Below are 44,205 nucleotides of genomic sequence, written 5' to 3' on the forward strand. Positions count from 1 at the left end.
TAGTGGTGCCCAGAGCCGGAATCGAACCAGCGACACGCGGATTTTCAATCCCGAAGAATTTCCTTTGATTTCCAAAGCCCCCGGTGAAAACCTTAACGGGACGTATGGGGAACAATGAGCGAAAGGTGGAAACCGGAAAATGGCCGATCGGCTGGCCCCGGAAGCCCGATCCAGGCTTATGTCCCGGGTCCGCGGTAAGGACACCGGGCCGGAACTGGCCGTCCGGCGTGCGGCCCATGCCGCCGGGTTCCGGTTCCGGTTGCACCGCCGCGATTTGCCAGGAACGCCCGACCTGGTCTTCCCCAGGTTCAAGGCCGCGATCTTCGTTCATGGGTGCTTCTGGCACGGTCACGGCTGCAAGAAGGGGCGATTGCCCAAGTCCCGCGAGGATTACTGGGTGCCGAAGATCGCGGCCAACCGGGCCCGGGACGCGGTCAAGCAGGCGCAACTTGAAAGGGCCGGGTGGCGCGTCCTGACGATCTGGCAATGCGAAATCGGCGCGCCCGACGCCCTGGCCGCCAGGATCGCCGGATTCCTCAAGGGCGATTTTTGCGATCGACAAGGCGGGGGCGATCCGCTAGGGTGACGCGGAATCTGTGGAAGGAACGCCCCGACATGAGACCTATCGGAATCGACCTGTTTGCCGGAGCCGGTGGCTTGAGCCTCGGTTTCGAACAGGCTGGATTCGACGTCGCGGCGGCGGTCGAAATCGACCCGGTCCATTGCGCGGCCCACAAATTCAACTTTCCCCGGACGGCCGTGATCGCGAAGTCGGTCGAACACCTTTCGGGCGGGGAAATCCGCCTGGCCGCCGGGATCGGCAACCGGCCCGTCGATTGCGTCTTCGGCGGCGCCCCGTGCCAGGGCTTTTCGCTGATCGGTCATAGAGTTCTGGACGATCCCCGGAACCGCCTTGTTCTGGAATTCGTCCGCATCGTCTCCGAATTGGACGCACGGACCTTCGTTTTCGAAAACGTGAAGGGGCTGACGGTCGGAACCCACAAGCAGTTCCTGCACGAACTGGTCGCGGCCTTTGCGGCGAAGGGTTACGAGGTCCGGTTGCCCTGGCAGGTCTTGAACGCCGGGAATTTCGGGACGCCCCAATCGCGGGAGAGGTTGATCCTCTTCGGCGCGAAGAAGGGAGTCGCTTTGCCGGATTATCCGGCGGCGGCGAGCAAGATCGCGGGGAAGAAGGGGGCGGCCGATTTGCCTCTCGGGCCGACCTGCGCCGAAGCCTTGGACGATCTGCCCGACGCAGAAGCCTTTTCTTCGCTTCTCCATGGCGATGCGGTCAAGACCGCCGCCTTCGGCGCGCCGTCCGCCTATGCCGCCGAAATGCGCTGCCTGACCAACGAGGCGTGGCACTTCTCCCACCCGAGGATCTGGAACCCGGGCGTCTTGACGTCCAGCGCCAGGACCGACCATTCCGATATTTCCCGTCGGCGCTTCGCCGAGACCGAAGCGGGCGACGTCGAACCGATTAGCCGCTTGTTCAAGCTGCCGCCAGGCGGCGTGTCGAACACCCTTCGCGCCGGGACCGACGGGGCCCGGGGCGCGTTCACCAGCCCCCGCCCGATCCATTACCGCTACGACCGCTGCGTAACGGTCCGCGAAATGGCCAGGCTTCACGGCTTCCCCGACTGGTTCCGGTTCAATGCCACCAAGTGGCACGGGGCACGCCAGATCGGGAATTCGGTGCCGCCGCCGCTGGCCCGGGCGGTCGCGCTGCAGGTCATGGCCGCCCTCGGCGTCCTGCCGACCCGTCCGGCCGAAGCGATCCCGCTGGGCGATCCCGCGTTGCTGAACATGGACGTTTCGACGGCGGCGGCCCATTTCGGGATCGCCGCGCCGAAGACGAGCCGCGACCGCAAGAGCGGCGCGAAGAAGAGGAAGCAGGCCGATATCGAGGCCGAAAGGATCGCAGCGCGTGTTGCCTATGGCTAATTCGAACCGATACCAGGCCCTTATTTCCAAGATATTTTTCGACCGCTACCAGCCCGGGGCGACGGCGTTCGAATTCGAACGCGAGGCCATGGAGCACGTAGCCCAGGAATTGCAGATTAAGCTGCCGAAGAACCTTGGCGACGTGATTTATTCGGTCCGGTTCAGGACGTCGCTGCCGGAAGACGTCTTGGCGACCCAGCCCCCGGGGATGGAATGGATCATCGAAGGGGCAGGGCGGGCGACCTATCGGTTCAAGCTGGTGCGGATCAACCGCATCGTGCCCCGGGCGGATATGGCGCGGGTTTCGATCCCCGACTCGACGCCGGAAATCATCCGGGCCTATGCCCTGGACGACGAGCAGGCGCTTCTTGCCATCGTCCGGTATAACCGCCTGATCGACACCTTCCTCGGGCTGACGACCTACAGTTTGCAGAACCATCTTCGAACGACGGTCAAGGGGATCGGGCAAATCGAGATCGACGAGCTTTACGTCGGGATCGACAAGCGCGGGTGCCATTACGTCATTCCGGTTCAGGCCAAGGGCGGCAAGGATCAAATCGGCATCGTCCAGACCACCCAGGATATCCGCTTCGTCGAACAGAAGTTCCCCGGGCTGCGTTGCCGCGCCATCGCCGCGCAGTTCATGGAAAATCAAGGGATCGCGCTCTTCGAGCTGGGTGTCGAAGGGGACGAGGTCAAAGTCGTCGAGGAGCGCCACTATCGGCTCGTTCCGGCGTCCGACCTCGATCGTGAGGCGATCCGGTCCTATCGGGATTGACCGAGATGCGCCCGGGGTGACCCCGGGCGCCCGGTCGTCCTACTTCTTCCCCCAGAGGCTCAGAATCCCCAGGGAGCCGCCGTAGCCGGTCGCGGCGGCGGTCAGGATGCCTTGCAGTTTCAGGGTCAGGACGAGGGTTTCTGAATCGAACTGGACGTAGCCCGCGAAGGCGGCCGGGATCAGGCCGACAAGGAACGAAACGACATATGCGGCCAGGCGAAGATAGACGAGATTCATGGGAAGGCTCCTAGTTGGGGTTGAACTGGACGTCGGGAAGGCGCCGCAGCGCCAGAACCAGCGCCGAGCGGGTTTTCGGACCGACGATGCCGTCTGGCTTCAGGCCGGCCATCGTCTGCCAGGTCCTCAGATCGCGGGCGTCCGCCAGGGCGACGAAGGCGCGGTCGGTGTAACGGACGCGGTCGTCGAGGCCGTTCTGGCCGCCGTTGACGATCCGCGTGACGGCCGCGACGTCGCCGCGCTCGGCGACGGGTTCGACGCCCTTCCATTCCCAGAAGAAGGGGACGACCAGACCTTCCCAAGGGTCGGTGACGATCCGGTCGGGATCGTCGGCGAAATCGGGGGCGCCCGGCGCGGCGTCTGGGTTCGCCCGGCACCACTGCGTGAAGGCGTCATAAGCCGCGCGGCCGGTCAATTGGATCGGCCCGCGGCCCCGGTAGCGGAAACCGTCGCCGTCGATTTCGGGGGTGTTCCCGAGGTCGCGGCGGGAATCGTATAGGGCTTGCGCGGGCGTCGGCTTCGCGCCCCAAAGCTCGCGGTCGTATTGCCAGCCGCCGCTTTCGTGGGCCAGTTGGCCCAGGCACATCGCCAGTTGCAACCGACGGCCGAGGATCTGCGGCCGGGCCCGAAGGCCGATCAGCGTCGATCGCATGTTCGGGTTCGGAGTCCGGCCCGAAACGAAGGCAAGGATTGTGTCGTCGACGATCATGGATCGCTCCGGTTCAGGGGCGGCGGGGCCGCGTCAAAGGACAAGGAAGAAGAACGCCGCCAGGGCGATGCCGACGGCGAGGAAGGCCACTTCGCGGCGCAGACGGCTCCCGGGGTCAGGCATCGTCGTCCTGGCGCTTTCTGGCCGCCACGCGGCGCGCCCGGATCAGGTCGATGATCATTCCCGTGATCGAAATTCCGCCCAAGCCCACGACGAAGGAGGCGAAGCCCGAGCTGTCGCCGTTGGGCGCGATATCCCCGATCACCGGCTTCATCAGCGGTTCGACGACCGGCCCGAGGTAAAGGGCGCAGATCGCCCCGACGATCAGCGAGGCGAACCCGTCCTGCCATCTTTCCCGAAGCGTCACCCAGCGCACGACGCCACCGGCCGCGCCCGCAAGGGCAGCCCGCGCTTGGTCGCTCGTGAACCAGGACACAAAATCACCGTTCTGGCCTGCCAAAGCGGCCTCCTTTCGTTTCTTCGAAGCTTTTCGATTGAGCGGTCAGACCTTCAGCCAGATCGCCGTGGCGGCCCCGGCGTTGCCTTCCGATCCGACGAAGCCCCAGGTCGAGGGCGCTGACCCATAGGCGACGGACGTCCGGCGGAGAACTTTCCGCGCGGTCGTCGAAATCGCCGTGCCGCCGTTGATGTCGGGCGTCGCCGTTCCGGCCCAGGTCGAAAGCGTCGAGGTGGACGAATGCTGGACGCCGAACCAATAGGTCTTGCCTTTCGCCAGGGTGCCCGACGCGGTCACGGTCTGGATACCGACGGTCGAGGTCGCGACGTCCGCGCTTTCGTAAATCTTGTTGTTCGGCCGCCCTTGGGCATCGGAATCGTAGATCAGGATGCGGACGGTCGACGACGCGACGAGGGTCGTAACGTTGATCGCGAGGCCCGTATAGGCGAGGTCGGTTTCGCCGCGGACGGTGAAGGGGAAGAGGTCGATCCGGTTCGCGGCTCCGGCAAGCGTGCCGGTGGCCGCGCCGCCCGCCCCGGCGGTCGTCAGCATGTATTCGCCCGAAGGCGGCGTCAGCCAGGCGATATCGGTCTGCGCGTCGATGATCCGGGCCGCGCCGCCGGTCTGGGCTTTCAGCTGGCCGGAGGTAGAATTGAACCAGAGCGTGCCGTTGGCGGGCGAAGCCGGATCGGAGGCTTGCGCGCCGAGGATCACCGGAGCCGAGAAGGTCTTGGCCCCGCCGACCGTCTGGGCGCCGGACAAGGCGACGGCATCAGTAATCCCATAGCCCGCCAACGTGTTGGGCGTCCCGGTGATCGAAGACCAGGCGGTCCCGCCCCCCCCGCCGCCGATCAGATCGTAAGACGAGCCCGCCTGGCGGCCCCGGAACTTGCCGGTCGTCGCGTTATACCAAAGGTCGCCGTCCGAGACGGTCCCCGGGTCGCCCGCGTTCGGGTTCAGTTGCAGTGCGACCATGGCGCGGACCCGGCCCGAGGTCCGTTCAAGCTGCAAGGCGTTGAACCAGGTCGCCCCGTCGTTCGAGACCTTGACCTGGAAATCGTCCGATCCAGTCAGTCCGAACTCCGCGCGGCCGGAAAAGCCCGTTTGGAAGAGGAACGAACCCGTGTCGGTCGCCGAAGCCTTGTTGACCTTGACCTGATGACCTGCGCCCGCGTGGTTGAAAAGCGAGGCCGGGGCGTTGATCGAAAGCCGGTTCGTCGCATCCGCCGTCGCGCCGCCGAGGCCGAGGTAGAGGGCCGAAAGGTTCGCCGCGGCCATCGCGACCGTCGAAACGGTCGAGGCAAAGGTCACCGTCGGGCTGTTGATGGTCAAAGAGCCCAGCGCCCCGGCGACGGCCGATCCGATGGCAATCGAAGTCGTCGAACCGGAAACCCCGCCGGTTCCGATGTTCACGGCTTTGGTGTTGCCGCTGGTCGTCGCGCCGGAGGCGAGGTTCGTCGTTCCCGGTCCGACTGCGGTCCCGAAGTCGTTGTTGTTCGCCGAAAAGGTCTGCTTGGCCGAGAAGGTCTGGTTGATCGACAAGACGGCCAGGGTCGCCGTGGCATCCGGCAGGGTGAACACCCGGGTCGTGCCGGTCGTGAATCCGCCGATCTGGAACCGGGCGAGCTTGGTCGGATCGCCGTCGTCCTGAAGCGCGAAGGCCGCGTCCGCAAAGACCCCGGAGATCAGAAGCCCCCAAGTCCCGGTCGCGCCGTTGAACATCAGCATCGCGTCGACGCTGGCGTCGATCGCCGTCCAACCGTCCAGCGGCGCGTAGAAGACCCACGCCCCGTCCTGCCAAGCGGCGATCTTGGTCGCTTGACCCGCCCAGGCGCCGGTCGGCGAAGCCGCGACGATCCAGCGTTGCCCTTCGGTCGGGCTTCCGGGCGGTATCGCCAACGCGGCAGTTTGGACGACCACCTGAACCAACGCGTCAAGGCGCCGAAGGCCGTCGTTGACGGTGACGTGCTTTTGCGACTGGTTCGCCGCGAGATAGGGCAGGACCAGGTTGGGCGTATCCGCCATGGGAAGGGCTCCTAGGGGGTAAGGGTGATATCGGCCGCCGCGCCCCGGCCGAGTTGGCCGTTCTGGAAGATGCGGAGGCGAAGGCTGGCGACGGGGCCGCCGAAGTCGGCGGTCTGCATCGCGGCGGTATAGGTCCAGGCGGACGAGGCGAGCCCCGCGACCGTGCGGATCGTCGCCCCGGCGCCGTTCAAGACCAGCAGGTCGTAGGATTCCGAGGCTTCGCCCAACGGCACCTCCGGTGCGGTCCAGCTATCCCCGGCCAGCGACCGGGTGCGGCGCGCCCAGGCGACGGCGATATCCCCGGACCCCTGCCACACCCCTTTGATCCGAAACGGGCTCCAGGGCCGCAGCCCGCGCCCTTGCGGCGTATAGGTCAGAGGCAGGTTCATGGCGTCCCCGGCCGCGCGGTCCGACGGCCCAAAGCGCCAATTCCACGGCATCCCGATTTCGGATTCCGAGATCGGCAGGGCGACGAGGGCGGCCCCCAGAAACACGATCCGGCTTCCGATCGGGGCGAGGGGCAGGATCGCGTCCTCGGTCCCGGCCTGGCCGCGCAGAAGGCGGGAAAGCGTCCAACGGCCGGGCGAAACGATGGTCGCCGTCGCGAACTGGATCAGTTCCCAGACACCCGCCGCCGTTTCCAGGGCCAACAGGTTCGCCCCCGCGAAAAGCTGCTCGTCGGTCACGCTTTGCAACGTCCCGCCCGAGATATCGAGTGCTATCGCATTCGCCCGATCGAAGCGCGAGGTCGGGCCCGAGGGCAGCGCGACCGCGAGGACTCCGAATTGCGCCGAAAGGTCGGCCGTCGCGAAGAGCGAGAACCCGTCGAGCGATGCGCTGCGCCAGATCGCCGCCTGACCATACCAGGGCGACGCGGAAACGGCCGCCAGGGGCCGGTGGGCGGGCACGTCCTCGGACAATTGCGGAAGATCGAGGATCTCCACATCGGGCGGGCCGAAGACGACCGGCACGTCGGTCGAAACCCCGCGCGAGGGGCCGGGACCGAGGTTGTTGACCATGGGATCGCGGCGCACCGCTTCGACGCGGCGGGCGTCGTTGTCGGCGATTTGGGTCAGCCCGAATTCGAGGCTTCGGCCGTCGTTCTCGATGGTCACGATATCGGTCGGATCGAGGGCCAGGCGCGACGGCGGCAGCGAGAAGGTCGCGGTTTCGCGGCCGATCCAGGCTTCGAACAGGGCGCGGCGGGCGTTGCGGTCAGCTTGATCCGGCGGGTGGGCGATGGCGAATTGCTCGGCCCGCACCCGAACGCTGTCGACGGTCACCCTCCGGGCTTCGACCGTGACCGCTTCGTAATCCTCGTCGGCCGAGAGAAGCCGCCATTTCAGGACACGCGGCAGTTCGGTTTCTTGGCCCCGGACGAATTCAATATCTTCGCCCTCGGCCTTTTCGCCCGCGACGACGCCGTCGACGGTGATCGTGGCCACCGGCCCCGCGCCCCGAGCGACAAAGCGCATCGCGCCCTGGCTTTCGACGACGTCGAAGCCGAAATAGCGGGCGAGGGGTTCGATCGAGGCGCGGGGGCTTTCCAGCGAAGCGATGACATAGCCGGGCACGGCTTCCGCAATCCGGTTGACGTCCAGGGCGGCCGAGTCGATCCCCGACCGGGCGCAGATCGCCAGAACGAGGTCGCCCAAGCCAGAAGCGCCGAGCCTCCCGTTCAGCCAATGGCCGACCGTCCAGTTCGCGGTGTCGCCCCATACATCGGCGCGGGCGGGCCAGGTCGGATGGGGCCGCGCGTCCCAGCACCATACGGCCGCTTCGCCCATGTCGATCATGGGCCCGCCGTAAAGGGCCGAGACCGGGTTGTTCGCGGGCGTCGACCAATAGCCGATCAGCGCTTCGAGGTAGCGGCGCTGGATCGCGTCGTCGCGGCCCCCGTTCGAGAAGAACGGCAAGGTGCTTTCGGAACTTTTCGGGTCGAGGAAGACGTTCGGCTGATTGGTGCCCTTGTCGACGGCCGGGCAACCGATCTCCGTGAACCGGATCGGCTTCAAACCCGGGAGCCAAGGCGAAGAGTTCTGCGAATACATCGCCTTGTTGGTCGAGGCCGTCGCCACGGCGGCAAGGCGCGACAGCGGTCGGGACCAACAAACGCCGCGGAACGTCGCGCTGGCCGAGGCATAGTTCTGCCAGTTGATCCCGTCGTAAGACACCACCGCGCGGCTGGTCGATCCCGAATCCGCGACCGCGACGAACACCCCGAGTTCCGCGGCCCAACAGACGCCCCGCCATTGCTGCGCCGTCGGGAAGTTTCCCGAGGTCCAATTCACCAGATCGGCCGAGACTGCGGATCGGCCGGAGCCCGAATTGCCGACCGCGCAAACCACGCCCAGTTCCGTCGACCACGCGATCGATTTGAAACCCTTGCCCGACGGCATGGTTGTAACCGTCCAGGTGATGCCGTCGGGGCTGCTCAAGCATTGGCCCGTTCCGGTCGTATCGGCCGCAGCCACGAACTTCCCCAAGCCCGCCGCCCAGCAGACCGACCGCCAGGCGGAAAGGGTGTTCGTCCCGATGGTCCAAGACAAGCCGTCGGCGCTCACGCCGTATTGGCCACTCTCGCCCACGGCGCAGAATTTGCCCAAGCCAGGCGACCAGCAGACCTTGTTCCAGAGCGCGGACGCGCCGGAGGCGACCATGGTCCAGTTGACCCCGTCGGGGCTGACCATCATGTCGTTGGCGCTGCTGATCCCGCCGACGGCGAGGAACTTGCCCAATTGCGGCGACCAGCAGATGCCGCTGAAGCCGAAGTCTCCGGTTGGGATCGAGGCGCCGGTCCACGTCGCCCCGTCGGCGCTGACCATTACGCGCGCCCCGCCCGCTGACGACCCGACGGCGACGAAGACTCCGCGCGCGTCGGACCAACAGACGTCTTCGTAATTTCCGATGGGCGCGGTCGCGGTCCCGGTCCAGGTCACGAGTTCTTCGACCCCGGCCGGTCGGTTTCCGTGGAAGCGCGACCACCAGTTGCGGAAGTCTTTGGGCCGATAGACCCAGGGCTTGCCATAGGCGCCATCCGTGATGGGCGTTCGGGCCTGCGCTATTCGATCCGCATCGGAGGCATAGAACCAGTCGAAGCCCTCGCCGCCCGCGACGTTCTCCTTGAGATAGCTGAGATCATGGATGCCCGACCAACCGGCGAGGGCATCCAGATGGGCCGTGCCGTCGCGCCAATCGGAGAGCGGCAGGTAGTTGTCGACCCCGACGAAATCGACGTTCGAATCCGCCCACAAAGGGTCGAGGTGAAACAGGAGGTCCCCGGTTCCATCCTCAGGCTGATGACCGAAATATTCCGACCAGTCGGCGGCATAGCCGATCTTCGTTCCCGACCCGAGGATCGACCGGCAATCGGCCGCCAGGGCGCGCAGGCTTGCCACGGCCGGATATGTCCGGGCGTCGGATCGCGCCGTGGTCAGGCCGCGCAGTTCCGATCCGATCAGGAAGGCATCGACCCCGCCCGCCGCTGCGCAAAGCTTGGCGTAATGCAGGACCATCCGCCGGTAACTCCATTCGACCGGGCCGGTCCAGGTGACCGTCGTGCCGCTGACGGTGAAGTTCGCTGCCGTCGCCGCCCCGAAGAAGGAGGCGACCTGCGTCGCGGCCGCCGAGGTCTTGTCGACCGTTCCGGTCTGACCTGCGGCGGGCGAAACCGTGATCCGGCCGCGCCAGGGATAGACCGATTGCCCCGGCGTCGCGGCGTTGGCGCTATAGGGGTTGGGCAAGGCGTTCCCGGCGGGAATGTCCATCATCACGAAGGGATAGAAGGTCACGCGCTTGCCGCGTGCCTTCAGGTCCTGAATCGCTTCGACGACCGCGAAGTCGGCTGGCGTGCCGCCGAAGGCCGGATTCCCGCCCGAAAGCGAAACCGGGTGCGCCGCCGCGCGGGCCACGCCGTCGACCGACCAGCTTTTCGGAGTCGTGGTCTTGGTCGTCGTTTCGACCCCGGGTTGGATCAGGCAGGACCCTGCGCGAAGATCGGTCCCGAACCAGCTGACGACCAACGACACGCTTTCCAGGTTCGGCGCGACCTGTTCCAGCGTATCCAGAGAGGCCGGGAGGTCAGCCTTTCCCGCCGTGCTGTTCTGGTTCTCCGGCGTAGAGGTCCCGCCGGAGGTTCGCGTGATCGTCTCGGTCGCGTAGACGAATTCCCCGGCGCCCGGGATCAGGTTCACCGCGCGGACAAGGCTTTCCATCGACCCTTCGGTCAGCGTCGGCTTGATGATTTCGAAGGACAGTTGCGGAATCCGGTTGCCGAACTTTTCGAGGGGAAGTTCCTCGAAGACGACATAGGCCGTCCCGCGATAGGCCGGGGCATTTCCCGCGCCCATCTTGGCTTCGATGAAGGGATCGGGAAGCTGGGCTTCGGACCCCGTGTAGACGCGCCAGACCGCACCCGGCACGTCGAAGGGTTTCCCGTCGGCCCAGATGCGCCCGATCCCCGAAATCGGCCCCTCGCAAAGCCCGACCGCGAAGGAACACGAATAGGAATAGGTGGTCGTCTGAACTTTGCCGCCGCGCCCCTTGCCGCTCCCGCCTTGGGTCGTCGTCGTCGCCTTTTCGAAGAAGTCGGTCGCCCAGAAGATGTTCCCGCCGACCTTCATGCGTCCAAAGACGGCGGGGATTACGCCGCCTTCGGTCGAAGAGGTCACCCGGAGGCTGTCGAGGCGCGCGCCTTCCGAAGCCTGGTTCGGCGCAAAGGAAGCTACGATCCGAGCGTCGATGATCGTGCCCAGGATCGACCCCGCCGCCTGGCCCAAGGCCGCGCCCGACAGCCCGAGGATCGTGCCGCCGAAGCCCGCCCCGATCGAAGCCCCGGCCGCGGCAAGAACGATGGACGCCATATCAGCCGCCCTCGCCGGTTTCGGAAGTCGCCGGAATTTCCCGCGCCGCGTCGGGCGCCGGTTCGACCGTCGCGGTCGTAGCGGGCTCCTGCGGCGCCGGGTTCCCCGCCGAGTCCGTCGACGTCTTCGTTTCGTTCAGCCCGGGTTCCGGCGCGACCGAGCTTTCGGAGGGCGCGGGATCGGGCGAGGCCTCGACGGCGGGCGCGGCAGGGAACAGGAAGGCATAGGCCGCGCGTCGCGCCCAGGCTTCGGTCAGGGGTTCTTCGACGACGCCGGTGCGGTCGTAGGCATGGACGAAGCTCGGCCGGATCAGGCTTTCGCCCAGCACGCCGCAATGCTTCGCGGGGGAGCCCGCGACCATGCGGAAGAGGATCAACGCCCCGGGTCCGGCCGCTGCGACGGGAATTTCGATCAGCGCCGCCCGTGCGGCCGTCGCTAGGACTTCGCGCCCGCCAGCTTCGCCCCAGTCGCGGGTGTAGGGCGGAACGTCCCAAGGCTCGTCGCCATGCAGCCCGCGCCAGACCCCGCGCGCCAAGCCCAGGCAATCGGCGCCGACGCCCTGGACAGAGGATTGATGCAGATAGGGCGTGCCGATCCAGTCGCGGGCGATGGCAAGAACAGCCGAAGGATCGGCCGGGTGAAGGTCGGGGGTCATGGGATCGGGTCCGTCAGGCAAGCGGCGCGCCGTTGTTGGCATCGCCGCGGTTGGGATAGCGCATCACGGCGTCGTCCCCGGGGATATGGGGGAAGCCCCGGAAGTTGACGCCATTCGCAAACTTCGTCCGGCAGGTCTCGAACTGCTTGTCGCAACCGGCGGTGATCAGGAACCCGTCCCCGACCGAGATCGGTCGCACCGGCGCCTCGAACAGCGTGACCGTCCCGCTTGCGAAAGCGGCGACTTCGGTCTTTCGCCCGGCGTTCGCGCCGGTCGTCCAAGACACAACGCCCAGCGCGAAGAGATCGTCGGCATAACCCGAAAGGGCGGCCGAAAATCCCCGGTCGCCGATGGCCGCGCCGACCGACCCGGCGGCCGACCGGGTCGGAAGGCTGAGGTTCACGCCGCAGCGCGCGTCGCCCAGATCGGCGTCGCAATAGAACTGGAAGGTCCGTCCGACCGTCTGGTTCAGCCAATGGGCAAGGGACCGAACTTCGGCGACGAAGGAGGTCCGGCCGCGGCGGATATCGCCGATATTGCCGCGCCGCAAAAGCACACGTTGATCCGTCGAGGCCCAGTTGACCCGCCAGACTTCGACTTCGGCGTTGTCCCAGCGGCCGTCGAGGATATCGGTCTCCGTGATCGCATCTGACGAAATCGCGCCCTGGACGTCTTGCGCGTCGACCCCGAAATCCTGCCCGGACCGAATTTCCGAGGGGACGAAGCCGCTTTCGGGTTCGAACGTCGTGCCCGCGAAGGAAAGCGCAACGTCGTGGTCGGTGAAGCCGAAGACCGCGCCGTCTTGGCGCGCAACCTTCCAGCACCACGCAAGGGTCGAAGTCCCGGAGTCGAGATGGGCTTGAAGCCCGGCGGGGAACGTTTTCATCGGCGAATCTCAATCAGGGGGATGGAAGCGATAGACCCCGTGCGTTCGATATCCAGCGTGATCGGGAGTTCGTCGGTGTCGAAACGGACCGGAACGTCGAATTCGAACCCGGCGGTGATGGCGACACCGGAGGCCGGGGGGGAGGTGAAAGTCACGATCCCGGTCGTCGCATCGACGGACCAACCGGACGCCAGCGGGACAGAGTTCGCCGCGATCAACACCTTTCCCGAAACGGGCTTTGCGATAGCCCGCTTCCAGGTTTGGCCGCCGGAAGAATAGGACTTCACAAGCGGGAAGGTAGCGATGGCCCCATTTCCGACGCCGATCAACTGGTCTGTCGCCGCGATCGCCGCCGACGGCAGGCAAGACTTGTAGTCGGCCCAATCCTTCCAGCGGAAGCCGCGCAGGCGGCCGTTCCGGGCTTCGAAGAAGGCGGTGACGGCGGCCAGGTCGTCGGCCCGGCGCAGCCCATAGGCGGCGTCGTAAACCCGGCGCGAATTGGCCCAGACAGCGTTGCGTTCTTCGTCACCGGAGGCCAGAGTCACGATCCGCGTCCGTCGCTGCGGCCCGCCCTTGGCGCCCCGGCTGATGTTATCGGGGAACCGCACTTCGTCGAAAGCCATCAGTATCCCCTCCGCCCGAAGGCCACGGCGCGGGCGATATCGCTCGCCACCTGAACCCGGGACTGGCGGAAGCTTTCCGCGTCGCGGGCGTTGATCGTGACGTTCAGTCCCCGGCCGCCGATCCCTTGCCGAACTTCGTCCCGGCTTTGCACTCGTTCGCCGCGTTGCAAGATCGCGGGCACTTCGTCCGACCGCAGGCCAGGCCATCCGCCGTCGTGGAACCGGGCGGCGGCGGCGAAAACGGCCGAGGGCACCGAGCGGCGCGGGCCGCCATGGCCGACGATCCCGCCCTCGTGGTTGACGGCGGCGCTGGTCCCTGCGTTGATCCAGGAACCGAGCCAGCCAAGGCCCCCGCCGGAAAGCGTGCCCTGAAGCGCTGTAGCGATGGGCCCAAGCACCGACTTGCGGATCGCCAATTGAGCCAGGTCGGCCATTATCGAAACCGCCATGTCGTGAAAGGAGAACTTGCCGGTCTTCACGAAATTGCCGACGGCGGTCTCGGCGCCCTTGAAGGCGCCCACGATGGCGTCGCCGACGTCTTTGCCGATGTCCTTCGCCGCCTCGGCGTATTGCTTCAACCCGTCGACGGCGGCTTCCCAACCGGCGGCCGCTTCTTCCGCAGCCGCACGGGAGGCACCCCCGGCCGCCCGCGACGCCGGAACGGTCGCCGCCACCGCCGTTTGCAGATCCTTGAAGTCCTTCGAATAGATTTCTTCGGCGGCGGCCAATTGCAGATCGTCCAGCCGCCCTTCTGCGTTCAGCTTCTGAAGCGCGAGAAGATCGGTCTTCCGGCTTTCGATCAGGCTGTCGACGGCGCCCGCGTTCTGCACCGACGAGAAGCCGGGCAGGAGTGTCGCCAGAGCGTCTGGCGGGGTCTGGGCGCCCAGCGCCGCATTCGTGCCGAAGGTGCGGATCGTGCGGGCGTCGGCGCGCATCGCCGCAGCATTGCTGATATCCGCCATCGTCGCGGCGCGGGATTTGTCGATCTGGTCGGTCAGGTTCTGGGCCGCCTCCCGCCGCTCTTGGCCTCGGATGCGGAGAAGTTCGATCTCGACGTTCAGGACCTCCTTCCGCGCTTGGAATTCGGCCTCGGAATTGGCGATCACCGCTTGCGCGGCGGCCGAGGACGCCCCGCCGGTCTGGTTGATCGTGTCGTTATAGGTCCTGGCGACGCCCTGGACCGCCGAAATCGCGCTTTGGACGGAAGATGCAGTCCCGGCGTTCCGCAGCATTTCGTCGGTGAATTGGCGCGTCGCATCCGCGCCGTCGAAAAGGGAGCCCACAAGGGGGATCATCACCGAGGCGGCCGTGCCCGCCAAGACGCCCCACAACCCAAAGGCGGAAAGCAGTTGCGGAAGCTGCTGGGACATGGCCCGGGTCGCGTTGGTCCCACCCGCGACCTGCACCGCGAAATCCTGAAGCTGGAAGGCCGTGTTCTGAATCGCCGCCTTCGTCGCGCCGGAGGTCTTGTTCAGTTGGGTCAGCGCCTGCGACCCTTGGGTGCCGAGGCGGTTGAGGTTTCCAGCCCCCTCGCTACCGATCCGCCGAAGTTGGTCTTCGACCTCCTTGCCGCCGACCAGCGCCAGGCGGACCGATACCTTGCGCTCAGTCATTGTCGATCCTTTCCCGGATTTGTTCGTTCATCCGCCGGACCATCGCCGCTTCGATACCGGGCAAGAGTTCGGCGACGACGAAGGCGTCGACGCCCAGCGCCGCCGCCACGGCGAAGGCGACGTTCATGTCGATCCCGACGACGGCCGCCGGGATCACCCGCATTTGGCCCGCCAGGCGCTGGACCAAATCCCAGACCTGCCAGCCTTCTACGGTTTGCGGCCGGTTCAGGCGACCGGGGCAGTCGGCGCAGGGTTCAGGGCAGGCCTCGCAGTATCGGCCGCCCCCGCCGAAGTGCCAGTCGGCAAGGGCGCAGAGCCGTTTCCCTCGTCACGCAGAAGCAGATAGGGGCCGAGGTATTCGTCGTTGAAGGCGCGGTAGATCGGCCAAAGGTCGAGAAGGGCGTGGATGGCTTCGGGGCTGGGGTCGACCGGGTTGCCGTCGGCGTCGCCGATCCCGTCCCAGGACAGCACGGCGATATCGGCGACGGCCTTCGCCAGGGCGACGGCCAAGCCCTCGCGGCCTTCGTCGCGGGCGGCTTCGACAAGCGGGTCGGCCTGCGCCGCCGCGAAGATCGCGGAAGTCAGCGGCCGGAGCGTCAGGGTTGCGCCGCCCGGAAGGTCCAGGCGGATCGAGGCGGGGGCGGGTTTGAGCTTGATCATCAGTATCCTGCGACGGTGTTGGTGAGAACGAAGGTGCACATGCGGGCGGGGCTGACGGCGATGGCGGCTTGCCAGTCGAACGTCGCCTGAATCCCCTTCGGGCCTTGGATTTCGGCCTTGGGCCGGGGCAGATAGACCGCATGGGCGGTGAAAGTCAGGGCGGCAGTCGCCGAAATCGTCCATGCAAAGACGAGGTCGCAGGGCGTGCCCGCGACGGCTTGGTTGAACAGGGCCAGGTCCGCGAACCGCGCTTCCAGCGACCCGGTCAGGGCGGTGATCGAAGGATCGGCGCCGTCGATCCGCCCGTCGTTGCGAATGCTTTCGATGGTGTCGAGGTTGTTGTCGTATTGGACCCGGGCCGAAAGGATGTTCGCCAAGGCCGAGCCGAGGCGGGTGATCGACCCGTTGAAATGCCCGAAGCGCTGAAGGTTCTGCGCCGTCAGTGCCCCCGCCGCGGTCGCGGCCGCGACGGTCTCGTTCTGGGCGATCAGGCTCGCTGTCATGGTCAAAAGGCCGGACCGACGCATTTCCCACTGGAGCTTGTCGACCATGACGCCGGAATACATCGCGAAGCGCGGAACTTCGGGCATTTGCGTTTCGAGCGCCAGGCTCGGCAGGGTCCAGCCGCCGGAGACGAAGGTGTGGGTATTGGCCCCGCCGGTCAGCGTCGCCCCCGAAACCGTCCCGGCCGAAGCGGGCGAGGTCGAGGCCGCCAGGGTAAAGGCGTTCCCGGCCGTGCCCGTCGTCTTGTAGGTCACGGTGAGCGTCGTCCCGCCCGTCTGGCCGTAGTTCGCCAAGAGGACGCCTGCGACCACCGACGCCAACAGGATCGTGACGATGTTGGTCAAGGTCGCAGCGAGGTTCGCCCCGATATTGACCTGGTTCCCCGTCGCGCCCGAGGCCACGAAGGTAAAGGTGGTGCCGTTGATCGTGATCGTCGCGTTGACCGCCGGTTGCCCGGAAAAGACGATGGTCCCCGCCGCCGCCGCGACCCCGGCCGTCGTCGGCGCCCCGAAGGCGGCCTTCAACCAGAAGCCGATGTTCTCGACGTCGATCGGCACGACGACGTCGCCGCCCGCCGAGAAGGCGTCCTTGATCGGCGCCTGCGGGTCGCGGCCATAGCCCAGAAGCTCCGACCCCAGAAGGGGCTGTTCGCCGCCGAGCGAAGTCGAGGCGAAGGGCACTTGCTTGAAGCCCGAGCCGGGTGGCGTGCCGTAAAGGGATTCGAAGGCGAGCGCCATTTGCGCCCGCGCGCCCTGAGCGCGTGCCATAGGGGTGGTTCCTTTCGGTTGGGGGGTCAGACGGGGGAAGCGGCGGCGTAGTCGATAAGGACCGGCAGGACCGCGGCCTTGACGGGCTCGGTGCCCTCGGCGGCGATTTCGACGGTCTCCGGGGCCTGGATCTCGATCCAATCGCAAAGCCCGCCGAGGGTCCGGTCGGCCGCGATCACGGCGCCGACGGAGGCGGTCAGGGCGTCGAAGGCGGTATCGCGCCCGGCGTCGGCTTGAACCAAGACGTCGATTTCGGCGCGGTGGCTGTAGAAATACCGGAGCGGCGACAGGGTCACTTCCGGTTCCCCGGGATCTCCGTCGCGCAGGATCAAGACTCCGCCCGCCGGGATGCGGACAGGAAGGGCTTCGTTCCGAAGCACAAGCGGGCCGGACATGGCCAGCAGGCGGGAGAAGAGGGCGGCCAAGACGGTTTCGCGGGTCGAGGGCATCAGGCGGACCTTTCGGGCCAATTGGCGAGGACGAAGGCGGGCAGACGGGATTCGGCGGCCTTCGCGGCCGCGGCGAGTTCGAGGCGTTTCTTCAGCTTGACCTGGGGTAGAAGCAGGAAGATCGGCACCGTCGTCAGGCCGCGCCCTGTCTTGGACTTCGACGCGGTCGCGCGGCCCTTGGTATTGAGCCGCCCTTCCGTGACCAAAAGGCTCGGGCCCCGCGTCCGGTAGACGAAGCGCAAGCGCAGCCCGGTCCGCCGTTCCCAGCCCAACGGTGTGATCCGCTTGTTGCCAAGACCCTTGGTGCCTGCGGCGGGAAGAGGGATCGCCAGCCAGAATCCGTCCTTCGACTGGATCAGCGCGCCTTGGTCGAAGGCGTCGACCACCTTCGACGCGTTGCTGTAGACCACCGCGGCGGCCCGAAGCGAGGTTCCGCCCTTGGGATAGACGGCGTTGCGGATCGTCCGGGCGAGGTTCGGGCCGAGCCCCGCCGCCGCGATCTGGCCGCGCCAGGCGGTCTTCAGGCCGTCGGCGGCGGCGGCGACGCCCTTCGTCACGGCGCGGCGGCCCTCCGGGATCGACGAGCTGACGATTTCAACGAAATCGCCCTGGACGGTGACGGAAAGCCTCACGGCGCCCGCGCCTCCGCTTCCCAGACCAGCCGCGTCGCATCCCGCGTTGGGGTGCCCTGAATTCGATAAACGACGCCGTCGACCTCGACCGTATCGCCCGCCGCGAAGGTCGGGGCATCGGCCGCCTGGATCGAAACCATCACGGTATCGCTGACGAAGCGGCTTTCGCCGAAGTTCTGCGTCCGGTCGGGCGCGGCCAGGACGACCCGGCAGGCGTTGCCGCCCCCCGCGCCGCCCGGCCGATAGAGCGCGTCCACCGCCAGCGTCCGATCCCGGAAGCTGGCGGCGACGGCGGCTGCGAAACCGGCCATGACGCTCAGTTGACCGAAGCGCCGTTCAGGCGGACACGGCCGGTCGTGCTGCCCGCGCCTCCCGCATCGACCTTGACCGCGGCGCCGATGCGCTTGTTGGTCGAAGCCACGTTGGTGCAGGCGGTGCCGTTCCAATAGATCGCGTCGCCCAGCGCCCAGGCCTGCGAGCCGACCTTGGGCAGATCGACGATCCCTTCGGTCAGGAAGGGGCCGTCGGCGCCGTTGGCGATATCCGCCTGAGCGACGCCGAAAAGCGAGCCGAACAGGACGCCTTGGCCGGAAACGACGGCCGAAGGTGCGGTCAGGACGACGATATCGCCCGTGCCGATGAAGTTCTTCATTGGGGTTCTCCTGGGGTTTGGGGGGATTGCGGACCGGCGTCGGCCGAGCCCGGATCAGAAAGGGAAGGGCGACGCGCGGGGTCCGCGCATCGCTGGGGCGGCGCGTCGCTCAGACGCCGACGTTCTGGAACAGGCCGCGCCAGTCGATCGCCTTGTAAGCGAAGTCGTGCCGGGCTTTGATTTCGATGCCGTCGACCTCGAACCCATTGCGGGTTTCGGTGTAGACGCCGTTGTTGCCTTCCAGGTAGCCGAACTCGACCGTGTCGATCCGCGACGGATCGGCGGCCAGGAACCAGGGCTTCGCGCCCGCGGCGGGCAGAAGCCGGGCTTCCTCGATGATTTCGAGGCGGTTGGCGAAGGCGTTCACCCCCGAAACCTGCGCCGGGGTGGTCTGGGTGACGTTCTTCCGGGCTTCGACCGCGCGCGTGCCCGGGGGCACGACGATATAGCGCGGCTGGATCGCGATCAGGCGGCCTTCCAAGCCCTTCTGCTTGGCGTAAAGCTCGTAAGCCTCGGTCAGCGAGGTTTCCGAAATCGCCGCCGCCGTGCCGAGGTTGCCGTGGGTCGCGTGGAAGAGCGCGACGGCGTCGCCCATCGTCGGGTTCCCGGTCAGGATCGAATAGACCAGGTCGGATTCCAGGTCGGCGGCCGAGGCGCCGAAGGCCGCCGGGATGCGGGCGAAGGCGTTCAGGTCGTCGTTGATGATGGTTTGGCGGGTGATCCCGATGATACGGCCATAGGTCGCCAGCGCATAGGTTTCCTTGCCTTCGCCGATCGTCCCGTAGGTGAACTCGCCGGATTCCGGCACCTTCAACAGGTCCGGCGCGCCGCCGAGTTGCGTGCGCTGCACCGTCTTGAAGTCGGGAATCGAGACCTGCCGCGCCCAGGCGGTGAAGGTCCGGGGCGTCGAGTCGTAGCCCTGGCGCAGGGTCTTGTTCGCAACGTTCGCCAGGATCGACGGGAAGTCCGAGGTCGAATGGAGCCCGACGTCGGCGCGCAGGCTCAGCGCCGCCCCGGCCAGTTCCATCTTCGACATGCCGCGGGTGTTCGTCCCGCGCCGTTCGAGGGAGAAGCGGGCCATTTCCATCAGCGTCATGCCGCGGAATTCGCGAGCATTGCCGTCCAGCGCGTTCTGCGCGGGGGCATGGCGGTGCATCAGGGCGGCGGTCAGGGCATCGCGGAAGCCGATATCCGTCGCCGACGGGCCGCCCGCTTGGGCGGGCACGGTCTCGGCGCCGCGGGTCGTCGGGTTCTGCGACGCCAGGCGATCGAGGATCGCCGAGCGCGCCGCGTCCAGGTCGACGCCGCGCGCGATTAGGTCGGCCCCGAAATCGGCCGGCAGGGCGTGGCGCTGGCAAAGGTTCAGGATATCGGCCGTGCGACGGCGCTCTTCGGCGCGGATCGCGTCGGCCTGGCCCGCGGCCTCGGTCGGGGCCGCAGCCGCGGCGGGGGTGGGCTCGTTGCCCGGCAGGGTCGTGGTTTCGGGGTCCATCTGGAGTCCTTTCAGGTTGTCCGCGCGAACGGCGGCGATGGGCGCTTGAGCCCGTTGCAGGATGCACGGGGCGAGGCGGGTCTTGGCGGAAGGGTCGGAACGGATCGTCGCGCCGGGATCGGCGGGCATGGCGACCGCGGAAACCTCCATCGGTTCCCAGTCGACGGCCCGCCAAAGCTCGCGCTGGCCTTCGACCTTGGTGATTTCGTAACGATGCACGCGGTAGCCGACCGAGACGAAGCGGACGGACTTTTCGAGGATGCGTTGGACCAGGTCGGCCGCGTCGGCGGCCGCGGTCAATTGGATCGTGGCAAAGCCCTGGCCACCGTCGATATGGGCGGAACCAGGGACAACGGAGCCCAAGACGGAGCCCAGCGACCAGCCGTTGTGGCTGTCGAGGAAGGGCGCGCCGTCGTTCATGCGGCCCATGCGGACCGCGGCCCGACTTACGACCAGTTCTTCGTCGTATTCCACGACGTCGGACCAGCCTTCCCAGCGTTGGCGCTGGATGATCGCGCCGGTCGTCCAGACGATTTCGACGGTGCGGGCGGCGGGATCGACGCTTTCGGCGCGCACCGACGCGGCCCGCCCGATCAGGGGCAGGGCAAGGGTTTCGGGGGGCATCGGATCACTCCTGTTGCGGTTGAGGCGGCGATTGGCCGGGGTCGGTCGGTTGGACGTTGCCGCCCTTCGAAACCTTCCGGGGGTCGCTGTCGAAGACGAGGCCCAGCGCGTCGGTTTCCGCCGCATGGGCCGCCCATTCTTCGACGACGGCGCGGGGGTCATAACCGCGCTTGGCGATCATCTGCTGCGGCGAGGCGAAGCCCGCGCGGGTTTCAAGAAGGTCGGCTTGGACGTCTTGCAGCGGGTTGACCATTTCGAAGCGCGGTGGCGCCCATTCGGCGGGGACGACGGCGTCGACCGGGATCAGGCCGGCCAATTGGCAGGCTTCGACGAACCAGGCCCAGACCGGCTCGCAGAACATCGGAATCACGGTTTGCCATTGCAGCTGCTCGACCATGCGGCGGAATTCGTTGAGCCCGACGCGGCTGGACGAGAAGTTGTTTTGGCTGAGGTCGCCGGTCATCAGCGCGTAAGGCACCCGGAAGCCCGCCGCTATCATGCCCATTTGCACTCGGTTCCATTCGTAGATTCCGGCGGTCGACGCCGGTTGGTTGAACTTGATATCCTTTCCGCCCCGGGCATAGGCGATCAGCCCCGGCTCGAACTGTTCGACCTGGTTGCCCTGGCTGTCCTGGACGACCGGGGCGACGGAATTCTGGGTCTCGTCGTCGCCGAAGACGATCCCGACGAGGCAAGCTTCAGTCTTCTTCCGCACCAGTTCGGCTTGCTGCCAATCGCCCAGGTCGCGCAGCGCCACGACGGCCGGGGCCGCCCAGGGCACGCCCCGGTTCTGGACCCTTTGGCGTTCGAACATGTGAAGGACGCGGTCGGTGCCGATCCGCTCGGACCGGAATCCGTTGGTGAACATCATCCGGTTGCTGCCCGGGTGGTTCGGGAACATCCAATAGCCGATCCGGCGCCCGGCGGCGTCGTATTCGATCCCTTGGTCGGTATAGCCGCCGACCGGGCTATAGATCGCCCGGCCGTCGTCGAGGTGGTCGATTTCCCGAAGCTGAATCTTCAAGGGCACCGCGGCGCCGGGCGCGACGATCTTCAGCCCAAGGATATCGCCGGATTCGACCATTTCGCGGACGGCGAGGTTCTGAAGCCCATAAAAGTCGGTCAGCCCGTAGAAATCGCAGGACCGCGCGAAGGCGGTCCAGAGTTTGTCGACTTTGCGGTTCAGCGTCCGGTTCCCCGATGCCGCCCGGGGGCGGATGCCGGGGCCGATGATGTTGTTGACCAGAACCTGAACCGCTTGGGCGGCCAAGGCGTTGTTCCGAACCAAGTCGCGCGAGCGGGCCCGCAGCGGCGCGGAGGCGGCCGCGATTTCGGCGTCGGCCGAGGCATTGGCCGAAGACCAGTTGCCCGTCAGGCGGCCCGCCTTGCCGCCCTCGTAACCGCGCCGCAGGTTGGCGATGGCGACACGGGCGGCATAGCGTTTCGCGGCCGAGGCGGGCGAGACGGCCGCCAGGGCTCGATCGAAGAAGCCCCAGGGCACCTCGGGCGCGGCGGAAGACGTGCGGCGGTCCATTAGCCCCTCCGAAAGCTTGCGAAGCGGGCGACGGGGGCGGCCTGGCCCGACGTCCCGGCCGCCAGTTCCGCTTCGACGGTCCGAATCCGACGGAGAAGATCGTCGCCGCTCGGATACATGACCTCCCGCCCGTCGGGCATGCGGACGCGAAGCGTGCCCGCCGCATAGGCTTCCTTCAGCGCGTCGAGGTCAGCTTGCGTCCAGGCCATCCTAAAACCACTTTCCGCGCCGCGGCCCCAGCCATCCGGCGGGTTTCGGCGCTGCTTGCGTGTTGCGGGGCGGGGCCAAGTTCGTGCGCCCCGCCGGTTCGATTTCTTCCAACCCGGCCGTCGGCGCGGGGTCGAGTTGCATTTCCATCTGCTCCCACCGCGGTTCGTCCCAGCGGTCGAGGCCCATTAGCCAGGCGGCGGCGCGGGCATAGACCCGGCAGTCCAGCCCTTCGTTGCGGTCGCGCGTCTTCTGCCATTCCAGCTTCGGGAAGCCGTGGCGTGTCTTGATCGTGATCAGCTGCTCGGCGGTCAGTTGCCGGACCCATTCCGAGGTGATCCCGCGCGGGATATGGACGTAACCGGCAGGCCAGGCGCCCCCGGCGCCCAGTTCCTCGTCGGTCGGCGGGGCAAGGCGCAGGAAGCGGTAGGTCTCGGACTTGAACACCGAAACCGCGACCTTCCAAAGCTGGACACCGCGCCGTATTTTCCGGCCGCGTTCGGTCACTTCGACGAAGGTCGGCCCGTCGACCGGGCTGGATCGGTCGAACCCGCCCACGCCCTTTACCGCCAGGACCTGGCCCCGGCCTTGCGCCCGGACCCAGGAATAGACCGCATCCGTCGTCACGCCGTCGCCGCTGTCGATCGCAAGACGCGCCAGGCCCATGCGTTGCCCGCCGGGATGGGGCCAGGTCTGGCCGAGAACTTCCGTCAGCTTTTCCCAGGTCGCCGGATTGGCGATTTCGCCTTCCACGACGATATGGTCGACCAGCCACGACTGCAGATTCCGGCCCCAACCCCAGACGTCGACTTCGATCCGCCCTTCGCGCTGGACGTCGGCCCCGGCCGTCAAGACCAGCACCCCTTCGGGCACTTGGCCGAGTTGCCAAGGCTCGCGCCGTTCGTAAAGACGCTGCCAATCCGGCGCTTCGCCGCGTTCCTGCCAGCTTTCGCCGAGGATCGTGTTCTTCAGCGTCTTCAGGGCCGCATCGTTGCCTTGGGCGGCCTCCCAGGATCGGGCGATTTCTTCCCAGGACAACCAGCCCAGCGGCGAATAGAGCCCGGAGATATGGAACCCGACCACACCCGAGGCGCGGGCCGCTTCGATCTGGTCGGCAGGGGCAGTCGGGAGCCATCCGGCCCCGTTGGCCTCCGCCATCATCCAGGGCTTGTGCCGTTCTTCGATCGGTTCGTCGCAGGCTTCGCAGATATACCGGGCGCGGTCGGGCAAGCCCTTCGGCCAGCGCAGCCGTTCGAACTTCAGCCATTGCAGCGCACCGCAATGCGGGCAGGGGACGTGATACCGCTGCTGGTCCGACACTTCGAACTCCCGCTCGATCCGGCTGACGCCCTTTACGGTCGGCGTCGAGGCCAGAAACATCTTCGACCGATGGCCGAAGCTGATCGTCCGGGCCTCGGCCAGGGTGATCGGATCGCCCTCGCCGTCGACGTCGCCCGGATAGGCGTCGACCTCGTCCAAGAAGACCCAGCGCGCGGGCATCGACCGCAACCCGACCGCCGAATTCGCGCCGGTCAGAACGAACTGGCCGCCCGGAAACCGCTTCGACAGGATCGTGTTTCCCGAGTCCCGCGACCGCGCAGGCATCACCAGGGCCCGCAACTCGCCGCTTTCTTCGATCAGCGGGTCGATCCGCTGCTGGGAAAGCCGTTTCGCCAAGTCCGTCGTCGGTTGGACCGCCAGAAACGGCCCCGGCGCCCGGTGCATCACATAGCCGATCCAGTTGTTCCCGGCTTCCGTCGCGCCGACCTGCGCCGCCTTCATGAAGACGACCCGCCGGGCCGAATGCGCGGGCGACAGCGCGTCCATGATCGCCTTGAGATAGGGCGTCCGGGCCGTCCGATAGGGCCCGGCCTCCGAAGCCCCGCGCGACGACAGGATGCGGTGCCGATCCGCCCATTCCGAAACCGTCTGGACCGGATCGGGGGCGAGTCCCGAAAGCCAGGCGGCGCGGATTTCGTCCGCGCCGTCGTAGTCAGCGAAGTTCAACCCGGATCTCCGCAAGCTCGCCCAAGTGCAGCCGAAGGTGGGCGTCGAGAACCTGCTCCATGCGGTGCGGGTCGATCCCCAATTCGGCGGCCATCGTCGCCGCCACGCGCGGCGGCCAGCCGATCCAGGCGTCGCGCTCGCGCCGGGCGAGGTCGAAGACCGATGCCGTCGCCCTGGCGCGGTCGACGAGTTCCCCCTTCATCTTCCCAAGACGCACTTTGGCGGTTTGGGCCTTGATCACCTCGTTCGCCATTCGGGCGCGCAGAAAAGAAACCTGACCGCCTTCAGCCTCCCCGGGCTCTGCCGGTTCGACCGGCGCCCCGGCTTCCGACAAGGTGTCGTTGACCGCCGCAATGGCGGCGCGAGGCACCGGCTTCAAGCCCAGTTCGGCCTTCGCCGCCGCCGTGCCCTTGGCGGTGGACCCGGCCAATTGGCGGGCATGGATTCCGCGTTGCTTCGTCGGATCGGTCTTCGCGTCCCATTGGGCGTCGGCCTTGTCGGCGTCGATCGACCCGTCGGCTTCCGGCGTGATCCGCCCCGAAGCAATGGCTTTCGCCACGGCCGTATGGCTCACCCCGCGATGCGCGGCGTATTGGCGGCGCGAGAGGCCCATACCGAAGTTTTCTCCACTTTTACAGCGTGTTAGAAGTTGCTCTTTGCCTTTTGCTCCCCACTGTCAGAGCCATTCCGACACCCCGAAAGGAGCAAAGATGAAACGCGAACCCACCGGCCACGAGACCGCTTGCCTCGCGAAAGCCGACCATTTCGTCGCCGTCCGCGGCCGCAAACCGACCGACCGCGTCCGCGCCCGGTTCGACCGGATGGACCAGGCCGAAGCCTTCGCCGCCGAGTTCAGCGACCGCCGCACCATGATCTACGCCGTCACGGCCGAAGGCCGCGCCGCCCACATCAAGAACGCCTGAAAGTGGGCCCTGATGTTGAACCTTTTGACCGCGCCGAGCTGACGACCTTGAGCCAGGCCTTGACGGAAGAACCGCTGGGCCGCCTGGCGACTTTCGAAAAGACCGCAACCCGGTTCCGTCGCCTTCTCGCTGCCGGGATCGGGGAGGATCGGTGCGCCGTCGTCGCTTCGAAGCTTGCCCATTCGGAAGACCTAGAAACCGCGCAGGATCGCTGGAAGGCGATCCTCGAAGAGCACGACAGGCAGAAGCGCCAACCAAACAGTGCTTTCCATATCTTCCTTGCGGGGAAGCCTCCGTTCCCGGCAAAATCGGGCTCTTAGACGCGACTTCGAAAGTTTCCCATTTGATTCTCTGAGCGTCGACAGGGGGTCGTGAGCAAAAAGGTCCAAAGTGATGTGTGGATGCAATAAGAATCAGACGCCTATCTCTGTTTTTGAGTCTTTGGTCGCTGCCGGTTCCAATTTTCGGAGCGAAGAGGTCAAGGGAATTGGGTTGTTTGTGGTTCCCGCGCCTGAGAAGGGAATTTTGGAATACCGAACTGTCTATGTGGAAGGAATATCTTACTCTGAATGTGTGAAGAGGGGCAGTCACTGTGAAGTCTTTCAGTGGCTGCCGCTGGGAGTGAAGATTGTCCACAACGAAAAGTCGTTCACCGTCAATAGCTTGAAAGAGTTCGAGACTATGGAAGGGTTCGACTGTAATGACTCGTGCCGAGGCGGCTGTCCGATGGGCTGCACCTGCTTTGGGAACGACGTTTGGTGCAGAAGGAATAATTGACTGACGTGGAGAGCTGTCCTGCTGACACCGGGGCGACGTTCCAGAACAGCACCCGACCCGGCCCGCGCTTGGCGATGCAGATTTCCCAAGCTTTCGCGTCATAGTGCGGATCGGAAGGAAACGGCGGCTTCAGGGCCGCCGTTTCCGTGAATTTTCGCGGGTGGACGTGGACCGTTGCGCCCGCGACGTCGCGGGGGGCGAGTTCGCGCCCGACTTGGACAACATGGCGCCGCGCCCCCGGCCAGGCGGCCGCCAGACCCCGGGCCAAAACGCCCGATCCCGAAGCGCACCACACCTCGTCCGGGTCGAGTCCGGTCGATCGCGCGGCCGCGGCGATGGTCGTGATGGCCTCGGGAAAATCGACCCCGAAGGGGATCAGGAAGGCGCCGGTTTCCCGGCAATAGTCCCGCGCCCTGGCCTGGACGACGGTCATGTAACCGGGCGCGACCTGGACGACCTTTGCGCCGAGCCGGGACGCTTCCAGCGTCCGGGCGTGGGGCGTTGTGCGTTGGGCGACGAAGAGCGTCGCCTTGCGGCCCATGGCCTTCGCGGTCTCCGCAAGGGCGGTCTGCGCGCCGCCTTCGGGCGGGGTTGCATAAACGGCTTCGGCGGCGTTCTCGAACAGCTTGCCGATGAATCGCGCCTTCGTTCCGCCCGGGAAGAGATCGTCGCGGACGACCCAGATCCCACGATGGCTTTCGACGATCGGAACCCTCATTCCGCTTCGTCCTGGCCGCCTGCCGGATCGGCGGCGATTTCCCCGAACTCGACCGGGCCGCAGGCTTCGGTCGCTTTCCGGGGATCGCCCTTGCAGAACACCAGAACGTTCTGGTGGGTCCGGCCGAGCTTGCGCGCTGCGGTGAACTGGCGCCCGACCCGGATCGGCAGCGATCCGACGGCGGTCACGAGGATTGCGTCGTTGTAGAACCGCGCCCCGGCGGCTTCGAAGGCTTCAATCGTCCGGCCGGGCAGGTTCGCATAGAAGCCTTGGGCGTCGCGCACGTCGCCGATCACCCAGACGGCGAAGCGGTCGTTCTTCAGCAGCGCCACCGTCGCGGCGATGATCTTTGCATATTCCGTAAAGAAGGCTTCCTTGCCCAGGGTCGAGAGGTCCGACGGATCGTCGGAATAGACTTCCAGGTTCCAATAAGGCGGGCAGGAGAAGATCAGATCGGCCGCCACGCCCTTCGCCAGGGCGCCGATTTCGCGGCTATCGCCGTTGATCCAGCGCGGCGGGATTTCCCCGCCCAGCGCCGCTTGCGCTTCGTTGGCGGCGACCTGTTCGGCCCGCAGTTCGACCCCGACGTAAGCGCGGCCCAGGCGCGACGCCACGACGCCGCGGACCGATCCGCCCGCGAAGGGGTCGAGGATTGTCCCGCCCGGCGGGCAGAACCAGCGATAGGCGATCTCGCAAAGGACCGGGTCGAAGATCGAGGTGCCCGAAGCCGTGGGCGCGTCCGAAGGCTCGTAATGGTCGGCGAGGAATTCGTCGGTCGACAGCGACCGCCCGAGTTCCGCCTCCTTGGCGCGCTTCTTCGCGTAGAAGGCCGTGTCGCCCGCCGTGTGCGACGGCATCAAGACGCCGCCGTTTCGTTTTTCGCCAACTTCGTGTTCGCCGCGCATGAGGTCCTGCCCGAAGGTCCGCGCCAGGCCCTTAGCCATTCGCCGCCCCCTCTTCGCCGCGCCCAAGTTCCGAGCGGATTCCCAGCGAAAGCCAAGCGCGCTTGCGGTCTTGCCACCAGCCCTTCCGCGCGTCGAAGACCGAGAAGGGCGGCAGGCCGAATCTTTCCGCAAGCGAAAGGCTGGCGGCGCCGCCAGCCGAGGGAACCGCGGCGCCGCCTTCCTCGGGGCCTGCCGCTTCGGCCCCTCGGAATTGCTTTTCGTCGTCGGGCGCGTCGTCCAAGCCGAGCCCTTCGAAGAGTTGGTCGATTTCAAGGTCGGTGAACCCGATCACGTCGAGGTCGAAGTCTTCGTCCCGCAGGGCCGCAAGTTCGGCGGCAAGCATCTGCTCGTCCCAGCCGGCGCTTTCCGCGATCCGGTTGTCGGCGATCACAAGCGCCCGGCGCTGTGTTTCGGACAAGTGGTCCAGAACAATGGCCGGGACTTCGTCCAAGCCGAGCGACCGCGCCGCCATCAAGCGGCCGTGGCCCGCCACGATCACGTTGTCTTCGCCGACCAGCACCGGGTTGGTGAACCCGAACTCGGCGATCGACGCCGCGATCTGCGCGACCTGGTCGGCCGAATGCGTGCGGGCATTCCGCACATAGGGGATCAAGCGATCCACCGAGATCATTTCGATTTGCACGGAGTCCCTCGTTCCGTTCCTATTGGACCGCTCGTCGCGGTGCTGGACACCCGGGCGGCAACCCGGCAACCCAGATTTGGCAACCCGGGCCGGAAACCCAGATTTTTTCTTTGTCACTAGGCACTTGATGCGCTGTTGCCCCCCGCATACGGCCAGGTCCCGGGGGGACCCGAAGGGGGGAGGGGGAGGGCGGCGGGCCTGGCCGCCCGATCCTCGGGGGCCGATGCCGACCGCGACCCGTCGCCGCGCGCACCCTTCGCCGAGGATATCGACTTTCTAACCCCGGCCGCCCGAAAATGTCTCGCACGATGTTCGCCGGGTTTGCGGCCGAATGCGGGGATATGCGGCCTCCTGCGGCCTCATCGCCCGCCCGTCGATTTCGGATCGGCTTTCCGTTTCGTCGGCGATTTCAAATGGTTGCGGACGGTCAAGATCGCCGCGACCCAGCGCCGCCAAGCCGTTTGGCGGACGCAGCCGATTTTTATGCAGACCTGCCGCCAGCGCTGGCCCTCGGCCCGGAACCAGACCAGCTTCGCGTCGTCGGGCGAAAGCCAGCGCAGCCAGTCGATGCACTCTTCCATGCGCTGGATTTCGGCCGCCGAGGGCACGATCCGCACCCGAAATTCCCCGTAGCCGTAGGCGTGGCGGGCGTCGTGGACGTAGTCCGGCCAGCTGCGTCCCCAGGCCCGGGCGCCCGATCCGGCCGGATCGGGAAGGCGGCGCATGGTCAAAGCGGCTTCTTCGAAGCGGTCTTCGATTTCGCGGGGCGTCAGGTCGATCGGCAGGCCGCTCATTTCCCGGCCCCCTTCGCTTTGCGTTCCCGGGCGCGGAGCCAGGCGTTGACAACCGAGACCCGGTAAAGGACGCGGCGCCCGACCCGGATCGACGCGGGTCCGTCGCCCTCGGCTTCCCAACGCCGCAGCGTATCGGCCGAAAGGCCGAGCTGCTGGGCGAGGTCTTGCCGCGAAACCATTCCGTCCAAGAGTTTGTCAGTTCCCATCCTTTTGCCCCCTCGTTGTCTTTTCCTTCCGCAGCGCGTGCCAGCGCCGCAGGGCTTCGTTCGGCTTGCAGCCGTTCTTCGCCGCCCAAGCCGAAAGGGCGGCATAGCGTCCCCCGGTCGCCTCCAGGTCGAAAGCGGCCGTCCCAGTGATCGGGGCCAGGGCGTCCCGGCAATCCGCGTCGAATTCGGTCCCGGCGGGCTTCACGCTTCCACCCCTTCGTTCGCATCGAAGGTTCCGCTTTGGTCGCCCCAGGCGGTCCAGCCGGGCCGGGATTGGCGCGAGAAGACGTCGATCCGCCGCACCCCGGGAAGAAGGGCTTCGGCCGCCGCGTAGGCTTCCTCCGGCTTGCGGGAATGCTCGCGGACTTGCCCGAAGACGACCGACCGGACCGACCGCGTCGTCTTCGGCCGGCCGATCCGCGAAATCAGCCAGGGTTCGTCGCAGTTGCGGAAGGTATACCCGGTTCCGAAGGCCAGGCCGCCGCCCTTGGTCGTTTTGACCCATTCGCCCTTGGTCGAATAAGGGCACCCCCAGGCGTCCAGCACGTCGAAGGCGATCCGCAAGAAAGGGTTCGTCGTCCAAAGCCAGACCACGGCATCCTTGGCGGCCAGGACTTCCCGGACCGGCAAGGCTTTGATCCAGTCCAGCGATTGGCAGCGGTAATGGGCCCGCGCGTTCCGGCCCGGCCGCGCGGCCGAATTCGACCGGAAGTTCCACGGCGGGTCGACCATGATCAATTCGAAGCCCCCGGCCGGGCGCAGGGCTTTCCATTCGGCGGTCACGCGGCGGATATCGGCGTCGAGGTCCGGGTCGGTCATCAACGCACCCCCCGTTGCCGAAGCCGTTCCGGGGTCGCCAGGCCCCGGTCGATGATCGCCGCCGCGACGTCGGCCTTGATTGCACCGTCGGGTAGGAAGCGTTCGGAGTTGACCCAATCGGCGTGGAATTCGACGATCCGGTCGAAGTTCGCCCGCCGGTCGGCATCCGCCGCCGCGGCCTTGGCGCCCCTGGCACCGGCCTTGCCGGAAAGACGCGAAGCCCGATCCAGGACGGCCCGCTTGGCCCGGGCCATGTCGGCATCAAGCGCCTTTGGCCCGTCGGGCGGTTCCGGCCGGGACCGGCGCGACGCCCTGGCGATTTCGAGAATTCGCGCTTCCCCGAAGCCGAATTCGGTTTGCCAGCGCCGGACGTGTTGCCTTGCGGGCCAGCCCCGCCACCAGCCGGGCAAAGGTCCGTCCGGGTCGTGGCCGATGCTTCGAAGCAATTCCCGGAAGAAGTCTTCGAACGCGCCGTCGTCGGATTGCCTACCGCCAGGATCGTCGGTTTCCAACGGACGAACGGACGCCGATTTGGCGCCGTCCTCGCGCGCACCCGCGCGCCCCTCCTCCTCCTTTACTGGTTCTCTTACAGGGTTAGTGTCCAAATTTTGGACTCGGCTTTTGAGGTTTATTGGACTCGGCTTTTCGACCGACCCGTGTCCAATTTCCGGACTCGGCTGGGGATAGTTTTCACCCCCGTTCCCGTGTCCAAAATCAAGACACGGCGCCGGTTCGAAGTCGTTATCGGCCGCCGCCTGGCCGCCGCCCGCCGCGCCAGGATCGACCGCGAAATCGGCCTCGAACCCGAGGACGTAACGGGTGTTCAATTGCCGCCGCGTCTTGGGGTCGATCCGCCGGACGCGCCGGATCAACCCGACGCTTTCCAGTTCGGCGAGGTGAAGGTTCAAGGCGGCCCGCGACACTTCCGCGTCGGCCGCAAGTTGGTCTTGGGACGGGAAGCACCCGATATCGGGGTTATGCCGGTCGCAAAGATGCCAAAGCACCAGCTTGACCGAGGGCTTCAACCCGCGTTGCGCGATCGCCCAGTTCGTCGCCTTATGGCTCATCCGCTTCCCCGTCTTCCGCAATTCCAAGCCGCCGCCGCAAGACCGCGACTTCATCCCAAACCGCGAGGATCGCGGCCTGTTCGGGCGTCAAAAGTTCCGGCCGGGGCCGAAGGCGCCGCAGCGCCACTTCGTCCCGATCCAGCCGCGCCGCGATCCCCCGGATTTCCGCGCGAAGGGCGGCCGCGTCGGCGCGGCCCAAGGGCCCGCCCGCTTCGCCGTCCGCCGGATAGAAGGGATCGCCGATCATCATTCGCCGCGCCCCGGCCAAGGGACGACGACAGCGGGCCGCAGAAGGCCCCCGGCGCTTTCGGCGGCCTCGATACCCGGAAGGTCGTCCAGGCGCGGCAGCGGCCACGGCAGGCCCGCCAGCGCGGGCGCCTTGCGGCCCCGGGTCCAAAGTTCCGGCCGACCAAGATCGGGATGGGGCACAGCCGCCGCCAGGACGCGATCGAAGACCCCGTCGCGATCCATTGGCCAACCGACTTGCGGCCCGATCACGAGGTTCCGCTTCAGCCCTTCGCAAAGCATCCGAAGAAGAGCGGGCGAGGCGGTATCGCAGGCGCGCGCCAGGCCCGCCAGGGCGGCGGCCGGAAGGCCGAAGGGCGCAAGATAGCGCGCGAGGATGCGTTCCCGTTCTTCTTGGCCCGGGACTTCGATTTCGATTTGCAGTTCGAACCGGCGCCAGATCGCCGGGTCCAGCGACCGCGCGAAGTTCGACGCGGCGATGATGAACCCATCATGCCCTTCGATCCGTTGAAGCAGGACGTTGACGACCGAATTCATTTCGCGTTGCGCGTCGCGCCCGCCAGGTTGGCGGGCGGCGGCGATCGCTTCGAATTCGTCGAAGAACAGGACGGCAGGTTCTTCGCGGACCGCTTCGAACAAGGCGCCGATATTCCGCCCGGTCCCGCCCAGCAGGCTATCGACCAGCTTTTCCGGCCGGACGACCAGCAAGGGCAGGCCCAGCCGCGCCGCGAGGTGGTGCGCAAGCGTCGTCTTGCCGGTCCCCGGCGGCCCATGGAAAAGCGCCCGCCGCCGCGGCTTCAGGCCGACCGCCAGCAGTTCTTCGGCCGCCCAGATTTCGGTAAGCCATTCCAGCAGCGCGGCGCGGACCGGCCGCGCGAGGATCGGTTCTTCCGCTTCCGAAGGCGAAAGCAGATCCCCGAAATCGGACGGATCGGCGCCGGACGAATACCGTCGGGCCATCAGCGCGGCCCCATCCCGTCGCCGCCGTCTTCGGCCCGCCAGCCTTCGTCCCAGCGCCGCCGCCGCGGATCGTCCCAGGCGAAGGGATTGGCGATCACCGGCTTGTCGTCGCGCCGCGCTTCCCGGCCCAGGTCGAAGGCTTCGCCCGGCGAACAATCCGGCGCGTCGTCGCCCGGCCGCGCCCGCGCCGCCGACGGCGTCGGGCCCGGGGCCGCGGACGAAGGCGCGGGGGTATCGGGGACTTCTTCCATCCGCACCCCTTCCTTGTCGCGCCAAAGGCGCATCCGGGGCGCGGAGCCGACCTTGATCGTGATTTCGCCGTCAACCGGCGCCAACAGCTTCAAGGCGTCGAGGATCGACTCCTTCGCGGCGACGTCGACGCCCATCCCTTCGACGGCGCGGAACAGCGGCGTTTCGCGGGCCATGCCCACCGCCGCCATGTAAAGTTCCATCATCGCTTGGTCTTCTTCGCGTTCCGACGGGGGCTTCGCCCGCAGGCGCACGATCGCGGCGAGGTATTTCGGCGCGTAACCGACCGACTTCGCTTCGGCCAGGATCGCCTTTTCCAGATCGGCGGCGACCTTCTTTTCGGATCGGGCTTGTTCGATCTTTTCGACGAAGGCCCGCAGGCGTTCGCCTTCGATCATATTCGACCCGCGAGGGGTTTCGGCGTCCATCGTCTTTTCCTTTCGAAGGGGAAGGGGGAACGGGGCTTCGTTCGGGCGCAGGGCCGTCATCGCCGACCCTCCCGCCGCCCGAGGGCTTCGGCCCGGTCGCGGATCGCCCGGACCAGGTCGGCGTCGCCGAGTTCGTGATGTTCAGAAAGCAGCGCCCGGAAGCCGTCGAGTTCGTCCAAGGTCGCGCAGGACCGCGCCGCCCGGATCAGTTGGTCGCGCCGTTCGGGGGTCATATCGCACCCCCGTCGCACGAGATTTCGTTGAAGCAGGGCCAGCCGACCCCTATAAGTTGGTGCGGGCCGCACCTGGCCGGGCGCGACCCGCGATACCCCCTTCCGACCGTGAAACCAAAAGGGAGCATTCCGTTCATGGGAGATTTCGATTGGACAAGATCAGCGAACCCGCCGCGCCCGCCGTCACCCCGTCCGACGCCCTCGTCGCCGCCGGACACGCGGGGCCAACCGCCGGGGATCAAGCCGCCGCCGCGAAGGGCTTTCGCTACGAATTGATGCGGAGCGCGATCTACCACGATATCCGCGCCGACTGGCTCGGCCGGGCGAACCGTTGGTCGCTTTTCTTGACCTTGATCCTCGGGTCGGGCGCGGTCGCCGCGTTGGGCGCGCAATTGCCGACTTTGGGCCAGGTTTCCGGCCTTTTCGTTGCGGCCGTTTCCGCCTTGTCCCTGGTTTGGGATTTCAGCGGCCAGGCGCGGACCCACACCGACTTGAAGCGCCAGTTCTACCGCTTGCTCGCCGACCTGGAAGACGGCGTCCCGCCCGAGAAGGTCCGCGCCCAGGAACGACGGCTTTTCGCGGAAGAACCGCCCGCGCTTCGGGTGGTGATGGCGATGGCCGAAAATTGGGCAGGCGGCGCGATCTACGGCGACGACTTTGATCGCCATCGCATCGGCTTCTTCCGCCGCGCGACCGCGCATTTCTTCCCTTGGGCCGACGCAGCCTTCCAGCCCAGCCGGAAACCGTAAGGCCCCGGCCGGTTCGGCGAAGGTCAGTCGAGCCCGAGCTTCTTCCGAATTGCCTTTTCGGCCAGTTCCCCGGCAAGGCCAGCCAGTTTCTTCAGCGACAGAGCGCCGAGTTCCGTCGGCGACAAGGCCGACTTCAGCCGCGCCCAGACGTCTTGGGCTTCCAGCGCCGCCAGGAAGTTGTGTCCGTCCGTCGTCAAATCGCGCACAAGCACGTCCGAAACGGGGCGGCTCAGCGGCTTGAAAGATATCCCGTCCAGCATTCCGTCTTCGGTCAGTCGTTCGACATGCCGCGCGACCAACATCGGATCGAAGTCCGGCACCGTAACCGCTTTCGGTTGCAGGTCGTTGCGGTCCCGCACCGCCGTCAGGATAGCCCGGATCAGGTCGATATCGTTCTTCATCCAAGTTCCCCGCTGAATCGCACAAGCCACCGTAGCAGCTCGCATAGGGGCCGTTCCAGCCGGCATCGGATGGATTTGTCGTGAAGTGGTTTTCACTCCACCCCCCAGTTTCCTGACCTTTTGGACGGATTGAGGCTCTTTGGCCTTTCGGGCTGAGTGTCATGGCGGCCCCGCTTCGGGGGAACAGGAGGTCCGTCCGTGAATTGCAAGCATCCAATCGGCGGTGACGTAAGCCAGTCCTCTCTCCAGGGCGGCCCTGACGACCGCCCATTGCCACTCGGTGGGGATGCGGCCGGTAGCCGCCCACTTGTGGACGGAGGCGACGGGCGCGCCGATCTCGTCGGCGAACGCACGGCGGTTCGGCCAGGCTGCGATCAAAGCGGAGATGGCGCTATCGTTGGGCATAAAGCACAACTAATGGAAGAAATGTCCATTCGGCAAGATGGAAAAATCTTCGATTGGCGGCGACGCCCTGCCGCGCACTATTGGTTCATGGAAGAATCATCCAAAACTGACGTCCACCATCCGTCTCGGGTAGCGCCCAGGATCGAAGCCGTTCGAATGGCGGTCGGCCTGAATCGGTCCGAGTTCGCGGATCGGATCGACGTTGATCGCTCAAGTTTCACGAAGATCGCCGACGGGAAGAAGCCGCTTCTGCCCCGCGATGCCTACAAAATCTTCGAACTTTGGGGTGTTGACATGAACTTCCTCTATCTTGGTCAGATTCGGGATCTCCCCCCGAGCTTGTCGAGCAAGATCGTCAGCCACCTGAAGGCCCTGACCGAATAGAGCTGATGAACGCCAACCCCTAGGCGGCGACTGGTCCAGAACAGGAATCGGGCGCCCAAGGGGTAATTCATCCCAAACCACAAGCGTTCTTACTTTGTTCAACTATCGGTGGAGCAGAGCGGACTGTCAACATTAGAAGAAACTTCCATCAATGGATTGACTATGGAAGAAACGTCCACAATCATAGGGCGGCGCGATCCGTAGCGAGGCCCCCGATGGACGTTTCTTCCTTTCCCACTCCCGCTCAGGCGCCGAGCGCCCGCGAGGTCTTGGGCTTGCTTCTTGCCCTTCCGATCGAAGATCGCCCCGCGTTGTTGATCGCCTTCGCCGGGAAATTCGGCGGCGCAGCGATCCGGCCGGGGCAGGGCACCCACCTTTTCGAAATCACCGTCCTTGGCATCCACGCCCGGGGCGACGACCTTGCCGACGCCGCTCGGAATTGGATCGCCGTTGCGCGCAACCTTTACCCCGAGGCCGCGCAGGACCGCGGCGCGACGGAGGCCGGATTGACTCGGGCGTCGGCGATCCTTTCGCGGCCCCGGGAATTCACCGAAGCCCAGCTTCGCGTCGCTTGCCGTGCAGTCGTCCTTTGCGGCCGGGCAGATTGGTTGTTGCTTGGCCGGGCTTCGGCCTTGTTGCGTCAGTTGGACCGCGAAGCCGCCGAGCGGATCGCCGAGGGGGCACGGGCATGACCGACTTGCCGACCGAAGGCGAAATCCGGGCCCGGCTGCAATGGGCGGCCCTTTACGCCCGCCTTCAACGCGAACGCCGCCAGACGGCCGCCGCCAGGGCGGGGGCTTGGGCCCTTGCCATCGCCTTTGCGGCCGCCCTGGGCTTCATCGCTGCCAAGGCCCCCGGGGTTTGCGCGGCGACGATCCTGCAAGCCGAGGAACGGGGGGCGGAGTCTTGGTAAAGCCCCGCCGCCTTTCGCGCCGCCATCCGGCATTCGTCCGCTACGAAGACCACCAGAAGCTTTGGGCCTTGGTCGAAGGCGCCGTCGCCGACGCCCTTCGGACCCATCCCGATTACTTAACCGCCCGCGGCGCCCAGCTTGCGGCGGGCAGCATCACCAAGCGCGTCGTCGGCCAATTGGTCGGCCACGCCAAAGAGACCCTAGCGGGTGGTCGCCTTGGCGACCGTCGGCCGGAAGGCGCGTTCCAAGACGCCGACGGCAACCCTTCCTTGCACCAAGGGGAAGGGGAAGCGGGGCGCGTGGATTCACCCGCGCGCCCCGACGATCCCGCGCCGTTCACGCCCTTCTTCAGCCCCTTCGACACGGAGGCATCCGCATGACCACCGCCATCAGGTCGACCGAAATCGAAAAGTCCGTCCGCGCCGTCCTTCGCGGCGGGGCGCAGGTTCACCGCGTCACGGTCGATATCGCCGAAGGCAAGATCGTCATCGACACGGCACCCGATCCCGACGGCCCGCGCAGCTTCGACGCCCTGGATTTCAAGAAATGAAGAAGGTCGACCTTCCGCACCTTCGGCACAAGCGCGCCAAGGGCAAGGACTATTGGTATTTCGAGCGCATGGGCGAAAGGATCGCCCTTCCGCCGCCCGACGCCCCGGACTTCCTTGAGCAATACCAGATCGCCAAGCGCGGCCACCGCCCGGCGCCGTTGCAGGGCCGGACCTTCAAGCGGTTGATCGCGGAATACCGCGCCAGCCCCCGTTGGACGCGCCTGGCGCCCCGGACCCGGAAGGATTACGAGAAGGTCTTGGATTGGGCCGAGGCGACGTTCGGCGACCTTTCCCCCGCGAAGATGGAACGTCGCCACGTCATCCGCGCGCAGGCCGAGAACGCCGAGCGGCTTCGGTTCGCGAACTACATCGTCCAGGTCTTGTCGGTCTTGTTCGAACAGGCCATCGACTTGGGTTGGATCACCCACAACCCGGCGAAGGGCATCCGGCTTTTGAAGTCGGAAGGCGAGGATTTGCACAAGCCCTGGCCGGTCGACACGGTCGAAGCCTATACGGCCGCAGCCGCTTTCGGCACCCCCGCCCGCACGATCCTGGAACTTGCCATCGGCACCGGCCAGCGGATCGGGGATCTGTTGAAGATGCGTTGGGACGCGATCGAGGGCGACGGGATCGCGGTCCGCCAGGGCAAGACCAAGACCGCCCTTTGGATTCCCTTCACCCCGCGCTTGAAGGCTTACCTAGACGCCTTGCCGCGCCGGGCATTGACCATCGTCGCGGGCGCCGACGGCCGGCCGATGCAGTATTTCGCGGCGGCGAAGGCGGTGATGGTCGTTCGCAAGGCGGTCGGGGCCGAGGCCTATACCATCCACGGTTGGCGCTATACCGCCGCCGCCGAATTGGCCGCCGCCGGGGCTTCCGACGAAGAGGTTCAAGCGATCACCGGCCACAAGAGCCGCGCCATGGTCGTCAAATACGCGGGCGCTCAACGCCAGCGCACCCACGCGGCCGCCGCGCAGGCCAAGCGGGAGCCGAAGGCATGACCGGCGCCGCGATCCTCGCCACCGAAGACCAGTTGCGCCGTTGGGCGGCCGCCATCGCCGATTGGGACGAAGGCGGAGAAGAAGCCATCGCCGAGATCGAAGACCTCCTTGCCGACCTCGACGCCGCAGACCAGCCGCCGGCCGTCCCGCTTTGGCAGACCGTCTGCGACGAATGCCACCGACCCATCGGCCAGGCCCACACCCCGACTTGCCCGCAAGACGGAATCGTCACGGCCGCCGATACCCCGGGCGGCCGCCCCATTCGCCGCGCCGATCCGGCCGCAGCCCCGAAATCCGGCCCCGACGGGGCGGATCAATCCCGAACCGAAGGAGCATGACATGCTGGGATTTCTGAAGGAGAAGATCGCCGGGGGCGCCAAGCGCCTCAACGGCCGCGCCGATTTGTTGGAAGCGGCCTGCGCGGCTTGCGTCCTGGTCGGCGCCGCCGACGGCAACCTGGACGACGACGAAGCGGGCGTCGCCCTGGATCGCCTGTTGAGCCACGACACGCTTTCCAAGGCGTTCACGGGCACCCATATCGAAGCCGCCTTCGACAAGCAGGCCAAGCGGGCCAAGGCCGGGATTTCCGGGCGGGTCGGCTTGAAGCGCGAGGTCGAAGAGGCCCGGGCGAAGTCGACGGCCGAGGATCTGGAAATGGTCTTCGTCATCGTGATCGACGTCGCGGGGGCCGACGGCCAGATCGGCGACAAGGAAATGAAGGCCCTTCGCGACTTGGGCCAGACCTTGGGCGGCCTTTCCCCCGACCGCTATCTGAACTGACGGGGCCAGGGATGTTGAAGACCGCAGCGAATTGGCTGGTCGTCGGCGGGATCGTCTGCGTCGCGCTGATGACCGTCGCCAACGGCGTCACCGACCTGGTCCTCGGCGCCGTGATGGTCGGACTGATCTACGTCGGCGCCAAGATCGACCCCGAGGCTTGAACCCGGCCGCGGGCGGTTCACCGCCCGCGCCTTCCGCCCTATCGACCGACCGGAAAGCCCATGAACATCCAGAACCAGTTGAAGATCACCCCGCATCGGGTTGCGGCTTTGGCCGAAACCTTCGACGACCAAGATATCGCCGAAATCTTTGGGATCGCGGAATCCTCCGTCAAAGCGTTGCTGATCGAAGCCCGCTTCGCCCGTCGCCATTGGGTCGTCCGTTGCAACCGGACCGGCCGCCGGATCGCCGCCCGCAGCCAGCGCGGCGCCTATCGCATGGTTTGCCTTCTTGGCTTCGTCGATTGGGATTGGTGGCCCGAATCCGAACCGGAGGTCGCCGCATGACCGCAGCCCCGACCGAGGCCGCCAGGATACCCTTTTGCGGCCGTTGCGCCGATTGCGGGCACGTTTGGACGGTCGCCTGGCTTCCCATGGCCGTCGATAAATTGGCGGCGGTCGCGACGGCGGCCCTATGTCCCTATTGCGCTTCCGCGAAGGTCCACGCGTTCCCGACCTTCGACGAACCAGCCCCGGCGGCCGATCCCGGGGCGCGTCGGTGACGGCGCCCCTTCGGTTCTTGTCGGTTTGTTCTGGGATCGAAGCCGCTTCGGTCGCTTGGGCGCCCTTGGGTTGGCAGGCGGCCGGCTTCGCCGAGATCGACCCCTTCGCCAGCGCGGTCCTTAGCGCCAGGCACGGCGCCGGTCGGCCGTTGTTCATGCCGTCCCCGGAGATCCCTGATCTTACCGCAAAGGACCGCAAGCGCCGCGCCGCCGCGATCCGCGCCGTTCAGAAGCTTCCGGCCGAGGGCCGGGTGCCGAACTTCGGAAACCTGGAAGCTTGGAAGGATTGGCCCGATGCAGCTTTCGATGTTCTCGTCGGAGGAACCCCTTGCCAGAGCTTTTCGGTCGCCGGACTCCGAAAGGGCCTGGACGATCCGCGCGGCAACCTGGCCCTCGTCTATCTTGCGCTGGTTGACCGATACCGCCCCCGCTGGATCGTTTGGGAAAACGTCCCCGGTGTCCTGTCGTCGTCTAAGGGGCGGGACTTTGGTTCCTTCCTCGGGGGCTTGGGCGAACTCGGGTATGGGTGGGCCTACCGAGTGCTGGACGCTCAATTCGTCCGAACACTCTTGTTCCGAGGCGCCGTTCCCCAGCGAAGGCGGCGTGTCTTCGTTGTCGGATATCTTGGAGATTGGCGACCTCCCGCCGCGGTTCTATTTGACGCCGAAAGCCTGCGCGGGAATCCTCCGCCGAGCCGCACGACGGGGCAAGGCGCTTCCTACGACGTTGCACCTTGCCTTGCGGCAAGTGGCCGAGGCTTCGACCGGCCAGGCGACACGCGCGGCCAGGATTGCCTGATCCCGGCGGTTTCGGGAGCCTTGGCGGCCCGCGACGCGAAAGCGCCCAGGGCCGAAGACAACGTCGGGATCATCGCGGTGCCCCGATCATCCCAAGTATTCGCGTCCAGGGAGGTTGCGCAGGCGATCACGGCCAATTATTCCAAACAGCCGGATAACAGCGACACTGCCTTAGGGCCGAACTTGGTCCTTCGGTCAGAAGTCGCCCATACCCTTCGCGCCGAGGGCTTCGACGCCAGCGAAGACGGCACCGGCCGAGGAACCCCCATCGTCCCGGTCGCCCCGACATTGCTGGCCTTGGGCAACACAACAGGCGGCCACCGCCCGCCGGGGTCGACGGTCGACACGGTCGAGACCTTGATCGTCGAAGGTGCCGCCCCGACGGATCGCCGCTGGGCCGTCCGCCGCCTGACCCCGGTCGAATGCGAGCGCCTCCAAGGCTTCCCCGACGGATACACGGACATCGTCAGCGGGGGGCGGAACTGGACCCCGGATGGCCCGCGCTACCGGGCGCTGGGGAACAGCATGGCGGTCAACGTGATGGGCTGGATCGGCGAGCGCATCGCCTTGGTCGACGGGCTCGGAGGCCATGACTGATCCGACCTTGCACGGGAATCACGACCCTTGCCCGGCCTGCGAACTGCGCCGGGAAGTCCAGGACAAGAGCCCGATTTTCAGGGACGAGGTGCTGTGCAACGTCTGCGGTGGCCGGGGGTTCTTGCCCTTGAGCGATGCAGAGATCGTCCGTCGGACATGCGACGAGGCTCGCCGGTTGTATTGGCCGCGGCGGATTTCGGATTGACAGGAACTTAGCGATGGCCTTCGGCGGCCGCGCTGCATATAACCGCCCACGAGTCAACGGCATAGGATCATGGTCGGAATGGAAATGGAAGGCAGCCTGGACCTATCGGCATACGAAAGGCCGCACGTTCAGGATATGGCTTCCCCGTTCCGCTATCCGGGAGGAAAGGGCTTCCTCACCGGCTATCTTGGTTCGAAGCTATCCGAGATCAAAGCGGGCGAAAGGCACTATGCCGAGCCGTTCTGCGGGGGGGCCGGAGCGGCCTTGAATCTTTTGAAGTCTGGCGTTGCCGACGTCATCCATTTGAACGATGCCGACATCCGGGTCTATTCGGCCTGGCGAGCCATGTTGTTCGAAACCGACCGCTTCCTAGACCGTTTGCGCGACGCAAAGGTGGACATGGAAGAATGGGACAGGTCGATCGATCTGGTTCAGAACGCAGACAATTCGAAAGACTATTCCTTCGATTTGGGGTTCGCGACCTATTTCATCAATCGCACCAGCAGGTCGGGAATTATCTTAGGCGCAGGGCCGATCGGCGGCTATGCGCAAACCGGGCGGTGGAAGATCGACGCCCGGTGGTATCGGGAGACCATGTCTTCGCGAATTCGCTGGCTCGGGAGCGCGCGAGACCGCGTTCGGCTGACGAACGAAGACGCTCTGACGTTCATGGCTAGGTCCAGAACCCGTTTGCCCCTTGACGACTGCTTGATCTTCGTCGACCCCCCTTATGTGCAGGTCGGATCGCGGCTTTACCTCAATGCGATGAACGAGGCGAAGCACAGCGCACTGGCCGATATGCTCCAGGGCGGGACTTTTCCGAATTGGATTCTTACCTACGACAACCATCCGCTGATCCACGAGCTATACGCTGATCGAAGGATCGAGACTATTTCGGTCAACTATAGCCTCAGGACCACTCGCAAGGAAAAGGAAGTCCTTCTTCGGTCCTTCTAGGCGGCTAGCGCAAAGACCCGATAGTCTGCGATCCAGCCGGTCAGTTGTGCCAAGTTTGCGGCTTCGTCCATGTTCATACCGCTCCTGGCAAGAGCGATGCCGACAAGCGCATGCTTCGGCGTCGTAAAACGGTCGCAGATATGCCCGTGCTGATTGGAAGCACGACGCCAAAGATGGCCGTCAGTGATCCTGAATGGAATCAAAGTTACAAAGTTATGCTGGCCCGACCCTCGATCTTCGAAGAAGTCGTTCATGAACTGATTGTATTCGAGAGAAGCCGGTTTATCGACCCAATTGTGGCCTGATGCCAGTTGGCCGAACCAAATCGACGCGGGCGGCGGGCGAAGTTGATGCGGCCAAGCTATTACATCAATACCGCCGTCTTTGGACCTCGGTTGATGATCCCGGCCCGGAGTATCTCGCGCCTTTAAACCTATACCCCAGCCTTCGGCACGACGCAGGGCTTCAAGGATGCTTTCCTTCGTTTCGCGCGGAAATCCAAGGCTGATTGCCGGGCCACCAGCATGGCCCGCCACGGCAAGCGTTCCTAAAATCTGATAAACGCGATTGCGAAGTCGTCTAAGGATGTCGCCTTCGGGTGGAACCGTAAGGATAGGCGAACGAGAAATGTGAGAAGCGATCAGGCACAGGAGGTAGAAACAAGCGTTCTCGCTGTCGGCCGAGGAAATCAGGCTAACTTCTTCGCCGTCCCCGCTCAAGTCGAAGGGGTAGGCCTCTCCCAAAGCGGTCTTTCGGTCGTTCAGTTCAGTTTCGATCTCTGCCCGGAACGCATCATCTGCCAGATCGAATTCCGCAATATCCTCGGACTGTTCCTCTTGCAGGGTTTTGCGCCCACCTGAAAGTTCATCGAGCCTCGCCTTACCGAATTCATCAAAGAAGGCTCGAAGTTCCAACCAGTCGAGTTGAATATCTGCTCCCGCATTTGATGCGGGCAAAGCCAGCAATGCCATTCTATTTCTTCTCGGCCTTAAGATTCTTCCGCTGCATGACAGCGACGATGGCGTCGGCACGATCAGAGCAGCTTACCGCAAATTCCAAAAGTTCGGGCTGGGCCTCTGGGTCGTAATCCGCAGCGGTTTCGAGACTGGTCTTCAAGGTGGCGGCCGAAGCAACTATGTTCGCTGCAAACAAACTGGAGCGCGGCGTCGCCGTCACGACGGCATCTTCCAAATTGCCGCGTTCGGTAAGTTCGCGCAACGCTGCGGGGTGCGCGATCACCGACTTAAGGCGGTTCAAATCCTTGGCTTGGGTCTGAATGACTGGTTCAACTTCATCACGCTTTGATCCGTAAAGCCACTTCAGAAGGCGCCGCAGTTCTTCGAGTTTAGCCTGGGGGACCGGGTTCACGATGGGGTCGGCGTTTCGCGCAGGACGGTCCATTCCGAGGTATGTCGTAAATTCGGCGTAGGCGAGGGCGGTGTAGAGATGGGAAAAGCTGAACGATTTCTTGGTTCGCTCATCTAAATCATAGACCCCAGCGCCTTCCGCTTGTCGGATTACATATGCGGCGGTCACCATCCGCAAGAGGGTGTCGTGCTTGTCGCCCATCCGCAAAGCAATATCGGACAACGACAACCCGCCAGGTTTAGCCCGTTCGGTATCGAGCCACCGCAGCGCGAAAAGGGCCTTGGCATAGGCATCCCAGGCTTGCGGGCCATTGATGTGTTTGAAACCGATCAGGTTCTTCGCGCCGTCTTTGTCGGCCACCCGGAAAACGAGGATGTTTCGAAACGAAGCCAAGACGGCGTCGGGCAAACCGTGAGGGGTCGACACACCGCACTCTTTTGCAAGCGCCTTGTCCCGCAAACACTTGATCGCTGCCAGGCGCCTGTTGCCTTCAAGGACGACAAGGCGGTCGTCAGCGGCGTAGACGATCATCGGCTCGATGCCGATGTAACCGTTGAAGCCGAGAGATTGAATCAGTTCGCCCAAATCCGCGGTGCGATTCAGCTGGATGATGATGGCCTGATCCGAAGTGTTCTCGGGTTCTTTATCCGGTGTAAATCGGGGGTTATCCCGATCAAAGTCGAGAAGCTCGACCGAAACCGGAGTTGGTATGGACAGAGGGACGTCGTTTTCTATGGCCATGGCCGGTCTTCCATCATCTTCTCCGAGATTCGGGCAAAATCCGAACCCCGCGCGGCAACGCGCGTTTCAAGCAGTTCCCCGCACCTTGCCCGCGCGCTTGGTCAATGCCAACAGAAAAAGACGCCCGCGAAACGGTCTCCGTCTCGGTTTGAGCGATTTCTTCGTGGGTTGGAACGGAACGGGACCGGAACGGGAAACGTGAAAACCAAAGTGAAAACCCTCGGCGTCAAGGGCTTAGGTTGTCTGCTAACCTATTGAAAATAGTGGTGCCCAGAGCCGGAATCGAACCAGCGACACGCGGATTTTCAATCC

General features: G+C 65.8%; 54 protein-coding genes. 18 read left to right on the top strand and 36 right to left on the bottom strand.

What is annotated here, in order from left to right; genetic code table 11:
* Positions 1 to 178: 178 nt before the first annotated feature.
* From NX862_RS18755 to NX862_RS18765, 3 genes are read left to right on the top strand one after another with little or no spacing between them, the layout of a single operon-like run.
* Positions 179 to 586, top strand: coding sequence for a very short patch repair endonuclease (locus NX862_RS18755; RefSeq protein WP_319800899.1), 408 nt, complete (start codon positions 179 to 181; stop codon positions 584 to 586).
* The gene (locus NX862_RS18760) at positions 583 to 1,944 is read left to right on the top strand and encodes a DNA cytosine methyltransferase (RefSeq protein WP_264495475.1); all 1,362 of its coding nucleotides are present in this window, start codon (positions 583 to 585) and stop codon (positions 1,942 to 1,944) included. Before NX862_RS18755 ends, NX862_RS18760 begins: the two co-directional genes overlap by 4 nt.
* Positions 1,937 to 2,722 carry an endonuclease gene (locus tag NX862_RS18765; protein WP_264495476.1) on the top strand — a complete coding sequence of 262 codons (786 nt, stop codon included), beginning with the start codon at positions 1,937 to 1,939 and terminating at the stop codon, positions 2,720 to 2,722. The genes NX862_RS18760 and NX862_RS18765 overlap by 8 nt, the downstream gene beginning before the upstream one ends.
* 39 nt (positions 2,723 to 2,761) lie before the next feature.
* Here NX862_RS18765 and NX862_RS18770 read toward each other — a convergent pair whose 3' ends face one another.
* The 21 genes from NX862_RS18770 to NX862_RS18870 all read right to left on the bottom strand — a co-directional run bounded on the left by NX862_RS18770 (position 2,762) and on the right by NX862_RS18870 (position 24,930).
* The gene (locus tag NX862_RS18770) at positions 2,762 to 2,959 is read right to left on the bottom strand and encodes a hypothetical protein (RefSeq protein WP_264495477.1); all 198 of its coding nucleotides are present in this window, start codon (positions 2,957 to 2,959) and stop codon (positions 2,762 to 2,764) included.
* A gap of 10 nt (positions 2,960 to 2,969) precedes the next feature.
* A complete protein-coding gene (locus NX862_RS18775) occupies positions 2,970 to 3,668 on the bottom strand; it encodes a peptidoglycan-binding protein (RefSeq protein WP_264495478.1) in 699 nt (232 codons plus the stop codon).
* A 115-nt stretch (positions 3,669 to 3,783) separates the two neighbouring features.
* Complete coding sequence (locus NX862_RS18780; protein ID WP_264495479.1) at positions 3,784 to 4,128, bottom strand: hypothetical protein; 345 nt, start codon at positions 4,126 to 4,128, stop codon at positions 3,784 to 3,786.
* A gap of 42 nt (positions 4,129 to 4,170) precedes the next feature.
* Complete coding sequence (locus NX862_RS18785) at positions 4,171 to 6,150, bottom strand: DUF2793 domain-containing protein (protein ID WP_264495480.1); 1,980 nt, start codon at positions 6,148 to 6,150, stop codon at positions 4,171 to 4,173.
* Between the two features lie 11 nt (positions 6,151 to 6,161).
* Complete coding sequence (locus tag NX862_RS18790; protein WP_264495481.1) at positions 6,162 to 11,012, bottom strand: baseplate multidomain protein megatron; 4,851 nt, start codon at positions 11,010 to 11,012, stop codon at positions 6,162 to 6,164.
* 1 nt (position 11,013) lies between these two features.
* The gene (locus NX862_RS18795; RefSeq protein ID WP_319800898.1) at positions 11,014 to 11,667 is read right to left on the bottom strand and encodes a C40 family peptidase; all 654 of its coding nucleotides are present in this window, start codon (positions 11,665 to 11,667) and stop codon (positions 11,014 to 11,016) included.
* Positions 11,668 to 11,680: 13 nt separating this feature from the next.
* Positions 11,681 to 12,553, bottom strand: coding sequence for a phage/gene transfer agent baseplate hub protein (locus NX862_RS18800; RefSeq protein WP_264495482.1), 873 nt, complete (start codon positions 12,551 to 12,553; stop codon positions 11,681 to 11,683).
* Positions 12,550 to 13,176: a DUF2460 domain-containing protein gene (locus NX862_RS18805; protein WP_264495483.1), complete on the bottom strand. Its 627-nt coding sequence runs from the start codon at positions 13,174 to 13,176 to the stop codon at positions 12,550 to 12,552. Before NX862_RS18805 ends, NX862_RS18800 begins: the two co-directional genes overlap by 4 nt.
* Positions 13,176 to 14,789 carry a phage tail tape measure C-terminal domain-containing protein gene (locus NX862_RS18810; protein WP_264495484.1) on the bottom strand — a complete coding sequence of 538 codons (1,614 nt, stop codon included), beginning with the start codon at positions 14,787 to 14,789 and terminating at the stop codon, positions 13,176 to 13,178. Before NX862_RS18810 ends, NX862_RS18805 begins: the two co-directional genes overlap by 1 nt.
* A complete protein-coding gene (locus NX862_RS18815) occupies positions 14,782 to 14,952 on the bottom strand; it encodes a DUF7697 family protein (protein ID WP_264495485.1) in 171 nt (56 codons plus the stop codon). The genes NX862_RS18810 and NX862_RS18815 overlap by 8 nt, the downstream gene beginning before the upstream one ends.
* A gap of 62 nt (positions 14,953 to 15,014) precedes the next feature.
* Positions 15,015 to 15,449, bottom strand: coding sequence for a hypothetical protein (locus NX862_RS18820; protein ID WP_264495486.1), 435 nt, complete (start codon positions 15,447 to 15,449; stop codon positions 15,015 to 15,017).
* Positions 15,449 to 16,720 carry a phage tail tube protein gene (locus NX862_RS18825; protein WP_264495487.1) on the bottom strand — a complete coding sequence of 424 codons (1,272 nt, stop codon included), beginning with the start codon at positions 16,718 to 16,720 and terminating at the stop codon, positions 15,449 to 15,451. Before NX862_RS18825 ends, NX862_RS18820 begins: the two co-directional genes overlap by 1 nt.
* A 26-nt stretch (positions 16,721 to 16,746) precedes the next feature.
* Entirely contained in the window at positions 16,747 to 17,169 is a 423-nt protein-coding gene (locus NX862_RS18830) for an acyl-CoA transferase (protein WP_264495488.1), read from the bottom strand.
* Positions 17,169 to 17,801 carry a DUF6441 family protein gene (locus tag NX862_RS18835; RefSeq protein ID WP_264495489.1) on the bottom strand — a complete coding sequence of 211 codons (633 nt, stop codon included), beginning with the start codon at positions 17,799 to 17,801 and terminating at the stop codon, positions 17,169 to 17,171. Before NX862_RS18835 ends, NX862_RS18830 begins: the two co-directional genes overlap by 1 nt.
* Positions 17,798 to 18,112 (bottom strand): head-tail joining protein, encoded by a 315-nt coding sequence (locus tag NX862_RS18840; RefSeq protein ID WP_216977175.1) that lies wholly within the window; start codon positions 18,110 to 18,112, stop codon positions 17,798 to 17,800. Before NX862_RS18840 ends, NX862_RS18835 begins: the two co-directional genes overlap by 4 nt.
* Before the next feature lie 5 nt (positions 18,113 to 18,117).
* The gene (locus NX862_RS18845; RefSeq protein WP_216977177.1) at positions 18,118 to 18,453 is read right to left on the bottom strand and encodes a DUF2190 family protein; all 336 of its coding nucleotides are present in this window, start codon (positions 18,451 to 18,453) and stop codon (positions 18,118 to 18,120) included.
* Between the two features lie 109 nt (positions 18,454 to 18,562).
* On the bottom strand, positions 18,563 to 20,569 hold the full coding sequence (locus NX862_RS18850; RefSeq protein WP_264495490.1) for a prohead protease/major capsid protein fusion protein: 2,007 nt from the start codon (positions 20,567 to 20,569) through the stop codon (positions 18,563 to 18,565).
* A gap of 4 nt (positions 20,570 to 20,573) precedes the next feature.
* Positions 20,574 to 22,103 carry a phage portal protein gene (locus NX862_RS18855; protein ID WP_264495491.1) on the bottom strand — a complete coding sequence of 510 codons (1,530 nt, stop codon included), beginning with the start codon at positions 22,101 to 22,103 and terminating at the stop codon, positions 20,574 to 20,576.
* On the bottom strand, positions 22,103 to 22,312 hold the full coding sequence (locus NX862_RS18860; RefSeq protein WP_264495492.1) for a phage head-tail joining protein: 210 nt from the start codon (positions 22,310 to 22,312) through the stop codon (positions 22,103 to 22,105). Before NX862_RS18860 ends, NX862_RS18855 begins: the two co-directional genes overlap by 1 nt.
* A gap of 1 nt (position 22,313) precedes the next feature.
* On the bottom strand, positions 22,314 to 24,317 hold the full coding sequence (locus NX862_RS18865; RefSeq protein WP_264495493.1) for a phage terminase large subunit family protein: 2,004 nt from the start codon (positions 24,315 to 24,317) through the stop codon (positions 22,314 to 22,316).
* Positions 24,304 to 24,930 (bottom strand): hypothetical protein, encoded by a 627-nt coding sequence (locus NX862_RS18870; RefSeq protein ID WP_216977124.1) that lies wholly within the window; start codon positions 24,928 to 24,930, stop codon positions 24,304 to 24,306. Before NX862_RS18870 ends, NX862_RS18865 begins: the two co-directional genes overlap by 14 nt.
* 97 nt (positions 24,931 to 25,027) lie before the next feature.
* Here NX862_RS18870 and NX862_RS18875 point away from each other — a divergent pair, with 97 nt between their 5' ends.
* Positions 25,028 to 25,240 (top strand): hypothetical protein, encoded by a 213-nt coding sequence (locus tag NX862_RS18875; RefSeq protein WP_216977126.1) that lies wholly within the window; start codon positions 25,028 to 25,030, stop codon positions 25,238 to 25,240.
* Positions 25,241 to 25,299: 59 nt separating this feature from the next.
* Positions 25,300 to 25,560 (top strand): hypothetical protein, encoded by a 261-nt coding sequence (locus NX862_RS18880; RefSeq protein WP_264495494.1) that lies wholly within the window; start codon positions 25,300 to 25,302, stop codon positions 25,558 to 25,560.
* 359 nt (positions 25,561 to 25,919) lie between these two features.
* Here the strand turns inward: NX862_RS18880 and NX862_RS18885 are convergent, their stop codons facing one another.
* From NX862_RS18885 to NX862_RS18940, 12 genes are all read right to left on the bottom strand, one after another.
* Positions 25,920 to 26,735: a pyridoxal-phosphate dependent enzyme gene (locus NX862_RS18885; RefSeq protein WP_216977130.1), complete on the bottom strand. Its 816-nt coding sequence runs from the start codon at positions 26,733 to 26,735 to the stop codon at positions 25,920 to 25,922.
* A complete protein-coding gene (locus NX862_RS18890; protein WP_216977132.1) occupies positions 26,732 to 27,679 on the bottom strand; it encodes a DNA methyltransferase in 948 nt (315 codons plus the stop codon). The genes NX862_RS18885 and NX862_RS18890 overlap by 4 nt, the downstream gene beginning before the upstream one ends.
* Positions 27,672 to 28,322 carry a ParB/Srx family N-terminal domain-containing protein gene (locus NX862_RS18895; protein WP_216977134.1) on the bottom strand — a complete coding sequence of 217 codons (651 nt, stop codon included), beginning with the start codon at positions 28,320 to 28,322 and terminating at the stop codon, positions 27,672 to 27,674. Before NX862_RS18895 ends, NX862_RS18890 begins: the two co-directional genes overlap by 8 nt.
* A gap of 359 nt (positions 28,323 to 28,681) precedes the next feature.
* Positions 28,682 to 29,116: a DUF6362 family protein gene (locus NX862_RS18900; protein WP_216977136.1), complete on the bottom strand. Its 435-nt coding sequence runs from the start codon at positions 29,114 to 29,116 to the stop codon at positions 28,682 to 28,684.
* The gene (locus NX862_RS18905) at positions 29,113 to 29,322 is read right to left on the bottom strand and encodes a helix-turn-helix transcriptional regulator (protein WP_216977138.1); all 210 of its coding nucleotides are present in this window, start codon (positions 29,320 to 29,322) and stop codon (positions 29,113 to 29,115) included. Before NX862_RS18905 ends, NX862_RS18900 begins: the two co-directional genes overlap by 4 nt.
* Positions 29,312 to 29,527 (bottom strand): hypothetical protein, encoded by a 216-nt coding sequence (locus NX862_RS18910; RefSeq protein WP_264495495.1) that lies wholly within the window; start codon positions 29,525 to 29,527, stop codon positions 29,312 to 29,314. Before NX862_RS18910 ends, NX862_RS18905 begins: the two co-directional genes overlap by 11 nt.
* Positions 29,524 to 30,141, bottom strand: coding sequence for an MT-A70 family methyltransferase (locus NX862_RS18915; protein WP_264495496.1), 618 nt, complete (start codon positions 30,139 to 30,141; stop codon positions 29,524 to 29,526). The genes NX862_RS18910 and NX862_RS18915 overlap by 4 nt, the downstream gene beginning before the upstream one ends.
* Positions 30,141 to 31,208, bottom strand: a complete 1,068-nt coding sequence (locus NX862_RS18920) for a helix-turn-helix domain-containing protein (RefSeq protein WP_264495497.1) — start codon at positions 31,206 to 31,208, stop codon at positions 30,141 to 30,143. Before NX862_RS18920 ends, NX862_RS18915 begins: the two co-directional genes overlap by 1 nt.
* Positions 31,198 to 31,455: a hypothetical protein gene (locus tag NX862_RS18925; protein ID WP_264495498.1), complete on the bottom strand. Its 258-nt coding sequence runs from the start codon at positions 31,453 to 31,455 to the stop codon at positions 31,198 to 31,200. Before NX862_RS18925 ends, NX862_RS18920 begins: the two co-directional genes overlap by 11 nt.
* A complete protein-coding gene (locus tag NX862_RS18930) occupies positions 31,455 to 32,414 on the bottom strand; it encodes an AAA family ATPase (RefSeq protein ID WP_264495499.1) in 960 nt (319 codons plus the stop codon). Before NX862_RS18930 ends, NX862_RS18925 begins: the two co-directional genes overlap by 1 nt.
* Positions 32,414 to 33,091, bottom strand: coding sequence for a DUF2312 domain-containing protein (locus NX862_RS18935; protein WP_264495500.1), 678 nt, complete (start codon positions 33,089 to 33,091; stop codon positions 32,414 to 32,416). Before NX862_RS18935 ends, NX862_RS18930 begins: the two co-directional genes overlap by 1 nt.
* A gap of 56 nt (positions 33,092 to 33,147) precedes the next feature.
* The gene (locus NX862_RS18940; protein WP_264495501.1) at positions 33,148 to 33,324 is read right to left on the bottom strand and encodes a hypothetical protein; all 177 of its coding nucleotides are present in this window, start codon (positions 33,322 to 33,324) and stop codon (positions 33,148 to 33,150) included.
* Between the two features lie 149 nt (positions 33,325 to 33,473).
* On the opposite strand from NX862_RS18940, the gene NX862_RS18945 reads away from it, so the two are divergent.
* Positions 33,474 to 34,073 (top strand): hypothetical protein, encoded by a 600-nt coding sequence (locus tag NX862_RS18945; RefSeq protein WP_264495502.1) that lies wholly within the window; start codon positions 33,474 to 33,476, stop codon positions 34,071 to 34,073.
* Between the two features lie 23 nt (positions 34,074 to 34,096).
* Here the strand turns inward: NX862_RS18945 and NX862_RS18950 are convergent, their stop codons facing one another.
* Complete coding sequence (locus NX862_RS18950; RefSeq protein ID WP_264495503.1) at positions 34,097 to 34,474, bottom strand: DUF2513 domain-containing protein; 378 nt, start codon at positions 34,472 to 34,474, stop codon at positions 34,097 to 34,099.
* Positions 34,475 to 34,672: 198 nt separating this feature from the next.
* Between NX862_RS18950 and NX862_RS18955 the strand changes: the two genes are divergently transcribed.
* The 12 genes from NX862_RS18955 to NX862_RS19010 all read left to right on the top strand — a co-directional run bounded on the left by NX862_RS18955 (position 34,673) and on the right by NX862_RS19010 (position 41,784).
* Positions 34,673 to 35,263: a helix-turn-helix domain-containing protein gene (locus NX862_RS18955; protein ID WP_264495504.1), complete on the top strand. Its 591-nt coding sequence runs from the start codon at positions 34,673 to 34,675 to the stop codon at positions 35,261 to 35,263.
* Between the two features lie 311 nt (positions 35,264 to 35,574).
* On the top strand, positions 35,575 to 35,955 hold the full coding sequence (locus NX862_RS18960) for a hypothetical protein (protein ID WP_264495505.1): 381 nt from the start codon (positions 35,575 to 35,577) through the stop codon (positions 35,953 to 35,955).
* A complete protein-coding gene (locus tag NX862_RS18965; protein ID WP_264495506.1) occupies positions 35,952 to 36,176 on the top strand; it encodes a hypothetical protein in 225 nt (74 codons plus the stop codon). The genes NX862_RS18960 and NX862_RS18965 overlap by 4 nt, the downstream gene beginning before the upstream one ends.
* Positions 36,170 to 36,556, top strand: a complete 387-nt coding sequence (locus NX862_RS18970; protein WP_264495507.1) for a hypothetical protein — start codon at positions 36,170 to 36,172, stop codon at positions 36,554 to 36,556. The genes NX862_RS18965 and NX862_RS18970 overlap by 7 nt, the downstream gene beginning before the upstream one ends.
* Positions 36,553 to 36,726 carry a hypothetical protein gene (locus NX862_RS18975; protein ID WP_264495508.1) on the top strand — a complete coding sequence of 58 codons (174 nt, stop codon included), beginning with the start codon at positions 36,553 to 36,555 and terminating at the stop codon, positions 36,724 to 36,726. Before NX862_RS18970 ends, NX862_RS18975 begins: the two co-directional genes overlap by 4 nt.
* Positions 36,723 to 37,727 (top strand): tyrosine-type recombinase/integrase, encoded by a 1,005-nt coding sequence (locus NX862_RS18980; RefSeq protein ID WP_264495509.1) that lies wholly within the window; start codon positions 36,723 to 36,725, stop codon positions 37,725 to 37,727. The genes NX862_RS18975 and NX862_RS18980 overlap by 4 nt, the downstream gene beginning before the upstream one ends.
* Positions 37,724 to 38,065: a hypothetical protein gene (locus NX862_RS18985; protein ID WP_216977163.1), complete on the top strand. Its 342-nt coding sequence runs from the start codon at positions 37,724 to 37,726 to the stop codon at positions 38,063 to 38,065. Before NX862_RS18980 ends, NX862_RS18985 begins: the two co-directional genes overlap by 4 nt.
* Position 38,066: 1 nt before the next feature.
* Complete coding sequence (locus NX862_RS18990) at positions 38,067 to 38,507, top strand: tellurite resistance TerB family protein (protein ID WP_264495510.1); 441 nt, start codon at positions 38,067 to 38,069, stop codon at positions 38,505 to 38,507.
* 11 nt (positions 38,508 to 38,518) lie between these two features.
* On the top strand, positions 38,519 to 38,668 hold the full coding sequence (locus NX862_RS18995) for a hypothetical protein (protein WP_216977159.1): 150 nt from the start codon (positions 38,519 to 38,521) through the stop codon (positions 38,666 to 38,668).
* Positions 38,669 to 38,728: 60 nt separating this feature from the next.
* Positions 38,729 to 39,013: a hypothetical protein gene (locus NX862_RS19000; RefSeq protein ID WP_216977157.1), complete on the top strand. Its 285-nt coding sequence runs from the start codon at positions 38,729 to 38,731 to the stop codon at positions 39,011 to 39,013.
* Between the two features lie 127 nt (positions 39,014 to 39,140).
* Positions 39,141 to 40,622 carry a DNA cytosine methyltransferase gene (locus NX862_RS19005; RefSeq protein ID WP_264495511.1) on the top strand — a complete coding sequence of 494 codons (1,482 nt, stop codon included), beginning with the start codon at positions 39,141 to 39,143 and terminating at the stop codon, positions 40,620 to 40,622.
* Positions 40,623 to 40,896: 274 nt separating this feature from the next.
* Positions 40,897 to 41,784, top strand: coding sequence for a DNA adenine methylase (locus NX862_RS19010; protein WP_264495512.1), 888 nt, complete (start codon positions 40,897 to 40,899; stop codon positions 41,782 to 41,784).
* Here NX862_RS19010 and NX862_RS19015 read toward each other — a convergent pair.
* Positions 41,781 to 42,755 carry a hypothetical protein gene (locus tag NX862_RS19015; RefSeq protein ID WP_264495513.1) on the bottom strand — a complete coding sequence of 325 codons (975 nt, stop codon included), beginning with the start codon at positions 42,753 to 42,755 and terminating at the stop codon, positions 41,781 to 41,783. The genes NX862_RS19010 and NX862_RS19015 overlap by 4 nt on opposite strands.
* A gap of 1 nt (position 42,756) precedes the next feature.
* Positions 42,757 to 43,893, bottom strand: a complete 1,137-nt coding sequence (locus NX862_RS19020; RefSeq protein WP_264495514.1) for a hypothetical protein — start codon at positions 43,891 to 43,893, stop codon at positions 42,757 to 42,759.
* Between the last annotated feature and the right edge of the window lie 312 nt (positions 43,894 to 44,205).

It is taken from the genome of Stagnihabitans lacustris, from assembly GCF_025950525.1.
Classification (GTDB): Bacteria; Pseudomonadota; Alphaproteobacteria; order Rhodobacterales; family Rhodobacteraceae; genus Stagnihabitans.

Bases quoted from the DNA above. Each gene is read 5' to 3' on its own strand.
- NX862_RS18900 (WP_216977136.1), bottom strand. From the start codon at position 29,116: ATGAGCGGCCTGCCGATCGACCTGACGCCCCGCGAAATCGAAGACCGC.
- NX862_RS18885 (WP_216977130.1), bottom strand. From the start codon at position 26,735: ATGAGGGTTCCGATCGTCGAAAGCCATCGTGGGATCTGGGTCGTCCGC.
- NX862_RS18800 (WP_264495482.1), bottom strand. From the start codon at position 12,553: ATGAAAACGTTCCCCGCCGGGCTTCAAGCCCATCTCGACTCCGGGACT.
- NX862_RS18765 (WP_264495476.1), top strand. From the start codon at position 1,937: ATGGCTAATTCGAACCGATACCAGGCCCTTATTTCCAAGATATTTTTC.
- NX862_RS18985 (WP_216977163.1), top strand. From the start codon at position 37,724: ATGACCGGCGCCGCGATCCTCGCCACCGAAGACCAGTTGCGCCGTTGG.
- NX862_RS18920 (WP_264495497.1), bottom strand. From the start codon at position 31,208: ATGAGCCATAAGGCGACGAACTGGGCGATCGCGCAACGCGGGTTGAAG.
- NX862_RS18940 (WP_264495501.1), bottom strand. From the start codon at position 33,324: ATGACCCCCGAACGGCGCGACCAACTGATCCGGGCGGCGCGGTCCTGC.
- NX862_RS18995 (WP_216977159.1), top strand. From the start codon at position 38,519: ATGTTGAAGACCGCAGCGAATTGGCTGGTCGTCGGCGGGATCGTCTGC.
- NX862_RS18890 (WP_216977132.1), bottom strand. From the start codon at position 27,679: ATGGCTAAGGGCCTGGCGCGGACCTTCGGGCAGGACCTCATGCGCGGC.
- NX862_RS18820 (WP_264495486.1), bottom strand. From the start codon at position 15,449: ATGATCAAGCTCAAACCCGCCCCCGCCTCGATCCGCCTGGACCTTCCG.
- NX862_RS18965 (WP_264495506.1), top strand. From the start codon at position 35,952: ATGACCGACTTGCCGACCGAAGGCGAAATCCGGGCCCGGCTGCAATGG.
- NX862_RS18935 (WP_264495500.1), bottom strand. From the start codon at position 33,091: ATGGACGCCGAAACCCCTCGCGGGTCGAATATGATCGAAGGCGAACGC.
- NX862_RS19000 (WP_216977157.1), top strand. From the start codon at position 38,729: ATGAACATCCAGAACCAGTTGAAGATCACCCCGCATCGGGTTGCGGCT.
- NX862_RS18870 (WP_216977124.1), bottom strand. From the start codon at position 24,930: ATGGGCCTCTCGCGCCGCCAATACGCCGCGCATCGCGGGGTGAGCCAT.
- NX862_RS18810 (WP_264495484.1), bottom strand. From the start codon at position 14,789: ATGACTGAGCGCAAGGTATCGGTCCGCCTGGCGCTGGTCGGCGGCAAG.
- NX862_RS18975 (WP_264495508.1), top strand. From the start codon at position 36,553: ATGACCACCGCCATCAGGTCGACCGAAATCGAAAAGTCCGTCCGCGCC.
- NX862_RS18795 (WP_319800898.1), bottom strand. From the start codon at position 11,667: ATGACCCCCGACCTTCACCCGGCCGATCCTTCGGCTGTTCTTGCCATC.
- NX862_RS18850 (WP_264495490.1), bottom strand. From the start codon at position 20,569: ATGCCCCCCGAAACCCTTGCCCTGCCCCTGATCGGGCGGGCCGCGTCG.
- NX862_RS18855 (WP_264495491.1), bottom strand. From the start codon at position 22,103: ATGGACCGCCGCACGTCTTCCGCCGCGCCCGAGGTGCCCTGGGGCTTC.
- NX862_RS18930 (WP_264495499.1), bottom strand. From the start codon at position 32,414: ATGGCCCGACGGTATTCGTCCGGCGCCGATCCGTCCGATTTCGGGGAT.
- NX862_RS18790 (WP_264495481.1), bottom strand. From the start codon at position 11,012: ATGGCGTCCATCGTTCTTGCCGCGGCCGGGGCTTCGATCGGGGCGGGC.
- NX862_RS18840 (WP_216977175.1), bottom strand. From the start codon at position 18,112: ATGGCCGGTTTCGCAGCCGCCGTCGCCGCCAGCTTCCGGGATCGGACG.
- NX862_RS18980 (WP_264495509.1), top strand. From the start codon at position 36,723: ATGAAGAAGGTCGACCTTCCGCACCTTCGGCACAAGCGCGCCAAGGGC.
- NX862_RS18825 (WP_264495487.1), bottom strand. From the start codon at position 16,720: ATGGCACGCGCTCAGGGCGCGCGGGCGCAAATGGCGCTCGCCTTCGAA.
- NX862_RS18860 (WP_264495492.1), bottom strand. From the start codon at position 22,312: ATGGCCTGGACGCAAGCTGACCTCGACGCGCTGAAGGAAGCCTATGCG.
- NX862_RS18950 (WP_264495503.1), bottom strand. From the start codon at position 34,474: ATGAAGAACGATATCGACCTGATCCGGGCTATCCTGACGGCGGTGCGG.
- NX862_RS19010 (WP_264495512.1), top strand. From the start codon at position 40,897: ATGGTCGGAATGGAAATGGAAGGCAGCCTGGACCTATCGGCATACGAA.
- NX862_RS19020 (WP_264495514.1), bottom strand. From the start codon at position 43,893: ATGGCCATAGAAAACGACGTCCCTCTGTCCATACCAACTCCGGTTTCG.
- NX862_RS18875 (WP_216977126.1), top strand. From the start codon at position 25,028: ATGAAACGCGAACCCACCGGCCACGAGACCGCTTGCCTCGCGAAAGCC.
- NX862_RS18775 (WP_264495478.1), bottom strand. From the start codon at position 3,668: ATGATCGTCGACGACACAATCCTTGCCTTCGTTTCGGGCCGGACTCCG.
- NX862_RS18770 (WP_264495477.1), bottom strand. From the start codon at position 2,959: ATGAATCTCGTCTATCTTCGCCTGGCCGCATATGTCGTTTCGTTCCTT.
- NX862_RS19005 (WP_264495511.1), top strand. From the start codon at position 39,141: ATGTCCCTATTGCGCTTCCGCGAAGGTCCACGCGTTCCCGACCTTCGA.
- NX862_RS18925 (WP_264495498.1), bottom strand. From the start codon at position 31,455: ATGATCGGCGATCCCTTCTATCCGGCGGACGGCGAAGCGGGCGGGCCC.
- NX862_RS18830 (WP_264495488.1), bottom strand. From the start codon at position 17,169: ATGCCCTCGACCCGCGAAACCGTCTTGGCCGCCCTCTTCTCCCGCCTG.
- NX862_RS18755 (WP_319800899.1), top strand. From the start codon at position 179: ATGTCCCGGGTCCGCGGTAAGGACACCGGGCCGGAACTGGCCGTCCGG.
- NX862_RS18915 (WP_264495496.1), bottom strand. From the start codon at position 30,141: ATGACCGACCCGGACCTCGACGCCGATATCCGCCGCGTGACCGCCGAA.
- NX862_RS18905 (WP_216977138.1), bottom strand. From the start codon at position 29,322: ATGGGAACTGACAAACTCTTGGACGGAATGGTTTCGCGGCAAGACCTC.
- NX862_RS18785 (WP_264495480.1), bottom strand. From the start codon at position 6,150: ATGGCGGATACGCCCAACCTGGTCCTGCCCTATCTCGCGGCGAACCAG.
- NX862_RS19015 (WP_264495513.1), bottom strand. From the start codon at position 42,755: ATGGCATTGCTGGCTTTGCCCGCATCAAATGCGGGAGCAGATATTCAA.
- NX862_RS18990 (WP_264495510.1), top strand. From the start codon at position 38,067: ATGCTGGGATTTCTGAAGGAGAAGATCGCCGGGGGCGCCAAGCGCCTC.
- NX862_RS18805 (WP_264495483.1), bottom strand. From the start codon at position 13,176: ATGGCTTTCGACGAAGTGCGGTTCCCCGATAACATCAGCCGGGGCGCC.
- NX862_RS18845 (WP_216977177.1), bottom strand. From the start codon at position 18,453: ATGAAGAACTTCATCGGCACGGGCGATATCGTCGTCCTGACCGCACCT.
- NX862_RS18815 (WP_264495485.1), bottom strand. From the start codon at position 14,952: ATGCGGGTGATCCCGGCGGCCGTCGTCGGGATCGACATGAACGTCGCC.